Annotated in this window: 46 protein-coding genes and 1 tRNA gene; 18 read left to right on the forward strand and 29 right to left on the reverse strand. The window is 38.0% G+C overall.

Annotation, left to right across the window (positions count from 1 at the left end):
- Positions 1–83: 83 nt before the first annotated feature.
- The 11 genes from J4051_RS15040 to J4051_RS15090 all read right to left on the reverse strand — a co-directional run bounded on the left by J4051_RS15040 (position 84) and on the right by J4051_RS15090 (position 14,838).
- The gene (locus tag J4051_RS15040) at positions 84–980 is read right to left on the reverse strand and encodes a sterol desaturase family protein (protein ID WP_208234706.1); all 897 of its coding nucleotides are present in this window, start codon (positions 978–980) and stop codon (positions 84–86) included.
- A gap of 304 nt (positions 981–1,284) precedes the next feature.
- Positions 1,285–1,842, reverse strand: coding sequence for a transposase (locus J4051_RS15045; protein ID WP_208234707.1), 558 nt, complete (start codon positions 1,840–1,842; stop codon positions 1,285–1,287).
- Between the two features lie 1,028 nt (positions 1,843–2,870).
- Positions 2,871–3,683, reverse strand: coding sequence for a purine-nucleoside phosphorylase (locus J4051_RS15050; protein WP_208234708.1), 813 nt, complete (start codon positions 3,681–3,683; stop codon positions 2,871–2,873).
- Positions 3,680–4,354: a TIGR04282 family arsenosugar biosynthesis glycosyltransferase gene (locus tag J4051_RS15055; RefSeq protein WP_208234709.1), complete on the reverse strand. Its 675-nt coding sequence runs from the start codon at positions 4,352–4,354 to the stop codon at positions 3,680–3,682. Before J4051_RS15055 ends, J4051_RS15050 begins: the two co-directional genes overlap by 4 nt.
- A 280-nt stretch (positions 4,355–4,634) precedes the next feature.
- Positions 4,635–5,687: an arsenosugar biosynthesis radical SAM (seleno)protein ArsS gene (gene arsS, locus J4051_RS15060; RefSeq protein ID WP_208234710.1), complete on the reverse strand. Its 1,053-nt coding sequence runs from the start codon at positions 5,685–5,687 to the stop codon at positions 4,635–4,637.
- A 224-nt stretch (positions 5,688–5,911) separates the two neighbouring features.
- The gene (locus J4051_RS15065) at positions 5,912–6,247 is read right to left on the reverse strand and encodes an arsenosugar biosynthesis-associated peroxidase-like protein (protein ID WP_129017385.1); all 336 of its coding nucleotides are present in this window, start codon (positions 6,245–6,247) and stop codon (positions 5,912–5,914) included.
- A gap of 114 nt (positions 6,248–6,361) precedes the next feature.
- Complete coding sequence (locus J4051_RS15070) at positions 6,362–6,841, reverse strand: nucleoside deaminase (RefSeq protein ID WP_208234711.1); 480 nt, start codon at positions 6,839–6,841, stop codon at positions 6,362–6,364.
- Between the two features lie 11 nt (positions 6,842–6,852).
- On the reverse strand, positions 6,853–7,176 hold the full coding sequence (locus tag J4051_RS15075; protein WP_208234712.1) for a type II toxin-antitoxin system PemK/MazF family toxin: 324 nt from the start codon (positions 7,174–7,176) through the stop codon (positions 6,853–6,855).
- A complete protein-coding gene (locus tag J4051_RS15080) occupies positions 7,167–7,412 on the reverse strand; it encodes an AbrB/MazE/SpoVT family DNA-binding domain-containing protein (RefSeq protein WP_208234713.1) in 246 nt (81 codons plus the stop codon). The genes J4051_RS15075 and J4051_RS15080 overlap by 10 nt, the downstream gene beginning before the upstream one ends.
- A 64-nt stretch (positions 7,413–7,476) precedes the next feature.
- Positions 7,477–9,759, reverse strand: coding sequence for a translocation and assembly module lipoprotein TamL (gene tamL / locus J4051_RS15085; protein ID WP_208234714.1), 2,283 nt, complete (start codon positions 9,757–9,759; stop codon positions 7,477–7,479).
- A gap of 90 nt (positions 9,760–9,849) precedes the next feature.
- Entirely contained in the window at positions 9,850–14,838 is a 4,989-nt protein-coding gene (locus J4051_RS15090) for a translocation/assembly module TamB domain-containing protein (RefSeq protein WP_236027511.1), read from the reverse strand.
- Between the two features lie 307 nt (positions 14,839–15,145).
- Between J4051_RS15090 and J4051_RS15095 the strand changes: the two genes are divergently transcribed.
- The 3 genes from J4051_RS15095 to J4051_RS15105 all read left to right on the forward strand — a co-directional run bounded on the left by J4051_RS15095 (position 15,146) and on the right by J4051_RS15105 (position 16,911).
- A complete protein-coding gene (locus tag J4051_RS15095; protein ID WP_208234716.1) occupies positions 15,146–15,796 on the forward strand; it encodes a fasciclin domain-containing protein in 651 nt (216 codons plus the stop codon).
- Positions 15,797–16,039: 243 nt separating this feature from the next.
- The gene (locus J4051_RS15100; RefSeq protein ID WP_236027499.1) at positions 16,040–16,552 is read left to right on the forward strand and encodes a thermonuclease family protein; all 513 of its coding nucleotides are present in this window, start codon (positions 16,040–16,042) and stop codon (positions 16,550–16,552) included.
- Positions 16,549–16,911 (forward strand): hypothetical protein, encoded by a 363-nt coding sequence (locus J4051_RS15105; protein ID WP_208234717.1) that lies wholly within the window; start codon positions 16,549–16,551, stop codon positions 16,909–16,911. The genes J4051_RS15100 and J4051_RS15105 overlap by 4 nt, the downstream gene beginning before the upstream one ends.
- 215 nt (positions 16,912–17,126) lie before the next feature.
- Here J4051_RS15105 and J4051_RS15110 read toward each other — a convergent pair whose 3' ends face one another.
- Both J4051_RS15110 and J4051_RS15115 read right to left on the reverse strand, forming a co-directional pair.
- Positions 17,127–18,116: a bile acid:sodium symporter gene (locus J4051_RS15110; protein WP_208234718.1), complete on the reverse strand. Its 990-nt coding sequence runs from the start codon at positions 18,114–18,116 to the stop codon at positions 17,127–17,129.
- 127 nt (positions 18,117–18,243) lie between these two features.
- A complete protein-coding gene (locus tag J4051_RS15115) occupies positions 18,244–18,732 on the reverse strand; it encodes a YqiA/YcfP family alpha/beta fold hydrolase (RefSeq protein WP_208234719.1) in 489 nt (162 codons plus the stop codon).
- A gap of 138 nt (positions 18,733–18,870) precedes the next feature.
- Here J4051_RS15115 and J4051_RS15120 point away from each other — a divergent pair, with 138 nt between their 5' ends.
- Complete coding sequence (locus J4051_RS15120) at positions 18,871–19,176, forward strand: hypothetical protein (protein WP_208234720.1); 306 nt, start codon at positions 18,871–18,873, stop codon at positions 19,174–19,176.
- 141 nt (positions 19,177–19,317) lie between these two features.
- On the opposite strand, the gene J4051_RS15125 is transcribed toward J4051_RS15120, so the two are convergent.
- The 5 genes from J4051_RS15125 to J4051_RS15145 all read right to left on the reverse strand — a co-directional run bounded on the left by J4051_RS15125 (position 19,318) and on the right by J4051_RS15145 (position 26,918).
- A complete protein-coding gene (locus tag J4051_RS15125; RefSeq protein WP_208234721.1) occupies positions 19,318–20,610 on the reverse strand; it encodes a S28 family serine protease in 1,293 nt (430 codons plus the stop codon).
- Between the two features lie 518 nt (positions 20,611–21,128).
- Complete coding sequence (locus J4051_RS15130) at positions 21,129–24,284, reverse strand: efflux RND transporter permease subunit (protein ID WP_208234722.1); 3,156 nt, start codon at positions 24,282–24,284, stop codon at positions 21,129–21,131.
- 59 nt (positions 24,285–24,343) lie between these two features.
- Positions 24,344–24,643 carry a DUF190 domain-containing protein gene (locus tag J4051_RS15135; RefSeq protein ID WP_129017367.1) on the reverse strand — a complete coding sequence of 100 codons (300 nt, stop codon included), beginning with the start codon at positions 24,641–24,643 and terminating at the stop codon, positions 24,344–24,346.
- 11 nt (positions 24,644–24,654) lie between these two features.
- Positions 24,655–25,659: an efflux RND transporter periplasmic adaptor subunit gene (locus tag J4051_RS15140; protein WP_208234723.1), complete on the reverse strand. Its 1,005-nt coding sequence runs from the start codon at positions 25,657–25,659 to the stop codon at positions 24,655–24,657.
- Positions 25,659–26,918 (reverse strand): TolC family protein, encoded by a 1,260-nt coding sequence (locus tag J4051_RS15145; protein ID WP_208234724.1) that lies wholly within the window; start codon positions 26,916–26,918, stop codon positions 25,659–25,661. The genes J4051_RS15140 and J4051_RS15145 overlap by 1 nt, the downstream gene beginning before the upstream one ends.
- A gap of 306 nt (positions 26,919–27,224) precedes the next feature.
- Here J4051_RS15145 and J4051_RS15150 point away from each other — a divergent pair, with 306 nt between their 5' ends.
- Positions 27,225–27,518, forward strand: coding sequence for a type II toxin-antitoxin system HigB family toxin (locus J4051_RS15150; protein ID WP_027127091.1), 294 nt, complete (start codon positions 27,225–27,227; stop codon positions 27,516–27,518).
- A 1-nt stretch (position 27,519) separates the two neighbouring features.
- The gene (locus tag J4051_RS15155; RefSeq protein ID WP_208234725.1) at positions 27,520–27,876 is read left to right on the forward strand and encodes a helix-turn-helix domain-containing protein; all 357 of its coding nucleotides are present in this window, start codon (positions 27,520–27,522) and stop codon (positions 27,874–27,876) included.
- A 324-nt stretch (positions 27,877–28,200) separates the two neighbouring features.
- Here J4051_RS15155 and J4051_RS15160 read toward each other — a convergent pair whose 3' ends face one another.
- Together J4051_RS15160 and J4051_RS15165 are read right to left on the reverse strand one after the other, a co-directional pair.
- The gene (locus tag J4051_RS15160) at positions 28,201–29,565 is read right to left on the reverse strand and encodes a sensor histidine kinase (protein WP_208234726.1); all 1,365 of its coding nucleotides are present in this window, start codon (positions 29,563–29,565) and stop codon (positions 28,201–28,203) included.
- A 98-nt stretch (positions 29,566–29,663) separates the two neighbouring features.
- Positions 29,664–30,350, reverse strand: a complete 687-nt coding sequence (locus J4051_RS15165; RefSeq protein ID WP_208234727.1) for a response regulator transcription factor — start codon at positions 30,348–30,350, stop codon at positions 29,664–29,666.
- A gap of 183 nt (positions 30,351–30,533) precedes the next feature.
- Between J4051_RS15165 and J4051_RS15170 the strand changes: the two genes are divergently transcribed.
- Complete coding sequence (locus J4051_RS15170; RefSeq protein ID WP_208234728.1) at positions 30,534–31,859, forward strand: MATE family efflux transporter; 1,326 nt, start codon at positions 30,534–30,536, stop codon at positions 31,857–31,859.
- Positions 31,860–31,967: 108 nt separating this feature from the next.
- Here the strand turns inward: J4051_RS15170 and J4051_RS15175 are convergent.
- A tRNA-Phe gene (locus J4051_RS15175) sits at positions 31,968–32,043 on the reverse strand.
- Positions 32,044–32,145: 102 nt separating this feature from the next.
- On the opposite strand from J4051_RS15175, the gene J4051_RS15180 reads away from it, so the two are divergent.
- The 6 genes from J4051_RS15180 to J4051_RS15205 all read left to right on the forward strand — a co-directional run bounded on the left by J4051_RS15180 (position 32,146) and on the right by J4051_RS15205 (position 40,183).
- Complete coding sequence (locus tag J4051_RS15180) at positions 32,146–32,874, forward strand: type III pantothenate kinase (protein ID WP_208234729.1); 729 nt, start codon at positions 32,146–32,148, stop codon at positions 32,872–32,874.
- A complete protein-coding gene (locus J4051_RS15185; protein WP_208234730.1) occupies positions 32,874–34,181 on the forward strand; it encodes a hypothetical protein in 1,308 nt (435 codons plus the stop codon). The genes J4051_RS15180 and J4051_RS15185 overlap by 1 nt, the downstream gene beginning before the upstream one ends.
- 18 nt (positions 34,182–34,199) lie before the next feature.
- Positions 34,200–35,582: a tetratricopeptide repeat protein gene (locus J4051_RS15190; RefSeq protein ID WP_208234731.1), complete on the forward strand. Its 1,383-nt coding sequence runs from the start codon at positions 34,200–34,202 to the stop codon at positions 35,580–35,582.
- A complete protein-coding gene (lptC, locus tag J4051_RS15195; RefSeq protein ID WP_208234732.1) occupies positions 35,583–36,149 on the forward strand; it encodes an LPS export ABC transporter periplasmic protein LptC in 567 nt (188 codons plus the stop codon).
- 340 nt (positions 36,150–36,489) lie between these two features.
- Positions 36,490–37,779: a hemolysin family protein gene (locus tag J4051_RS15200; RefSeq protein ID WP_208234733.1), complete on the forward strand. Its 1,290-nt coding sequence runs from the start codon at positions 36,490–36,492 to the stop codon at positions 37,777–37,779.
- Positions 37,780–38,035: 256 nt separating this feature from the next.
- Positions 38,036–40,183, forward strand: coding sequence for a peptidylprolyl isomerase (locus J4051_RS15205; RefSeq protein ID WP_208234734.1), 2,148 nt, complete (start codon positions 38,036–38,038; stop codon positions 40,181–40,183).
- An 800-nt stretch (positions 40,184–40,983) separates the two neighbouring features.
- Here the strand turns inward: J4051_RS15205 and J4051_RS15210 are convergent.
- Positions 40,984–41,898, reverse strand: a complete 915-nt coding sequence (locus J4051_RS15210) for a GYDIA family GHMP kinase (RefSeq protein WP_208234735.1) — start codon at positions 41,896–41,898, stop codon at positions 40,984–40,986.
- 54 nt (positions 41,899–41,952) lie between these two features.
- Positions 41,953–43,284: a hydroxymethylglutaryl-CoA reductase, degradative gene (locus J4051_RS15215; RefSeq protein ID WP_208234736.1), complete on the reverse strand. Its 1,332-nt coding sequence runs from the start codon at positions 43,282–43,284 to the stop codon at positions 41,953–41,955.
- Positions 43,285–43,430: 146 nt separating this feature from the next.
- On the opposite strand from J4051_RS15215, the gene J4051_RS15220 reads away from it, so the two are divergent.
- The 5 genes from J4051_RS15220 (at position 43,431) to J4051_RS15240 (ending at position 51,762) form a co-directional block, all read left to right on the forward strand.
- Positions 43,431–45,599 carry a S9 family peptidase gene (locus J4051_RS15220; protein WP_208234737.1) on the forward strand — a complete coding sequence of 723 codons (2,169 nt, stop codon included), beginning with the start codon at positions 43,431–43,433 and terminating at the stop codon, positions 45,597–45,599.
- Positions 45,600–45,611: 12 nt separating this feature from the next.
- Complete coding sequence (locus J4051_RS15225) at positions 45,612–47,195, forward strand: peptide MFS transporter (protein WP_208234738.1); 1,584 nt, start codon at positions 45,612–45,614, stop codon at positions 47,193–47,195.
- A gap of 291 nt (positions 47,196–47,486) precedes the next feature.
- A complete protein-coding gene (locus tag J4051_RS15230; protein ID WP_208234739.1) occupies positions 47,487–49,319 on the forward strand; it encodes a peptide MFS transporter in 1,833 nt (610 codons plus the stop codon).
- A 19-nt stretch (positions 49,320–49,338) separates the two neighbouring features.
- Positions 49,339–51,126 (forward strand): peptide MFS transporter, encoded by a 1,788-nt coding sequence (locus tag J4051_RS15235; protein ID WP_208234740.1) that lies wholly within the window; start codon positions 49,339–49,341, stop codon positions 51,124–51,126.
- A gap of 87 nt (positions 51,127–51,213) precedes the next feature.
- The gene (locus J4051_RS15240; protein WP_208234741.1) at positions 51,214–51,762 is read left to right on the forward strand and encodes a thioredoxin family protein; all 549 of its coding nucleotides are present in this window, start codon (positions 51,214–51,216) and stop codon (positions 51,760–51,762) included.
- Positions 51,763–51,962: 200 nt separating this feature from the next.
- Here J4051_RS15240 and J4051_RS15245 read toward each other — a convergent pair whose 3' ends face one another.
- The 6 genes from J4051_RS15245 to surE all read right to left on the reverse strand — a co-directional run bounded on the left by J4051_RS15245 (position 51,963) and on the right by surE (position 57,592).
- On the reverse strand, positions 51,963–54,005 hold the full coding sequence (locus tag J4051_RS15245) for a ComEC/Rec2 family competence protein (RefSeq protein ID WP_208234742.1): 2,043 nt from the start codon (positions 54,003–54,005) through the stop codon (positions 51,963–51,965).
- Between the two features lie 25 nt (positions 54,006–54,030).
- A complete protein-coding gene (locus J4051_RS15250; RefSeq protein WP_208234743.1) occupies positions 54,031–54,552 on the reverse strand; it encodes a C40 family peptidase in 522 nt (173 codons plus the stop codon).
- 81 nt (positions 54,553–54,633) lie between these two features.
- On the reverse strand, positions 54,634–55,245 hold the full coding sequence (locus tag J4051_RS15255; RefSeq protein ID WP_208234744.1) for a C40 family peptidase: 612 nt from the start codon (positions 55,243–55,245) through the stop codon (positions 54,634–54,636).
- Positions 55,246–55,353: 108 nt separating this feature from the next.
- Positions 55,354–56,481 carry a lipid-A-disaccharide synthase gene (gene lpxB, locus J4051_RS15260; protein WP_208234745.1) on the reverse strand — a complete coding sequence of 376 codons (1,128 nt, stop codon included), beginning with the start codon at positions 56,479–56,481 and terminating at the stop codon, positions 55,354–55,356.
- A 57-nt stretch (positions 56,482–56,538) separates the two neighbouring features.
- Positions 56,539–56,823 carry a hypothetical protein gene (locus J4051_RS15265; protein ID WP_208234746.1) on the reverse strand — a complete coding sequence of 95 codons (285 nt, stop codon included), beginning with the start codon at positions 56,821–56,823 and terminating at the stop codon, positions 56,539–56,541.
- Positions 56,816–57,592, reverse strand: a complete 777-nt coding sequence (gene surE / locus J4051_RS15270) for a 5'/3'-nucleotidase SurE (protein WP_208234747.1) — start codon at positions 57,590–57,592, stop codon at positions 56,816–56,818. The genes J4051_RS15265 and surE overlap by 8 nt, the downstream gene beginning before the upstream one ends.
- Positions 57,593–57,671: the final 79 nt, after the last annotated feature.

A 57,671-nucleotide genomic window follows, 5' to 3' on the forward strand; every position in this document is an offset into this window, starting at 1 on the left:
AAAACCTTAACACTGAATGTTGACAAGGGTTTGGAAGAGTAAAAAAACTCCAAAATAAGCGAGAAATTAAAGGTGTGGTAAGTCTATTCCTTTTTACTTCCTGGTTTTATCGGATACATGGTTTGCTTGACAAATGTTTTTGGAAAATCGTCTTCGTCATGAAATCCAAGTTCAATATCCCTTCCATCATGTGGTACATGATGTGTGTTGAAAATATAATCCCACAGGCTTAAAGTTAATCCGTAGTTCATACCATACTTTTTATGCTCTGGTAATTCTTTAACATGATGCCAGATATGCATTTTCGGATTGTTGAAAATGTATTTCAACGGCCCGTAATTCCATCCTAAATTGGCGTGGTTCAAATGTCCAATCACGATGGAGAAAAAGTAAACAATGGAAACATCCTGTACATTGAAACCTCCAATTATGGCAACAGGGATGTATAATATAGAATTATAGACCACTGGTTCCATCCAATGGTAGCGCAAATGTGCGGCAAATCCCATTTCTTTAACGCTGTGATGTACTTTATGGAAATTCCACAACCACGGTACACGATGCAATAAGATATGAGTATTCCATTGAACAAAGTCGATGATCAAAAAGAAGATCAGTAACCCCAACCATTTTGGTAATTCGCTCACACTAAAAATCTGTAAACTATCTACATGCCAACCAAAAAGGCCAAGGATATCATTGAAGAACTCTGCCGTAGTATTGGAGAGAGCAATGAGTACAATCAAATTCAGTAAGAAGAAATTGAAGAACATATAAAAGGTATCCAACCAAAAATCCTTTCTGAATATGGATTGGTTTTTGCGCCACGGAAACATAATTTCCAATAGCCAAACCACTAAGGAAATCACGATTAAACCATAAAAATAATTGTCCCAATGGTAAACGTGCGTTAACTCATATTTGAGATAACGCCAATATCCAGAGTAGGATTTTAAAATAATGTCGATGTATTTTTCCATACCTCATTCCTGCGAAAGCAGGAATCTCATAATTTAAACGTTAAAAACACCTTTCTTCTGAAAGGCAAATTCCAAATAACTTATACTATAGTCGTATTTTTAATAATTGCTTACGCATATTTCCTTGTCCCAAAATATGAATGTCGTTTGCTGACTTCACAGCGCTTTCTGCTCTAAATAAAATCTCTGAATTTTCATTTGAAAAAATTATTGATGGCTTATTGAAGCTTTCAGGTTTCACCATAGTTTTAACAAGTTTAGTTGGGAAACCTTTCAGGTTTTCAAAACCTGACACGTCATAATTCTATTCTATATATAATTTTTCGATGTCTTTATTCATCAAAAGCTTTCTTTGTTTATGAACATATTCAAAATTTTTGAGGTTGTCGAACCAAGAAATTACCTCTTCTCTTTTCAGTTTAGTCGCTGAATTTGATAAAAATGAATTGTAAGAAGAATATGGATACTTTGAGAAATCAATGTTCTTATTATGATGCTCAGGATTCAGATGAATATATAAAACAAGTGATCTTAAATAATCTTCTTTATTTATCTTGATTCTTTTAAATGGTTTTTGAAATATACTTCCAGTTCGATGATATTTTAAATTCATGGCTTTGGTATAAGCGTTAAATAAATTTGAAAACTGCTGTGAAGGGTATGATAAATTGTCATTAATTCTCAATAACAAATGGAAATGATTAGGGAGAAGACAATAACAAAATATACTACAATTTGGCTCTATGTGTTTTTTAAGAAGTTTTAGAAAATACAAATAGTTAGCATGTTCAAAAAAAATGTCTTCTCGATTATTTCCTCTATTATAAATGTGATAGTAATGACTCTCTTCAATTCTTTCCATTATGCTTCAATTTTTTCCATTATGAAAGATTTAATTAAACAAGACCTTTCAGGTTTTGAAAACCTGAAAGGTAAACCTGAAAATACTTTACAAACTCTTAATCGATTTCCTAAACAATAAAATCATATCCGGTTCCGTAAATTCCTGCGCAGGCAGGAATCTCATAATTCAAACGATTAAAACGACTTTCTTCTAAAAGGTAAATCTCATATGGTTAGTATTATAGTTGTATTTTTAATAACTACTTACACATATTCCCTTTTCCAAAAATATGAATTTTGTTTTTCGATTTTACGGAGTTTGCGAAATGCTGTTTGAATTCAGCCGATAAACCTTTCAGGTTTTTAAAACCTGAAAGGTCTCTGCCTTAAATATTTTACAAACTCTTAATCAACTCACGAAACAACACAATCATAGCCGGTTCCGTAAATTCCTGCGCAGGCAGGAATCTCATAGTTCAAACGTTAAAAATACCTTTCGTTTGAAAGATAAATTCCATATAACTTGTATTATAGTCGTATTTTTAATAAATGCTTACGCATATTTCCTTGTCCCAAAATATGAATGTCGTTTGCTGATTTCACAGCGCTTTCTGCTCTAAATAAAATCTCTGAATCTTCATTTGAAAAAAATTATTGACGGCAAAGCCTTCAGGCTTCACCCAAATTTTAACAAAGTTTAATTGGGATACCTTTCAGGTTTTTGAAACCTGAAAGGTCTCTGTCTCGGATATTTTACAAATTTTTAATCAACTCTCGAAACAACACAATCATATCCGGTTCCGTAAATTCCTGCGCAGGCAGGAATCTCATAATTCAAACGATTAAAACGACTTTCTTCTAAAAGGCAAATCTCACATGGTTAGTATTATAGTTGTGTTTTTAATAATTACTTACTTACGTCTATTCCCTTTTTCCAAAAATATGAATTCTGTTTTTCGCTTTTACGGAGTTTGCGAAATGCTGTTTGCATTCAGCCGATAAACCTTTCAGGTTTTTGAAACCTGAAAGGTCTCTGTCTCGGATATTTTACAAATTTTTAATCAACTCTCGAAACAATACAATCATATCAGGCTCTGCTTTTTCCGCCATGGCAATAATTTCCGAAATATCTACAGGTTTCAGATTGCTTGGATCACATTCATCGGTCAAAACTGACACTGCTGCTACTTTTAATTTTAAATGATTGGCCACAATAATTTCAGGGACCGTACTCATTCCAACGGCATCCGCACCTATGATTTTTAACATGCGGTACTCTGCTCTTGTTTCCAACTGAGGTCCGACTACACTTGCATAAACACCTTTGTGAAGCGTGATGTTGTGGTTTTTGGCAATTTGCTCAAATTTGGAATTGATTTCCGCATCATAAGGAGCACTCATATCCGTAAAGCGCTCACCCAAATGTTCTACACCTTTAAACGCCAAAGGTGAACTTCCTTGCAAATTAATGTGATCTTCAATGAGCATCAATTCTCCTTTCTTGAAATTGAGATTGATCGCTCCGGATGCATTGGATACCAAAAGCGTATGAATGCCCAGTTTTTCCATAATGCGAACAGGGTAAGTCACATCTTGCAGTGAATAGCCTTCATATATATGAAAACGCCCTTGCATGATGATGGCTTTTTTATCTTCTATAATTCCGTAAATCAACTTTCCTTTGTGAAATTCAACCGTTGCCGTGGGGAAATTCGGAATATGGTTGTAGCTGACTTCGTGAAGGATTTCTACGGCATCGATCAATTGACCCAATCCGGTACCGAGGATAATGCCGATTTCTGGATTTTCAAAGCCCTTCTTTTGTAAGTACTCTGTAGTTTCGTTGATGAATTTTATCATTTTATATTGTGAAATTTTTTAAGTTGTTTATAATGTCTCATGTCTTCAAAGGTATCGATATCATTCAATTCTTTCAACAAATGGACGGTGCAATTTTGAAGGTCATTCAATGTGTTTTTCAGAACTGTCGAAGTTCCCCATTCTTTATTTTTAAAAACTTGGTGATACAGGTTTTTCATTCCCAAGAGATAATACCCACCGTCTAATGCTGGTCCAATGACCACATCATTAAAATCGAGTTGTACAAATGCAGTATGGACGATTTCGGCATCCAAGTCCAAAAGATCACTGCCGATAATAGCGACTTTTTCGTAGCCCATTCCAAACAATTCTACAAAGGCATTTTCCATCCGTTGACCTAAATCGTCGCCATTTTGCAGTTTTTTACGAAAAGTTCCAATGTCCCAAAGGTCGTCCTTTATTATATTTTCAGAATAGAAGACATAGCGATCAGCTTTGACCTCTTTTGCAATTGAAGCGGTATGATTTAAAAGAAACTTATAGACTTCCAAAGCATTTTCATCTCCAATAGTTTTTGCCAATCGCGTTTTGCATTTACCCAATTCTGGATTGCGGGTGAAAATGATCAGTGCTTTTTTAGAGGTTGGAAAATGGAAATCGGTGACCATTTCATTATCGCCATCCGTATCTTTTTTGGAAAGTAATGCCATGTGTGGGAGTTCAAAATTTAATGTTCAGAATTCAGAGTTCACGCCTTTGCTTCGATGTAGACGGGAAAACAAAGTTCGGGAAAAATGGTTGAAAAGAGATGGGAAGGATGTTGAAAATGAAGTTCAAAATGTTTGTAAAGTGTTTGTTCCTAAATAAATTTTTAAGCACTTTAAATTTCCCTGATTAGCGTTGACCGTTATTCTTCAAAAATCAACATTCTCCAATCGTTAATCGTTAATCAAACTTCGTCTCTATCCTCTACTCACTACCCACTAAAACCTACGTCACACTCCCCTGACAACTACTTCCTGCACCAGCCGTGCAACCATAGCAATGTTGAGAAATCATAATCGTTCTTCCTTCTAAAAGTTCTTCGTTATAGTCTGATATATGTTTGACTTTGCTGTTTACTGGCAAATTCAGCATCTGGTTGAAATCGCAATCATACAAATAACCATCCCAAGAAATGGAGAGGGTATTGGTACACATCACACTTTTTACGGTTTGCGGATTGTAAGCTTCTATCAAAGCGTACATATAATCTTCGTAGTTTTCAGAAGCTATCAAATAATCCAAAAATCGGCTGATTGGTAAATTGGTGATGGTAAATAAATTATGAAAATTGATTTCGAAATCGTCCAATAAGGCTTTTTTAAAGTCTTTCTCCATACTGGCTTGATTGCCCGGTAAAAATGCCCCAGACGGATTATAAACCAAATCCAGTCGCAAGCTACTATCTGGCATCCCATAACCAACGGCATTGAGTTCTTGTAAGGCTTTTATTGATTTGTCAAAAACACCAGTACCACGTTGTTTGTCCGTTTTTCCTCTAGTCCAGTGTGGCATGGAAGAAATGACATGGACGTTGTGCTTTTTGAAAAACTCTGGTAAATCGTAGTATTTTTTATTGGCTCTGATGATGGTCAAATTGGAACGCACAATAAAATCCTTAACGCCAACTTTTGAAGCTTCTTCTACAAACCATCTGAAGTCAGGATTCATTTCGGGTGCGCCTCCGGTCAAATCTAAGGTATGAGCTCCCGTGTTTTTGATGACTTCGAGACATTGTTGCATGGTTTGCCTGGTCATGATTTCCTTACGGTCTGGACCGGCATCCACGTGGCAATGCTCACAAACTTGGTTGCACATATAACCAACGTTGATTTGTAGAATTTCAAGTTTTTTTGCTTTTAACGGAAATTGTCCCGTCTCAGCGATTTTATCCTTGAATTTTGGTAAATCTCCATTTTGAAAAATTCCATTGGATAAGATTTCGAGCTGTCTTTTACTATTTGCTAATTCGCTATTTCTTTTATGTAGGGATTTAATCATTTTTAAGTTCTAAATTTAAAGTTCCAAATTCAAGATTCAGAGTTCAAGTTTGTCCAAAGTTAACAATTCAAGGTACAATGTTCAAGGCGTCAAAATTCGAAGTTCTTTAACTTAGAAATTCTGTCCATCGTCATCTGTCTTAAGACTTTTTTTTAAAGATCCCGATGAAACATCGGGATGAGCGATTCACACAATCCGATAAAATATCGGGATTGGTTCTCTGCTCACATCTCTAATTTGTTGACTTTATTCATCATTTGCACACCATGCACCAAGGTTGCACCACCTTTAATAGCAGCGCCAACATGTAAGGCCTCCATCATTTCTTCTTTGGTAATACCGCGTTGCAAGCCATCTTGAGTGTAGGCGTCAATACAGTAAGGACATTGCTCGGTATGGGCGACCGCTAAAGCAATCAATGATTTTTCACGAGCGGAGAGTTTTCCTTCTTCGAAAACCTTAGCATAGTAATCGAAAAATTTGTTGCCAAGTTCTTCACTCCATTCAGTAATCTTTCCAAATTTCTTTAAATCTGCGGGATCGTAATAGGTTTTTTGCATCTGTTGAGTTGTTAGTTGAACTTATGAAAAAGTATAAGTTACCAGTTTAAGTCGAAGAACATCACTTATGATTACATCTTCAACTATTTAATTTTTAAATCTAAGCTTAGGGAATCAATAGACGGTTTTATCGTCTTTGGAACTCCATTTCTGAAACGGTTCCAAGGCTATATCTCGTGCTATTTGTTCAAAAGGAATACTCCGTTTATTATAGGGTAATTCAATTTCCTTATAAATAAATGCGTCATCAAAATCAATATCTGCTGCATCTTGGTGACTGCACCCATAAAAAACTTTGTCTGGTCTGGCCCAATAGATGGCACCAAAACACATCGGGCAAGGCTCGCAGGAGGTGTAAATCTCGCAACCTTCCAATTGAAAGGAATTGAGGTTTTTGCAGGCATCCCGAATGGCGATAATCTCTGCATGTGCGGTAGGATCGTTATGGGAAGTAACCTTATTGTTACCGCGACCTATGATTTTTCCGTCCTTTACGATGACACACCCAAACGGACCGCCTTCGTTATTATCCATGCCTTTAAGTGCGGCATTAACCGCTTCAAGCATAAATTTATTTTTGTTTTCTTTGTTCATATATTGGCTTATTAATCTACAAAAGTCTCCTTAATAATGGCTTTACACTTGGTGATTTCTATTGAGGTCAACGTTTCAAAGGTCTTGATGATTCTAATTTTATCAATAGTTCTGATTTGATCAATGGCAATCATTCCTTTTTTTTCATTGTGTTTTACCGAAACTCTTGTGGGGTATTTTTTTAAACTTGTGGTTATTGGAGCAATAGCGATGGTATTCAAATAGGTATTCATTTCATTAGGTGAAATAATAACGCAAGGTCTGGTTTTCTGAATTTTACTTCCAATTGATGGATCCAAATTGACCAAAACAATCCGATATTGATTTAGTTCCATTCTTCAAAATTTTCGTCCTCAAAAACATCGTCGATTAACAGCTTGTCGCCACCTTGAGCATTCATTTCTTTAAATGCTTTCTCCCATCCCTTTCGTGGCGCTTCAATTGGTCTTAAAATTATTTGGTCATCCTCAAGGATCAATTGCACTTTGTCCTGAATATTATATTTTTCCAGGATGGTCTTGCTCAAACGAAGTCCTTTTGAATTTCCAATTTTTATGATTGCTGCTTCCATAACTTTAAAATGTAGTTACAAAGTTATTACATATTAAATCGTAAAGCAACACTTATGGACGATATTAAAACGGATATCCAATCGCAAAGTTCAAGATAGGATTACTCACGTCAAAGTTAAAACGTTCTCCTTTTTTGAGTGAAGGATCATGGAAAGGCGCCGCCAAATCAAAACGGATCACAAAGCTCTGGATGTCCACACGAAGTCCGACACCGGCTCCCATGCCTAGTTCACTTATAAAATCTTTAGAGAATTTGTCCTTCCCTCCAAATGTTGGATTTTCTTTGGTGTTCCAAATATTTCCTGCATCAGCAAAAACGGCACCTTTTAAGAAAGAAACTATTGGGAAACGATATTCAAGATTGGCTTCTAATCTGATATTGCCTGTTTTGTCGAAGAAGTTCTCGCTGGTATTGTTAGGGTCTTCTTCAGCATTATAAGTCCCAGGACCCAAAGAGCGGATCCTGAAAGCTCTAACGCTATAAGGTCCACCGGCATAATATTGTTTTACAAAAGGGATCACATCAGAGTTGCCATAAGCCATTCCGTAGCCACCAAAGATACGGGCGGCAATAGTTTGTTCTTTTCCGAAGTTGAAGTGATAACGCACGTCGATATCTGCTTTGGCATATTGTGCATATTCCATACCAAGGAATGTTTTTGGGGCGTCAGGACCTTCATCTTTTCCAAATAGGCTGATAGAGTTTCCGGCCACATCCAACATAAAGTTCAGATATTTTTGATGCGTTTTTTGTTTATCGATCATCTCATTATAAGTGAACGAATAGGTCAGACCTGAAATAAACTGCTGTTCAAAACTGCGTTTCAAAAAGGGATTGTCATTTAAAATAACCTCAAACTCAGGAGTGGTCTTCATAAGATCCGTATAACTCACGGAGATCGGGTTGATTTCATGGGTCACATATCTGTTGGCATCCCACACGTAACCAAATAATGCGGTTCCTGATAGCAGGGTATATAATTTTCTCCGATCTTGGAAATCAATGCTCACTGAAGTTTTTGTTTTTGGAATGGAATACTTGAAAAAATCATCATTGATTTTTATAGGGAAAATGACCCTCGGAAAAATTAATTCGTTCTTCAAACCAAGTTCCAAGCTACTGTCTCCTGATGTTTTTCCGCCTCCCAATTGGGCTTCATATCCTATTTTTGCTGTTGTATTATAAGTTTCGCCACCTCCAAATACATTGCGATTGCTATAGGTTAATTCCAATGCTGGCCCTGTAAAGCTGTTGGATTTAGTCACTACCTGTAACGCCGCCGAAAAAGCGCGTTTGTTTAATGGCGATAAATAAATATTGGCTTCCAAAAGCCCTAAACTGTCCGTTACCAAGGTATCAACTTCTCTATATTGTATGTTGACAAATTTGTAGGCACCAATGGTTGATAATCGTCTTGCCGTATTTCGTGAGGTTTCTGGGTTGTAAAGCTCACCCTCTTCTAATTTTATAAAGGGATCTAAGTGCTTTGGCTTGAAAAAAACTTCTTTCTGAATGAAATTTTTCTCTTTAAAGCGAATCGTATCGACTTGGATTGAATCGCCCGTTTCATAATTTGGGTATACGTTGACCCGAGAAATTCTATAAGGAACTATAGATTTTTTGGGTACTGCCTTCTTTAATTTGAGGAACAAATCGAAGTGTTTGTTGTCATAACGATTGGTATCTGCTTCAAAAATCAAAAAACTTTCGTTGAAATTGTAATAGCCTAGCCTCTTAAGATTTGCATCAATGCGAAGACGTTCCAGTTTCATCTTATTCAAATCAAAGCGCATCCCTTTACTTAAAGGTGACTCGGTAACCAAGGAGTCAATTTCTTTGTGGATTGGAGCAGGTAAGGAGTCCAATTGGTAGGTTTCCATCCGGTAAGGCTTAGGTACTTTTACAGTGTAAACAACTGATGCTCTTTTATCTGATTCTTCAAACTCTGAGGATGCTCTGCTATAGAAAAAGCCTCTGTTTTCAAGACGATTAAGGAGTAGATCTTGAACTTCAAAGGTTTCCACATCCGATTGATATACCGGTTTTTCTCCAAGTTTTTTGTATAACCAACGGTTGATGAATCCTGGCTTTTCCTTTTGATTTTTATAGTAATAGTAGAGTCCAGGATACATGCCCAACAGTTTTGAATTGGGTTCAGGAAGCATTACCGATTCCAGTTCTGTTCTTAAACCCGCTTCATTTCTAATGACAGAATCAGAGACAATGGTCAGTTCTGCGCCAGTGTACAAGCGTTCGTTTTCAGGAATGTACTTGGCAATACTGCAGGAGTAAAAACTTCCGAATATGAAGAGTGAAAAAAGGATGTATTTTAAATAGAATTTCAAGGTGTTCTTTGTTTATGGTTTTCTCAGTTCCTAATATGATTTGAATCTGCTTTTGATAGCTTGTTTGATTATTAGAACAGATGTTATTTTTTAATTCTTCTTCTTTTCGATGCTATCATCAATGGTGTCTTCTTTTGCTTTTTGCGCTTCTCTTGCAGCCTTTAATTTGGCTTTTTCTTCCTTTTCTGCTTTAGTTGTTGATTTTACCAACGCATCCCAAAGTTCATTAAACTTGTTGAACTCTTGAGTGAAAATCACAGCAATCCCACTCACAATAATCTGTCCGTCAATGACGTTTTCAAACTCATTTCTATGGAAACCTTTTAATCTATAACGTCCGTTTTCAGTCAGGAGGTATTCAATACTCACATTACCAATAATTGGTGTCTCTTCGCCAGTTGGGCTGCTCCCTTCAACGTCTACTTCGCTACCAACACTGACAATCAATCGGTCATTGAACATTTTCTTCTGAGCTGCAATATCCAATTGTGTCCGATCTGTAGGCGTACTTCCTTGGTAATCTGTATAACTGTCCAGTCCGAAATTAAGTTCAAAACCAGAGTTGCCCAACAACTTATCAGAGAACATATTAAGTTGGTCAGACACGGCATCATTTAAATTATCTCGTGCAATGGACGCCACACCACCAGTACTCCCATCACTTCCGGGATCAGGATAAAATCGGTTCAATACCAATAATGAAAACACTTGTCTGTTCAGTTCATCTTCCTGTTGATTGAGTTGCTGTACCCTGCCGTATACTTGCCCGCCAATAGCACCTTGTTCGTCTTTTGGCATGTCTAAATTAAAATTTATTTTTGGCTCCATCAATTGTCCGTCAATATTGAGATACACATAAAAAGGAAGCACCTGACGGAATTTTCCTTTAGCGGATGGATCCAAGTTTGACGTGGTTGGCGCCATCAAGGCCGATGCTGAGGTTTTGACATCATAGAGCGCCGTAACATCCAGTTTTGCATCAAATGGGTCGCCAGACCAGGTGATACGACTTCCTGAAACAAGATTGAATTTTCTGTTGACAAGATTGTATAAATTCAATTCATAATGACCACTCTGTACTTCATAAATACCCGAAAGAGAGATGTTTCCGTTAGGTTTCATGGTAAAGTTCAAATCCCCTTCGCCAGACACATTAAAGTTATCTCCAGTGGACTCATCAATAATGATGGTTACTGCTGCATCTTGACCAATCTTCAACAAGGCGTTCATGTCAAAGCCAGTTATGGTTGCCGTTTTTTCTTCCGTTCTGGTTAAGATGGCGTCAGGATTTTCACGATTCACAAAAATGACCACACCATCTCGTTCTTCAATATTTACGGTGGCCGAAGGCATCACATAAGTTACATCTGTATCTGACCCAACGGTTGCCTTAAGATCTATTTTTGGAATCTGCAGATCGCCAGTGATTTTTGCATCGGCGTCAAAGGTGACTTTTCCGTAAAGGAAATCATTATCTTCTTTTGTGGCGTTGAGTACTTGAAAATTATCAGCGCTGATCTGTAAGTCAAATGTGGGATTGATGAACGATTGTGTTCCGATCTTACCCGAAGCTATCAGGGTGTTTTCATTTTCATCCCTAATGGTGAAACTATTTACAGAAAGACCATCGTTGTTGATGTTTAATGTTTCTTTGGCAAGTGAGAATGCTGAATTAAACTTCTTTATCTTAAAATCGGCTTCATTGAAAGTCAAACTACCTTCATATTTTGGCTTGTCCAATGTTCCTTCCAATTTGAATTTTCCAGAAAAACTGCCATCGGTTTCTGTGATTTCGCCTTGCGACAACCCGGTAAGTGCTTTCATATTGAATTGGTTGATGTCCAAATCCAAATCGAGGGTGGCGCCTCCTGGAAATGCAACATAATCACCTTTTAAATCTAAGTCAATCTCACCACCGTTCATGTCTACATTAAAATCATAGCTATCGCTTCCAAGAGATTTTGCATCAAGACTTAAATTGCCCATATCAACTTGCATAAAACTCAATTTCGAGATGTCTAAATCGGCAATAATTCCGGTGTTTTTAAAAGGTTCTACCAAGACAAAATCGCCGTTGAGGTTGCCCGTTGCCAATTCCTCATCAGGGTTAAGGTAATTTAAAAACTCGCTCAATTTAAAATTCTTAAAATCTACGGCAATATGTTCCTTAGAAACAGATGGCAGGTCGTCAGTAATCTCAAAAGATTGGTTCTCACGACTGAAAACGAAGTCATTAAATTCCATTTTTTTGTCACTAATCAGAATTTCGTTGTTTTCTGGAGTGTTCCAAGGAGTCTTGTTTAAGACCAAATCTTCAGGATTGACATGAAAACGTAAGAGTTGTCGATTTCCCGTGATTTTACTGGTGATCTGCGTTAATATCTCATCTTTATGATAAGCGATGAATGCCAGAGAAAGCTCATTATTAGATTGATCTCCAGTCATTTTTGTTTTCTGTATGTTTAATGGCCCCGCCTTAATTCTGTTAAAACCTAAATCAAAGATAAATTTATCCTTGTCCGTATCCATTGAAAATGCCAAGCTGTCCAATTCATATCCACTATAATTGATATGTGGCGCAGTAATCCTGGCCGTTAATTGTCGTTCTTTTTCTTTATAATCAACGTCAAATTTAACGGTGTCCAATTTCTTTACATTCACCAAAAAGACGTCGTTCAATATTGGGGCTTCAATGATCTTTGCCCGTAATTTTAAATTGACAGGATTGGCAATGCTGTCCGGAACCTTCTCATCATTATAGAAATAGCTCAGCAGATGGCGCCTTATGGATTTGCTAAACGTTTCAGGATCCGTATTGGATTGCAGCAAGACATCCACCAATTTATTTTTAATGGACACTGACGTCGTATCTTTTCTGACGTGGGCAAGTGCATTGAGATCTCCCAACAAATAGGTTTTGTTATCGTACACTACCACACCTTCGTCTACAATGGCCGCCACATCATAATTGATAGCATTACCCTTAAAATCGGCATAGATTTTCATGCCCGTTTTGACGTCACGTTGCATGAGTCCCAGAGCCTTTAGGTCGGCACCAATAATATTCAATTCTACGTTGGCTTCAGGGGAGACAGAATCTAATACAACGGTGGCATATAAATCCATGTCAAGGTTATAGTCCTTATATTTTGAGGTCACTTTTCCGCTCCCATTTTTGATATCCCCAATAAGTTTTAAGTCGTTGATATCATAATTATTGTATTTAAAACTGGACACAGTCGCTTCAATATGGGCGTCGAGATCATTTATGTTTTTTCCCTTCCCGTTGGCTTTTACAGATAAACTCAAAGTGCCCAATTGTTCATTTTGTAGCAACTCGTTCAGTTTGTAATCTTCAATGGAAAGATCCGCATCAAACTCTAACGTTTTTCCGCTTTTAAAATGTCCATCTACAGAAGCGATGCCTTGTGTGGTGGTCAAGGTTGCATTGGCGTAAATATCGTTGGGGTTTCCTTTAATGTTTCCTGCTAATTTAACCTCTTCGGGCAGGCTCACACCCAAGTCTTTTTCATCAACAAATTGAACAATATCAGCACGGGCTGAAATGGCCGAAAAATTAGGGATGTTAAATTGAATGTTCTCTGGATCCGTAATATTTTGAATTTTTCCGTTTGCCGAAATGTGCGTGTTTGCCCAATTGACATTCATGCGGTTAAGGTTGACATCGGACAAATAACCATTCGCCGTGGTGTTTCCGGAGAGCAAATGTTGACTTAAGGCATTGAGATATGGATTTTTTTTCAGTTCTGGTTGAATGAGAAATACATCTTTCAAAGACACTCGAAATGTGGGAATATCAATAGCAATCTTTGATTTTTCAGGCGATTCGATCAATGCCGATAATTTAGGGTAATCGAGTCGTAAATTGGCGTTTAAACTGTTGTTGTTTAAAGCAGTCCTCAAATCAGACACTTTCAAGATGTTATCATCAGCGCTGAACTTAAGGCTCAGTTCTTTTAAATTAAATCCAGAAATCTCTTTGAACGTAGAGTTTTCAATATGAAGTTCGGCTTTTTTATCCTTCAGGTTGATGCTGTTGGCTTGAAGATTCAAATCGTCTAAAACAATCGCATTCGGATTGAAACTGCCAGATTTTGCTTCCGCGGAAGCGACAAAATAACTGAACTTATTATTTTGGAAATCGACAGCCCCAATGGCAAGTCTTAGTTCTGGCCATTCAAAGGTTTGAATATCCTGCTTGATGTCCTGAGTGACTTCCACCACTTTTTGGGTAACGGCATTGGTCTCGGTTTCAGTATTTAGTACGATGGATGAGTTTTTTAGACGAAAGCTGTCCACTTCAAAATCGCTATTTGCTAAATCTACCTTCGGGATTTTAGCGAATAATTCTTCGATATCAATTTCTGCAGCAATCCGATCGCCATACGATTGGTAGTCGGCAAACACATTGTTCAAGGTTAAACTTTCTACAGAAAGTGACGGTAAGGGCGCAGGATCTTCTTCAGGAATAATGGGTACTGGGGTTTGGATAAATTTGATCCGGGCGTCAGATAGTTCCAATGCTGAAGCTTCAAATAACATATTTTCCAAATCGGTGGTTTTCATAGCGGCATTGAGCGTCCCTATTTTAAATCGGCTGTCAATTCCGGCAACAGCATCGTCAAAAACAATGTCGAAATCCTTGAAATTCAGTTTTCCTATAACAATATTTAAAGGTGCTGCGGTGGTATCTGCTACAACAGTTGTGGTGTCTTCAGCAGCAAATGCGTCAATCAAAAATTGGAAATTATAACCAGCGATAGAATCTTTTCGGATGATATTGGCACGAAGCCCTTCCCAATGCAAGGTATCAACACCAATGCCTTCACCACGAATCATAGCCCAAAGAGGCACATTGGCTTCCAGCGATTTTGAATAAACTAAAGTGTCACCTTTGGTATCTTCCAGAAATAAACCATCAATTTGAAGGTTGCCGTCAAATGTGAGAAATAGACGCTCAATTTCAACTTTGGTATTGGTTTTATTGGAAATGTAAGATGTAGCCTTGTCAACAATGATACCTTGGCCCCACGGACTTCTGATAAATAATATCAACAGGAATAAGAATATAAGAACGCCGAGAATAATTCTTCCAATTATTCTGAGGGCCCTATATTTTCTTTTTGTAGGTTTTTTTTTATCGCTGTCGTTCTCTTCCAATAAATATGATCTAGGAGTACAAATTTATCATATTAGAGGTTGTGACGTGTCTCTAAACACGATTATTAGTGACTCTAATCTTAAAATTGGGTAAAATTAACATCTTTTTTTCGTTTTGGAGGTTTTATGTTAAAGTTGTACAAATTATACTACATCAGCTCGTTTCATACGTATATATAAATATAAACCAATAAATAATTGAATTATGATGATTAAAAAATCGAGTATATTATTTGCCGCTGCCTTGACAGCATTTGTTTTTATGTCGTCTTGTGAAGATGGTAAAAAGAAAGAAGAGCAGATGAGAATTGAAACCGAACGAGTGGAAATGGAGGCTGCTGAAAACGCTAAAATAGAATTGGAAGCTGAAAAAGCGAAAGAAGCTAAAATTAAAGAAGAGGCGAGAGCCAATAGTGTTGCCGGACAAGCCATGACGAATGAGAATTTGACCACTTTGGCGGGTGCTTTGCAAGCTGCTGATTTGTCTACTATGTTGTCTGAACCAGGCGAGTACACAGTATTTGCACCATCAAATCAAGCTTTTGAGAAATTATCACAAAAAAAGCGCGATGAATTAATGCTACCGGAAAATAAGGAAATGTTGAGCGAGGTCTTGACCTATCACGTGGTTCCTGGAGTAATTAATTCTGAAAAATTAGCAGCAGCTATTAAAGGCGCCAACGGATCCTATACGTTTAAAACGGTAACCGGAGAAGAATTGACGGCTTCAATGAGCGGAGATCAATTTGTGATTAAAGATGGCTCTGGTAAGAAAGCACAAGTTATTTTAGGAAATGTGCCAGCTTCAAACGGTATCATTTATATTATTGACACCGTATTGATGGCTAAGAAATAATACTTATTTTATTTTTTATAGATAAAGACCTAACGTGAAGTTAGGTCTTTTTTTATGAAGTGTTTTGGCGGGTGAATGGTATGGTGATTAAACTTTTTTAAAAGCTGAAATATTAAATTCATAAAATTCAAGTTTTGGATAGTGGATAATGAATTAAATCCTGACGATGGAAATGAGTGTTGTGGAAACAAAGATTAAGATTCAAAGAATAATGTATCTTGTGAGAAATTAAAAGACCTCTTCTTGACTAAGCATATCTCATTGATTAAGCATATCTCACTATTCGTTGTTTTCCAATTCATTATTTCAATTGCCTTCTCCCAATCCCTAACCGGAAAAGTGGTAGGCATCATGGATGGCGACAGTTTTAAACTCCTCACGCTTGATTCGACAGTAGTTAGAGTGCGATTGGCCAATATTGACTGCCCAGAAAAAAAGCAGCCTTTTTCTGCCAAGGCTACCCAATTTACCGCCGATGCCATTTTCGGGAAGATGGTGACTATCAATATCCAAAAGACAGACCGATACAAACGTTATATCAGTAACGTAACTTATAATGACTCTTTAAGTTTGTGTCATGAACTGGTTAAAAATGGTCTGGCTTGGCATTATGTGAAATATTCAAAAGATAAAACCTTGCAGGAAATGGAGGACAAGGCCAAAGCTGCCAAAGTAGGCCTCTGGCAAGACTCTCACCCCACAGCACCTTGGGAATGGCGGAGTTCCAAAAAGAAGAAAAAAGTAAAATTAGAATGAAATTATTTAGACTTTTCCTGTTTGTCGGGGTAATGGCCTTTGCTTGTGACCTCTCGGCACAAACTGTTTATGTAACCAAAACTGGAGAAAAATATCATAAAAACACCTGTCATTACCTGAAAAACTCCAAAAAGGAAATCGATTACAAAAAAGCTATTGAACTTCGTTATACGGCCTGTTCTGTATGCAAGCCAAATGCACAGTGGAGTCCGTTAAGTATTAGATCTACATCGATAAAATCTACCACCTCACCAACCATTAAAACTACCACAAGCACGCAATGCACTGGAAAAACGAAAGCCGGAGCACGCTGTAAACGAATGACCAAAAGCGAGAACGGGCGCTGTTATCAGCATTAAAGTTAATCTGTTTTAGATTCACTAAATGTTATTTGTTGTGACTATTAATGATTGCTTAGAACACTGAACACTGAACACTGAACATTAGTCCATCTTCAAAAATCAAAAATCAAAAATCAACATTTTTCAACCCGCCCCTAACTAAGAAGGTACGTTCGGGCAAGTCGTTACTTGTTAACAGTGTACCCTAATCCCCAATCCCTCATCCCTAATGCCTATAACACTTCCTCACGTTCCAACTGTTCCCTCCCCTTATTCGTAGCAATCACACTAATGATCAGAATCTGAAGGGCATGGTAAAACATCAACGGTAATAACATAATACCGACAATACTCGTTTGTCCAAATAAAGCTTCAGAGAAAACCGTACCGTGAACCAGTGACTTTTTAGTGCCACAAAATTGATTGGTGATTTGATCCGCATGATTGAATTTTAAGAGTTTCCCAATCCAGCCGGTCAACGAATACACCAGGAAAAATAAAATCAGTACCAAGACGACCATTGCTGCCATTTCAAGGAGAGTGACACTGCTGAAAATCTCATCTTCAAAAGACTTAACGAAACTTTTATAAATGATGAGTAAAATGATAAATTTATCGAACTTGTTAAGAGTGCGTTTGTTTTTTAATGCCCACGCTCCAAGAAAACGTCTGAGCAACAATCCCAGTGCCAGTGGAATGACAATTTCGGTGATCAGTTGGAAATAAATTGCAGAGAAGTCAAAAGCAACATCCGTTTGTTTCACAAAGGACAACATCCATAGAGGCGTTAAAATAATACCGATAATTCCCGAAATACTGGCATTAAAGATGGCGCCAGGTAAGTTTCCTTTGGCCATAGAGACCATCACCACAGAAGAAGATACGGTAGAAGGCAAAGCTGCCATAAATAAGAAGGCCAACCAAAGCAATTCGTAGGAGGTGTCTTTCACGAACGGGAAAAACGGCAAAATCAGCAATGGAAATAATACAAAGGTTGAGGCTTGAACAGAGACGTGCAGTTTCCAGTTTTTTAGTCCGTTTCTAATCGCTTCTGAACTTAGGCTCAAGCCATAGAAAAAGAAGATAAAAGAGATGCCCAGACTGCTGATGAGGTTCATCGGCACGGGACTGTCCGAAGCCCCGAGTTGCGGAAAGAAATAGGCAATGACAATACTAATGACAATGGCGATGACAAAGGTGTCTATTGGTGATTTTTTGAGCATTTGAGACATTCGGTTTAGTGCAAATATAACGAGCATAGAGGTTATAGTCGGAAAAAAAACTAAAGATTCAGAGGGTTTGTGAGCGATATTTTAGCAGTAGGAAAACTTGTTAAATTTAAAAACCTCTCTACAGGCTACTCATAAACCTTACCACTTCTTCCTCAAAAACATCCAAAGGAATCCGATGTTCCAAGTCGTGCCGAATGCTGATGTTATAATCCTGTTTCTGCATTAATAAATCGCCCAAAAAATGAAGCGTATCTTTAGGGTCCACGACTCTGTCTTTTGAACCTAATACGATATGGATCTTGCCATTGTTGGTTTCTGGTGTGTCAGGTACATTTTGAACCACGCTTCTCTCAGCCAACGCAGGATTGAATACCAACGCTGGTAGTTGTAGTAGTTTTGATAGATAATAGCCCGCGAATCCGCCCATACTGCTGCCCATGACCACATCTGTTTTGGTGTCCTTATATTGGTTGTACAGCCATAAAATGCTATCTGGATTGTTTTCATAATCGATGGATGGTGCTTCAACGGTGCCGTGGCGTTCTAAAATTTCTCGTTTTTCGGGAATTAGACTGCCATTGAGACCGTGGATATATAGGATATTCATTTTATCTGATATTTGATTTCAAACTAAGGAAATATTATGGTTCTTTTTGTGAATTCTTACAAGTTTTTACGTTTTCGAACGGTTTAATACGTAATGTGTGTTTCCCAATTGGCTATCTTTGGAGTAAAGTTGGATATCATGACAAACCCTCACAGATTTAGGTTCCCGAAGACAGTGGTGTTTGTAATTACCGCACTCTACCTGATTTTAATGTTAGCCACTTATTTTTTGTACTTTAAAGATCCTTTCATAGACTGCGCAAAACGAATCTTGGTCGCCCAATCTATTGCCTTGATTTTTCAATTGGTGCTGAATTATGTCAATTTCCGTTCTCAAAGAAAGATTGTGATTCTCGCTACACTATTTGTGAGTGCGACGCTTTTTTCAGGCGTGCTTTCAACCTTTTTCAATTTGGAGTTCATGTGTCGCTATTATGGGTTTTGATGCTGTGAATTTTGTGTTTTGAATCATATAATTCATCATGTTTTCTTCCTTAAATTGCCGCTGTTTCCCAACATCAACCATCACCATAACAACATCTATTGTGGCGAAATAAACACGAAAATCACTTTTGGATAAAGCATTTTAACTTCCTATTTTAATGGAAAGCCAACGTTCTAATGCTTTTTTAAGCTTTTCTCTCTCACTTGGTGTCATTTCTGTGATGTTTGCCGTGCCATGATGTTTTCCGTTCATCATAAACCATAAAGCATCTACTTTATCAGATTTTGGTACAGCTGAAGCAGACCAGGTGTCTAAAGTTCCATAAATGTGTATGATTTTATTACCGTGTTTAGGAAGCCAAGCATTTAGGGCTTTTAAAGATTTATCGTTAAATGGAACTTTCATCTGATTAGGTGTGAAAGCAGCATGCGGATTTGTATCCGTAGGCAATTCGTCCAAAAGTCCTTTGAATTTACTGGTGTCATAGCCGTAATAACCAAATTCGTTGGCGGATTGGTAATAATGGGATGCATAATCCGTCATCGTCTGGTCACTAAAAAACGTGATGTCAGACACTTTAGTCAAGTATAAAAATGATTCATAGGCAGAAGCGGTTTCATCAGGAATTGAATCGCAGTCTGAGCCGTATTGCCAAAATGAAAATGGATATTCCATCACTGAAAACTCGAAGGCTTTTTCGATGTTTTGATAGGTGAAACTCGCTTTAGCACCCACGCTGTAAGCTTTCATAAGCGGTAGGATCTCAGCTTTATTTTCTAAAACATGTCTTTGGAATTTTTCGATTTTTTTGCGACAATCTGCTGTCCCTACAGTGTCCAAAAACTTATAAATACGCTGTTCTTCAAACGACGTATTGATTGGCCCCACATAATTGACACTAACATCTACATCTTCTGGATAAAAATAGCGATAAAACAAGGTCGTTGCACCGCCTTTGCTACGCCCTGTAGAGACCCACTTTGTCGGATACAAATTTCGGAATAGGGTGTTGATATGATGTAAATCGGCGGCAACTTGTTCTAAGGTCAGGTATTGATAATCGATTTCGGCGGGATTGCTTTTTCCAAAATAGCGATGCTCAATCCTGAGTTGGTTAGCATCGATAAAATGCGTTAACTCATCAACTCTATTTCTGACAGCAGTGTAACCTTCCGTGATCATCACTGTGGGTAGCTTAAAATCTTTGTGTGACAAATAGGCTCTTTGATAAAAATGGCCTTTGGAGGGATCTTTGTGATCAAGAGGCTGTTTAATCTTTAATTCATAAGCCGCTTTATAATTATGGGGAGTTTCAATTTTTGTGAAAATAACATCAGGCAATTCGTAAAGGAGTTGTTCCAGTGTCTCTGATTGCGCATTCAAAAAATGTGTTAATCCGAAGATAAAAAGTAAAGTGTATATCGATTTTTTCATAATTGAAATGTAGTAATATAGTGGATGTGTTTTGGTAAAATTAAGAACTACTCCGGTAAAACAAGCTCAAAAATTAAATTATGTCTGAAATTTCATGCCATTCTCATGAATCCATTGGATTCATACGTTTCTTGCTATTTGGTTCGACCCCGCTGGGGTCGCATGTAATTTCTATTTTGCTTCAAAGATTCCATCCCTACGGGATTTGTTGATGATTTTGTGAAGATTGGATTTAGCTTCCTTTGTTTGGCTGTTTTTATTTATGCCGTTGTTGGTGTTTTCTACCAACAATATTTTATATTAAAAGCACTTGCATTTTACGAAACAAATCAAAACCATTTTAAATCCCAGCAGCTGAAAAAGCCAATATCCTGAATCCGCAGGATTCAAACATTTATAGGAATTTAGTATGTGGATTGCTCCCGACCCCAGCGGGGTCGCACCTATGATTAAGACCTTTCAGGTTTTTAAAGCCTGAAAGATCTTTAAAAAGATTCCGTTTCAATTTCTTCCGATAGCTATCGAGATCCATCTTCATCTTCCTGCCCGTCCGTCAGGCGGGCATCCTTCTTTGGCTTATTCACCCACCAATACAAAGGTGGAATTATAAGTGGCGCAAACAATAACGTGCTCGTCAATCCTCCAATAATTACCGTTGCCAAAGGTCTTTGAACATCTGATCCGATCCCGCTTGAAGTAGCTGCTGGCACCAATCCGAAGATAGCCAAAACAAGAATGGTCAATACCGCTCGCAATTGCTCCTTTGAGGTTGCCGTAATCATGGTTTTGCTCAATGGATCTTTTGCGGAGGCTCTGTTTAATGCGGATACCAATAATACGGCTGCCATTACAGAAATCCCCAAAATAGAAACAAAGCCAACACCAGCAGAGACGTTAAAATAATAGCCTCTAAGCAACAGTGCCATTACACCTCCACCCAAGGCAAAAAGAATACTACTGGCGGTAATTAACGTATGTTTGAAATTTCTGTATAACATAAATAGGAATGCAATCACCAGAACTAAGGTCAGCGGAATGGTAAACGCCAACTGCTTTCCGGCACGTTCCAAGTTTTCATATTGTCCGCCATAAACAATTTCATAACCTTTGGGAATCTCTATTTGCTCGTCAATTTTATCTTGTAATTCCCGCACATAACCACCTTGATCCCTGCCTTGGATATTGGCACGAACCGTCACCATACGTTTATTGTTAAGTCGGTAAATGTTGGTTTGTCCTTCCACATAACCAATGTCTGCCAATTGATCCATAGGCACCAATGCTCCAGTAGCCGAAGGAATCAGCAGTGTTTTTAGATCATTGATGTTTTCTCTAAATTCCGGGAGGTAGCGTACCACAATATCATAGCGTTTGGCACCGTCATACAAAACCGAGATTTCTTTACCACCAATTGCGGCTTCAATCATATCTTGAATATCCGCTACGTTAATCCCATACCGTGCTGCTTGCTCCCGATTGATGTCAATGGTTAATTGATCTTGAACATTCTCTTGTTCAATATCGACACCTTCACTGCCCTCCATCTCACTCATGATTCCCGAAATAAGTTCGGCTTTTTCACGCATCATGATCAAATCGTCACCAACAATGGAAACGGCTAAATCGGCAGCACTGCCCGTCACAATTTCCATCACTTGGTCAATAATAGGTTGTCCGGAAGCAAAGGCAACTCCTGGGAATTCATGCTCCAGATCGCTGCGCATTTTTTGCACCAATTGTTTCTTTGAAAGCGTATCACTCCATGTAGAATAATCCTTTAAGCCGACTAAAATCTCGTTTCTATTGGCAGGAAACGGATCCGTACCATCATCGTTCCGTCCGGTTTGTGTAATGACATAAGACACTTGCGGGAATTTGGAAATTACTTCTCGGATTTTAGGCGCGTATTTCGCATTTTCAGTAATGGTGATTCCTGCTGGGAAGTTGGCTTGTAAGAAAATCGACCCTTCATCTAATTCCGGTAAAAATTCCGAACCTAATTTCGTTCCAAAAGAAATCAAAACAAGGACGATGGCGAATCCAATCACCACGGTTTTTTTGTAATGTGTTGTAAAAACATTCAAAACCTTGACATATTGTTTCTCTAAAAACGTCAAGACAAAGTTTTTAGGTTCTTTAAATTTCTTGTCGGGTTGGGACATGGTTTTGCTGTACACATATGAAATAACCACGGGAATGAAAGTCAGTGCTGCCAGCATAGACCCTAAAACGGCAAAGGAAAGCGTTAATGCCATGGGCGAAAACAGTTTGCCTTCTACACGGGTCATCAACAAAATTGGTAGATAAGCCAAAATGATAATCGTTACTGAGAAAAAGATTTCACGACCAACTTCTTGGGCAGACAATAGGGTAATTCTAACAATTCCACTTTTCCGTTCTTCTGGGGTTGAGGTGCGATATTTCCGAATGAGATGTTCGGTCATGACCACGGCACCATCCACAATAATTCCGAAATCAATGGCTCCCAACGATAGGAGGTTGGCTGGGATGCCTGTAAATCGCATGATAATAAAGGCGAATAACATCGAAAACGGAATCGTCAAAGCCACCACCAAAGCACTTCGGACACTTCCCAAAAAGAAAATTAGGATGATGACCACAATACTCACGCCTTCAAACAAGGTCCAACCCACAGTATTCAAAGAGTGATCAATTAAAAATCCGCGGTCGTAAAGCGTTCGGATGGTCACATCTTGCGGAAGTTCGTTGGCTTGTAAGTCGGCAATGCGCTGTTTAAGTTCTACAAGAACTTCACTTGGGTTTTCAAATTTCCGAAGTAAAATAATACCTTCTACGCCATTATTCACCTCGATATTTTCATCAGGTACCGAATAGCCTAAAACGCCACTCGGTGGTGGTGGGGCAATTTCTACACTCGCCACATCACGGATAAATATCGGAACGCCTTTAACCGCTTTTAAGACGATATTTTCAATGTCTTTTTCGTTTTTGATGGCACCCAAACCACGCACGGCAAAACCTTGACCACCACGTTCCATGATGTTTCCTCCGGTGTTAAGGTTGTTGGCAACCACCGCCTCTTCAATGTCAGAAAATGACAGATCGTACTTGCGGAGTTTATCCGGATCAATAAGAATATGAAACTGTTTTAACGGACCTCCAAAAGTGGTAATGTCGGCTACGCCATTGGTCTGAAGTAAATAGGGCTCAATCACCCAATCCTGTAAATCCCTTAATTCCGTAGGGGAATAGCTTGGTGGTGCTTCTACAACATATCTAAAAATCTCACCCACGGCGGTGGAAAGAGGCGCCAATTCAGAGATCACGCCTTCGGGTAATTCGGCGCTTGCGAGTCGCTCCATCACTTGTTGACGGGCAAAATAATCGTCCGTATCATCTTTAAACGTCAGTTGTACCACAGAAAGTCCAAAAATAGTTCGGCTTCTTCGGTCAATGACATTTGGTACATCTTGCAGCACCCTTTCTAAAGGAATGGTGACTTGCTGCTCCACTTCTTCGGCAGCACGACCTTGGTATTGCGCCACCACAATCACGTTGGTGTCGGCAATATCCGGATAGGCTTCTATTTTGAGCTCTGTGAAACTATAATACCCGATAGCCATGATGAGTAAGCTGAGACCTACTACCAATGGGCGGTTTTTATGTGAAAATATGAGAAGATTTTTAATCACAGGACATATGATTTATAAATTATAGATATTAGATTTAAAGCGGAAGTCAATGATTTTACTTACCAAAGATCGACCCGATGGGTGATGATGAATCCGCCGCGATACTGTTCTCTTAGAACACTTAAGGTTGTTTTTACTTTTTCTTCAGAATCAACAAAGGTGATCAGCATGGACGCTTCATCAAAAGAAAATAGTCGGGAAGGTTGTTTCAGTCGATGATGTCTGCCGAAACCAGAATATCCCATCACGGAGGTTGCACCTGCAATCCCATTGTCGATGAGTAAATTCATAATAAACTCATGTAAAGGTTTGACGCCTTTGAGTTCGTCTTTATCGATGAAAATTTGTGCTTGTAACATGTTTTTATTTTTTAATATCCGAACGATAGACCTTTGAGTTGTAAAACGCCTTCGATGGCAACTTCATCATCAGCAGAAATCCCATCAAAAATGATGATCCGATCGCCAATATGTTGACCGATTTTGACTTCCTTACGCTCAAATTCATTTTCGGAAGTTTTTATAAATACATAATGCTTGCCTTGAACGGTCACCAGTGCATTTTTGTTGACACTTACATTATGGTCGTCGCTCAGGTCAAAACTCACATTGGCAAACATGCCCGATTTCAGTTTCTTCGAGGAATTGTTGACGATAATTCGCGCTTTGACCATTCGTGTGCTGTGATCGACAACGTCGGCAATGGCATCCACTTTTCCGGTGAATTCGGTGTTTGGGAAGGCATTGAATCGAATATCGCACGTGTCACCTTCTTCTATATTTCCAATTTGATTTTCCGGAATATCACAGATGAGGAATGCTGTTCCCGCTTTTGCTTTTCGCAAAACATCCGGTGAAAACCCTTCGGAAATTAATTTGGATTCGTGTTCGGTCAAAGCTGCCTTTTCATTGGAAAGTAAACTTTGTTCCATCGTCAAAGCGCTTTCAGCATCCATCAGATCCTGACCTGTGGCGACGCCGTGGGCACTCAGATCCTTGGTGCGTTCCAATTCCAACTGACGCTGCTTGAGGTTGACGTTGGCAATTTGATTGATGCTGATCTGTAATTGATTCAGCTGTGTATAATGGCTGGACAGTTCAGGGTTTTCGAACAAAATCAGATTCTGTCTCGCACCTTCGCGTGATGGTAATACGGTGGCAGCGACGTTTGCCGGTGCGGTAAATTTCGCCGAAAGCGTATCGTTATTGAGATGCTCAGTCTTGAAAAAATCCAAGTGTGCAGTTTCTGGAAACTGAATGGTTGTCCCGCCATTGGTGATAATGGGGGAGGCTCTATGGGTCTGTTCTGTTTTGGTTTCACTGCCACAAGATGACAACAGGAGTAAAACAAAAGCTGTGAAAATTGCGTGTTTCATTATTGGGCTAATTGATTGATTAAACCTGCTACGTACAGCAGTTGTATATGACTTTGACGGTATTGCTCTAAAACGTCGTTGTATTCTTCCTGGGTTTCCAGCCAACTACTTTGGGCTTCCAAGAAATCGATGATGCTGGTGCCACCTCTGAGATAGGCATACTTAATGTTATCTAAAATGGTTTGGGATTGTTCCAAAACCGATTGATAATTTTCTATATTTTGTAACTGAACTTGATGACTTTCATAAGCCGTGGTGATTTCAGTTTCAAGCTGTGCCTGCAAAGTGTGAAGTTGCTGCTCAGCCTGGTCTCTTTGGATGAGGGATTTTTTGATTTCACCTTGATTCCGATCAAAAAATGGCAAATCTATGGACGCGACGAATCCAACATGAGGAATTTTGTGCTGTACGTTGTAAATTACGCCTATTTCAGGTTGCGGATAAGCCATGCTTTTTTGCAGATGGATGTTACTTTCAGAAACGTCAACCATGGATTTTGCGGATTGTATGGCACTTCGAAATGCTAAAGATTGTTCTTGCAATTCATTTAAAGAAGTCAGACCGTAGCTTCCAAGATCTTCTGAAGTATCAATTTGAATAGTATCTTGAATCCCCATTAGAAACTGAAGTTCCTTTTTTCTGTTTGCTAATTCTTGACGCTCTGTTGTGTATTGCAACGCATATTGTTTGGCTAATAGTTCCGTTCGGAATACATCGGTTTGGGTGATGACTTGATTTCTGTATCGATGTTGATTGGTGATCACTAAACTGTCAATATTATCTTTTGCAGATTTAATGAGTTCCAATTGCTTTTGGGCGGTCCAGACTTCGTTCCATTTTTCGGCGACCTCAAAAAGAATATCACTTTCTATTTCCGTGTATTCTTTTTGAGATAATTGGGCACTTTTTTGAGCGACATCAATTTTATTTTTGCGCTGCCCCATAATTTGGAAGGTTTTCGACAACTGCCAAAGCACTTCGCGATTTTCAGGATTTCCCCAATTCGTGCTATTCTCAAAATCTGATGAATTGGCGATTTGAATGGTTTCATTACTCAACACCAAATTCGGGCGCAATTCAGCACTAAGGATATCGCTTTCGGCAATGGCAATATTATAATGCTCCGACTTTAAAACCGGATTATTGCGTTTTGCCGTTTTCAAAACTTGTTCTAAAGTGAACGGTGTTTGCGCATTTACAGGCTGTAATAATCCGACAGCGAGAGCTAAATAGAGAAATGTTTTAAAAATGAACTTCATGTCAGCTTTTTAATGAATTGTTCTGCGGTTTGCATAGAATTACAAAGATTGACCTACTTTATCTATTTGTCAGTTAGAGAAGTCATAGAAAAATATTAGAATTTCATTAGAAAAAGGAAAGGTGTCGAGTTAAAAGCGTCATTGCGAGGAGGCACGACGAAGCAATCTGTAAGTTGCAATATCGAATTTTCGTATATTGATTTTACAATTTACGGTTAGTTTTATTAGTTATCCATAATGCTAAAAACTCATTAAAAGTTATCGTTTTGGTAACTTTTTTTGTATGTTTGCTACAAATAGCTTGATGTGAAAATTTTTTCAAGAGGAACATTACGAGATTTTTGGGAAAAACATGGCAATTGCGAATTGCAATTGAAGACGTGGTATCGTGAAATCGAAAAATCAAATTGGTCATCCATTAATGACCTTAAATCGAATTATCCGAACGCAAGTATTTTGAAAGATAATCGAATTGTATTTAACATTAAAGGCAACGATTATCGACTGATTGTTAAATTCAATTTTGAGTATCAACTTGCGTGGATCCGTTTTATCGGAACGCACGCTGAATACGATAAAATTAACGCAAACGAAATTTAGGATGAAAATAAAACCGATTAGAAACGAAAAGGATTACCAAAATGCACTTGAGCGTTTGGAAGTCATCTTTGATGCAAAAAAAGGAACTGACAATGGAGACGAATTGGAAATCCTTGCCATCCTAATTGATAACTACGAAAATGAGAATTTTCCAATTGGAATGCCAGATCCTATTTCAGCCATTTCTTTTAGAATGGAGCAAATGGGCTTGAAACAAAAAGATTTAGTTGATATGATTGGGTTTAAAAGTCGAGTGAGCGAAATAATGAATAGAAAACGTAAATTGACTTTAGAAATGATTAGAAAATTGAACACCAATTTGAATATTCCGACAGAGGTATTAATACAAGATTATTAAACATCATTGCGAAAAGTTCAATGGGCAAAAAAGTACGATCTCTTTGTTTAAGTTGATTTTTAGACACGGATTACACGAATTACACAAATCCGCTCATTATTAAATGAATATACTTTTTAACCTGATTCTTAATGACACGAATTATAACAGACTTGTAGTCCGTATCGGGAGGACGGAGATAGTACTTTAGTCTGTAGTGGTCTTGCTTTTGAATGCTATTGAAACATACCGATTCCAGCAGTTTTTGGAATAAAAATGAAGTGTTCTGAAATCTTCACAATCTAAGTCTTGATTCTTGATTCTAACAGCGAAGCGGTCTTAATTCTAATTTGGAAAACTAACATAGAAATCCGTCCCTTCACCTAACTTAGAAGTCACTGAAATTGTCCCTTTATGCAGCAGGATTATTTTCTGGGTCAATGGTAACCCAATCCCGTTTCCATCGGCAAATTTCTGATTGTCGCCTCGATAGAATGGTTTGAAGATGTTTTTCAGATCAATTTCTGAAATCCCAATCCCATGATCTGAAAATTGCAGTTGGATGTTGTGGTCTTTAAAAAGAATGGATGCTTTTGAATGATGATCTTTCGAGAATTTACAGCCATTTTCAAAGAGATTTGCAAAAGCGACTTTTAAAAGATATTCATTCCCGTTGATGGAGATTTGCGCATCGTTTTCAAAATCGTTTTCAAAGTGAATGTCTATTTTATAATTTGGATTGGCTTGTTGCACTTGCTGTCTGGCATCCAATAAGACTTCGTCAATGCGTACAGATTTAAAAGATATTTCAGAAGGATCGTAACTCGCTTTTGCCATATCCAAAAGACTGTTGGAAAGCCGAACAATTTTTTTGGCATCTTTTAAACTGTTTTGGATGGCGAGTTTGTAATCTTCACTTTGCCGCTCTTTTCCAAGCGATAATTCCAACTCCGTAATGATTGCCGCTAAAGGCGTTCGGAGTTCATGTGAAATGTTCGAAACAAAATGTTTCTGGGCATCAAAGGATTGTTCCAGCCGATCCAACATCGCATTAAAAGTTTGTGCGAGTTCGGATAATTCATCTTTATTGTCCTTGGAAGGCAATCGTAAATCCAGATTTGTTGCGGTGATGTCCTGTGCTTTTTCGGTCATCTTACTAATCGGCTCAAACGCTTTTTTTGAAAAGAAAACCCCAGCGATATAAATAAATACAATGGAAATAACGAAAACAAAAATACTTGTTTTAAGCAAGCTGTTCAATTTGTTATAGCCGTATTGGTCATACGATGTAGCGGTAATGATATAGGTTTGGTCTTCAAACTCAAATCGCATTCCCACCACTTGCCAACCTTCTTGGTAGAATTTAATTTCGCCTTTTTTGTAGATGTCGTCAATCATCGGTTTGGTTTCTTTGACAAAGTCGATATCCACCGCATCATGGTACAACAAATTGAAATCCTGATCGTAGATAGCAACTTCAACTTCGTTTAAGATTTGCCGGTTGCTACGGTAGATATCCTGTAGGGTCTGTGGATTAACTTTTGCATTAAAAAACAAATTGGCTTTCGTGACTGCTTCTTTTTTAAGTAGTGTATAAAATTCACGTTCGCGACTTTCCTGAGTGGAATAATAAATGACAGCCGCAAACGCCAATAGAATGGTGGCAGTGATTACTGTAAATAATAAGGCGAGTCGTGTTCTGGTTTTCAAAATATTGATTAAAAATTTAAGACACTAATTTCACTAATTGTCACGAATCTATTCGCTTCTTTAATATGAAATACTATTCATTTCACGAATAATACCGACTATACATCTTCCCGTTTCAATACGAAACCCATTCCGGGTTTGGTGTGGATGAGTTTGTGTTCAAATTCTCGGTCTATTTTCCTGCGTAAATAATTGATATAGACATCGATAAAATTCGTGCCGGTATCAAAATGCGTATCCCAGACTTTTTCGGCAATTTCTATACGTGATAGCACACGCTCCGGATTTTGAAGCATATATTCCAACAGCTTGAATTCTTTCGGCGTTAAACTGATATCCTGGTCGTTACGCTTGACCATTTTTGTATGCAGATTCATTTCAAGATCGGCATAATTGAGAATGGTGATGGAATTGTTATTGCTGTTAGTCCGTCTGTTGAGCAACGCTCGGATTCGTGCTACAAGTTCGCGCATTTCAAAGGGTTTGACCAGATAATCATCTGCACCGGCATCAAAACCATCTACTTTATCATCGGTGGTGCCCAACGCGGTCAACATGATGATGGGCATATTCGGTTTGGATTGTCTAATAAATTTACACAAATCGATACCATCCATTTTTGGTAGGATAATATCCGTGATGATGAGGTCGTAATCATTTTGTAATGCCAATTTTTTACCTGAAACGCCATCATACGCCAAGGTTGGTATAAAGCCGTGTTCTTCCAGACCTCTTTGCAAAAGCTCGGCAACACGTAAATCGTCTTCAATAATTAAAATCCTCATAGATGCAAATTTACAAATTCATTGACGCTTTAACATGGGAACAAAATAATACTTATTTGATTGTAGTCATAGCATTTGATCGACTCAAAAAATCAAAATTCTTTAAAGTGTTTCCTAAAAAGTTAAGTAGGTTTGTTGAGGTTTAAATCGGATGCGATTTTTATTCACAACCATTATCTTTTAATGAAACAGAACAATTACCTCTATATCATCAAATTGGCAATCCCAATCATCATTGCCAATGCCTCCGTGCCCTTATTGGGGTTGGTAGATACTGCGGCGATAGGTCAAACCGCATCCGCTTCCGATTTAGGTGCAATTGCCCTTGCCGCACTGATTTTTAGTTTTGTGTATTGGGGGTTTGGTTTTCTTAGAATGGGAACCACTGGGTTTATCGCCCAAGCTTCAGGAGCTGAAGATAATGATGAGCTGCACGCTTTAGTATTCCGATCTGTTTTTCTCGGAGCAGCCATAGGTTTGGTGCTTGTTGTCTTGCAGAAATTAATTGGAGAGCTGTCGGTTTATTTACTGAGTGCAAGTGATGAAATCAAGGAATTGGTCAAAGATTATTTCTACATCCGAATTTGGGGTGCACCTGCAACCTTGATTACATTTTCATTATTGGGAACGCTCATCGGTATGGGGTGGACGAAGCGATTGCTATGGGTACAATTGTTTCTGAACGGTTTAAATATTGCGTTTAATGTCACTTTTGTCGTCGGATTTGGAATGGGAGTGAAGGGCATCGCACTCGGAACGGTCTTGGCAGAATGGCTAACTTTGTTTTTTGCAGGGTATATCTTGTTTAAAAGGCTTGAAATTAACCGACCTTGGGAACGGGTTCGGGAATTGAAAGCGCTCATTTTCGACATGCCTAAGTTAATCGCTTTATTTAAGGTGAATTCGGACATTATGATTCGCACTTTGGCATTACTGAGCGGCTTTGCTTGGTTTGCTAATCAAGGCGCAAAGTTTGGAGATCATACGCTTGCTGCCAATCACGTGTTGCTGCAATTTGTGACTTTATCAGCGTTCTTTTTGGATGGCTACGCGCACGTGGTGGAAATGCTGGCGGGAAAAGCTTTTGGCGCTAAAAACAAATCGCTTTTCATGCTTCAGGTTAAGCAATCAACGGTTTTGGCCGGTGGTACTGCGGTTTTGCTTGCGTTGATAGTATTTGTATCGAGCGATACCATTATTCCCTTATTGACTAAAGATCTTCAAGTGCAAACCATAGCCTCTAATTATAAGAATTATGCGGTGTTTTATATCTTGTTTTCTTTTATAGCGTTCCAGTTGGATGGTGTTTTTATTGGGGTGACCCGAAGTAAGGATATGCGTAATGCAACCCTGTTATCCATGGTCGCATTTATTGGTTTGGGAATGATATTGGTGCAGTATTATGGCAATACTGGTTTATGGGTATCGTTTATCTTTTATGTGGTGGTAAGAGGGTTTGCCTTGGGGCTTTATTATCCTGGGATTCTTAGGATGTTGGAAGTAAAATAAATTTATAAACATAGACGCAATGCATTGTTTTTTTGGCGGAGACGCAATGCATTGCGTCTCTGCCACCATTAAAAACCAAAAAACCCGAACAAATGTTCGGGTTTTTGATGGTGGTGCCTCCAGGAATCGAACCAGGGACACAAGGATTTTCAGTCCTTTGCTCTACCAACTGAGCTAAGGCACCAGTCGTTTAAAACGAGGTTGCAAATATAGAAGCATTTTTATTATTCGCAAAACTAAAAGATATAAAAATTGCTTTTGTAAATTTGCAGCTTATAATTAAGCTATGAATTTAATTGTTGATGTCGGCAACACGCTTGTCAAATTTGCTGTTTTTCAAGAAGATGAACTTGTGGAGAAAATTATTGTGGAGCTTTTTGAGTTTGGAAAAACACAAAAAAATATTTCAATAAATCATCCAAAAATCCAGAAATGCATCCTCGCATCGGTGGGAAAATTGTCAAAAGAGATGGTTTCTGAGCTCGAAAAACAATACAAAGTGCTCATTTTAGATTCTAATTTAAAATTTCCATTTCACAACCGCTATAAAACACCCACTACTTTGGGAGTAGATCGCATGGCGCTCGTTTCTGCGTCGGTAAATCAATATCCAAATGACAATGTATTGATAATTGATGCGGGTAGTTGTATTACTTACGACTTCATAACGCAACAAAATGAGTATTTAGGAGGTGCTATTTCTCCAGGAATCCGCTTGCGTTATAAGAGTTTGCATAATTTCACGGCAAATCTCCCGTTATTAGATACTGAAATCCCAGAAGCCCTCATTGGAGACAGCACTGTAGGTGCAATTCATTCTGGTGTGGTCAATGGAATAATCAAGGAAATTGATGGGGTAATTGATGAATATCTAGAGAAGTATTCAGATTTAACAGTTATTTTAACAGGAGGTGATGCCAATTTCTTGTCAAAGCAATTAAAAAATAGCATATTTGCCAACTCGAATTTTCTTTTAGAGGGTTTGAACTTTATTTTAGAATATAATACACACTAATGATAAAAAAACTTGTAATAGTTTTCATCGTCGTTTTCGCATTTCAGGCGCAAGCGCAAGACGGCTCAGCATCCCCTTATTCTTTTTACGGCATTGGAAGTCTAAAATTTAAAGGAACAGTAGAAAACAGGAGTATGGGAGGCCTAAGTTTCTTTACAGACAGCATCCACGTCAATTTACGTAATCCGTCCGGTTATGCAGGTAATAACCTTAAGATATGGAACAATGAAAGTAGACCTGTAAAATTCACGGTAGGCGGAAGTTCAAGTCACTTAAATTTAAAAACAGAGGAGGAGAGCCAAAAAGCGAACTCAACAACCTTTGATTATTTGGTTCTTGCTGTACCGATGGGTAAATTCGGATTGGGTTTCGGATTGATTCCTTACTCATCAGTAGGCTATAAATTGGAATCGTCCAATACAGCTGGCGACCTTGATCAACGTTTTAGAGGCGAAGGCGGAATGAACAAGGCATTTATAGGGTTGGGATATCAAATCACACCTAAATTAGGCATTGGTGTTGACGCGAGCTATAACTTCGGAAACATTCAAAATAGTGCGCTCCAGTTCAGATATCAAGATGGAGAGTCACTTCAATACCATTCTAAAGAGAATAATCGTTCTAATTTGAGCGGTATCAATCTTAACTTTGGAATGAATTATAAAACCATGATTACTGAAAAGCTCGAACTGACTACAGGATTGACCTTTATGCCAAAAAGTAAGATCAACTCTGATAATGAGCGCTACTTCTCTACGGTAGTTGTGGATCCTTTCTCAAATCAAGAATTAATAATAAACACTGTTGAAGCTGATTTGGACGGTCAAAATTTGAGAACAACAGATTTGACTTTGCCATCCCTGTTCTCTTTAGGTGCAGGTATTGGTAAACCGCAAAAATGGTTTGCAGGTGCCGAATATACCTTTCAGAAAACCAGCGAATTCGACAATCCTATTTTTACCATAGGAAATGCTGAATTTGTTGATGCCTCTACAATTGCAATTGGTGGATTTTATATTCCAGACTACAAATCGTTCTCAAATTACTGGAAACGAATTGTTTATAGGGCAGGTGTAAGGTTTGAGAACACGGGCCTTGAGATAAATAATCAAACGATTAATGAGTTTGGCATGTCTTTTGGGATTGGGTTACCGGTTGGAGCCGACTTCTTCTCAAATGCCAATATTGGTTTCGAGTTTGGTAAAAGGGGAACTACGAAAGCAAATTTAATTCAAGAAAACTTTATGAATTTGCAAATTAGTTTATCTTTAAACGATAGATGGTTCCAAAAACGAAAATATAATTAACAGAATAAATTTAATACGATGAAAACACGATTTACTTTATTACTTCTTGCTTTGTTCATGGGGTTCAATGTCAGTTTTGCTCAGCAAGATGAAGAATGCATGCTTAACTTGACATTAATGAGTGATTATGCGAAGAGCAAAAAATTTGACGAAGCTTATGAACCATTTATGAAGCTTCGTAACAAATGTCCTAAATTCAATTATGCCATTTATTTTTATGGTGATAGAATTCTAAAAGACAAAATTGAGAGAGCTTCTGGAGCTGAAAAAGTGAATTACATCAATGATCTGATGAAGGTGTGGGATGAAGGGATTGTAAATTTCCCAAATAAGTACACTGCTGGAGATATTCTGCAAGATAAAGCCTTGTTGAAATATGACCATAGAGAAGCTTTAGGCTTAAATAATAAACAGGTGTATGATGCTTTTGATAATCTTTATAAAAAGGAACCTGCAAGTTTTACCAATCCAAAAGGGTTATATGTTTATTTCTCTACTATAGTTGATATGCATGATGCTAAAGAGGTAGAGGTGTTGGATGTTTTTAATAAATATGACGATGTCACGGATAAAATCAATCAAGAGATTGATAACTACACTGAAAAGCTGAATCCACTTATTGAGAAAGAAGAAGATGGGACTGAATTAGATAAAAAAGAAGCACAGTATAAGAGACAATATGAAAACTACTTGGAGAACTATGCTAAGATCTCAGGGAGTATTGATAGCAAGCTTGGTATTTTGGCCAATTGTGAGGTGTTGGTTCCGTTGTATACAAGAGATTTTGAGAAGTTTAAAACTGATGCGGAATGGTTAAAACGTGCGGTAAGCAGAATGTATAATAAAGAATGTACGGATGATGCACTATACACCAAGTTGGTTAAGGCATATGATGAGTCATCACCTTCTGCGGATACAAAATTCTTTGTTTACAATTTGTTGATGAAACAAGGCAAGGAAAAAGAGGCAAAACCATATTTGGACCAATCGTATGATCTTGAAAAAGATCCATTGAAAAAATCAAGGTTGGCTATGCGTTTTGGCAATAGCTTGAAATCTCAAGGTAATTATGGTGCGGCCAGGAACTATTACCAAAGATCAGTGGAATTGAATCCATCAAATGGTAGAGCGCATATTGAAATTGCTCAAATGTATGCCGCCAGTGCAAACAATTGTGGAGACACTACGTTCAACAAAAGAGCAGTGTTCTGGTTGGCCGCTGCAGAAGCTAGAAAAGCAGGTAGAGTAGACGCCAATTTAAGATCGTATGCTGAAGGTTTAGCTGCGAATTACGAAGGAAAAGCACCTCAAAGATCTGATATTTTTACTGAGGGGAATAGCGGAGAAACCATAAGAATTGGATGCTGGATTGGGTTAAGTGTTACCGTTCCAAAAATATAAATGAACTATAAATCATCATATAATTTATTCTACATAGTCACAGCGTTTGCTGTGACTATGTTTTTTTCATGTAAAAATAACTTTAAGGAAGTACAGCAAATTGGCATTAAGCAAAATGAACCTATTGGTGTCGCTGAAAACATGAATCTTAAATACACTGATTCAGGGCGCTTGAAAGCCAATCTAATCAGTCCGAAAATGCTGGATTTCTCCAATAGGGAATTCTCTTATAACGAGTTCCCAGATGGCGTCACCCTTTATATATATGACGAACGGAATAAAAGAAGCACTATTGTTGCAGATTATGCGATATCGTATAATAATACAGACTTGATAGATTTAAGGGGCAACGTTCTTATAACGACAGAAACTAAGGATAGTATTTTTGCAGAACAGTTGTTTTATGATCAAAAACGCGATTGGGTGTTTTCAAATAAACCTGTAAGATATGTGTCGCCTACTAGTATAGTGACCGGAAACGCTTTCGATTCTAATCAGGATTTCAGTAGTTATGGCGTTAGTGAGGTGACAGGTGTACAGTACTTTGATGACGATGATTCGTTCTAATTCTGAAGGGGGTATATTGTCGATTCCTTAGACCTGTCGTTTCTGGTAGTTGATAAGTTTAATCCTGAAACTGATTATTTCTAAATGAACGAAAACTTCAAGTTCAGATAAATAATTGATTATCTTTGTCGCTAAATTAAAATGACCCATGAAAACGATTCATAAAGTTATTCAATACGCTTACTTATTCATCGCTGTGTTTTTTATATATGAGGCAGTGAGATTGTGGAATGTAGAGAACGGTAAAGCAATTATGCTATTGGTTTTCGCCCTTATGGCTGTCGGAATGTATTTCTTCAAAAAGCATTTCAGAAAAAAAATGAACAATAACCAGTAATTTATGGACAGTAATGCGCTTATCATTATTCTGTCACTTATTTTATCGGCTTTTTTTTCGGGTATGGAAATTGCCTATGTGTCGTCGAATAAGATTCACATAGAAATTGCCAAAAAGCAGAATGATTTCTTAGCCAAAACCCTCACAAAACTCACCGCAAAACCTTCCAAATTTATTGCCACAATGCTTATTGGTAATAATATTGCCTTGGTGGTGTATGGGTTTTTAATGGGCGACAAATTGGTGACATGGTTCAAAGAGATTTTGCCAACAGATTACGGTTTCTTGAATTATATGTTGCATGATTTGAGTCTGCTTACGCAAACCGTTATTTCCACATTATTGATATTGTTTACCGCCGAATTCCTTCCAAAAGTATTCTTTCAAATTTATGCGAATTCGCTCCTTAAAATATTGGCAGTGCCTGCTTACTTTTTTTATGGATTATTCTCTTGGGTTTCTGATCTCGTCATTTGGATTTCTAATATGATCCTCAAACGCTTCTTTAAAACAGGCAAGGAGGACGTGCAATTGGTAATGACCAAGGTGGAGTTGGGAAACTATATCAGCGAACAGATGGAGTCTGTAGAAGAACATGATGAGGTGGACAGTGAAATTCAGATTTTTCAGAATGCGCTTGATTTTTCTGAGGTAAAAGCCAGAGAAGTCATGTTGCCACGTACCGAGATTATTGCCGTAGATATTAGCGAACCGATTAAAAACTTGAAAGCTCTGTTCACATCTTCTGGCTTGTCCAAGATTTTGGTTTATAAAGATTCGGTGGATGATATTGTTGGATATGTTCATTCCTTTGAACTGTTCAAAAAGCCTAAAGACATCAAATCTGTAGTCAGAGGTGTGGAATTTGTACCAGAAACCATGTTGGTCAAGGATGTATTGAACGTACTTACCAAAAAGCGAAAAAGTATTTCCGTGGTCATTGATGAGTATGGTGGGACTTCAGGAATTATCACCGTAGAAGATATTATTGAGGAATTGTTTGGAGAGATAGAAGACGAACATGACACCATGGAATTGATCGAGGAGAAAATAGATGATGACAATTATAAGTTTTCAGCACGATTGGAAGTCGATTATATCAATGAAGTATATAAGTTAGACCTTCCTGAAGGAGAGAATTATGAAACTTTGGGCGGATTGATTGTTGATGAAACCGAAGAGATTCCACACGTAAATGACCAAATCCAAATAGAAAATTATCTTTTCACAATTTTAGAAGTCTCTACCACAAAGATTGATTTGGTGGCGTTAAAAGTTCTGGATGAGGATTAGGTTTTAGTCGGCAGTCTTCAGTTTAAAATTCAAGATTTTAAGTTTAAATTTCTTTATCAATCATCAATCATCAATCATCAATCAATAATTTTCTGCTACCCATCCCAAAAATGCCCTTTCTTTCAGATTAATGGCCTTTCATATCCCAACAATCACAAACTATTCAAGATTAATTTAATAAAATGGAGTTCTACTTTTATTATTTGATAGAAATTGGTATTTTCGCGCACTTATATTTTCTAACTTATACAATAAAATGGCAGTTTTAAATAAAATTAGGCAACGTTCTATTTTCCTCATTGTAATTATCGCATTAGCCTTATTCGCTTTTGTGCTTTCTGATTTGTTCCAAAACAGTAGTGCTTTTGGGGATACACAGGATACTATCGCTACTATTAATGGCAACGACATTAGTCGTGAGGATTTCATGAGTCGTGTTGACAACATGCAACGCCAAATGGGGCCTAGCAGTACTACAACACAAACCATGAACAGGGTTTGGGACCAGGAGTTAAGACGTGCTGTAATGGAGAATCAGTTTGAAGGATTGGGACTTTCTGTAGAAAAAGATCAAATGAGAAATCTTTTGAGAAACAATTTCGCAGAGTTTCCAGAATTCATGAATGAAGCCGGAATCTTCGACGAGAACAGATTGAATGAGTTTATAGCTAATTTAAAGGCCATCTCACCTGAGAGAGCTCAGCTTGGAAACTTCCAGATCAACTATTTTGAGTGGGTTAATAATGAAGCTGCTATTGCTGTTGGAGCACAAGAGCAAACCTATTTTAATCTCGTTAAAGCTGGTGTTGGTGCAACACTTGCTGAAGCAGAAGTGGAATATAATATGGAAAGTGCCAGTGTTGATGTGAAATTTGTAAATGTACCTTACGCTTCAATTTCAGACAGCTTGGTTAAGGTGTCCAAATCGGAAATTTCAGATTATATCAGTAAGCATAAAAAGAAATTTGAAGTTGAGGCTTCAAGAGATATTAATTTTGTTCTATTTCAAGAGTCTGCATCTTTAGATGATGAAAACGCGGTTAGAGATAATGTGGCTGCTCTATTAAATACGAGAGTGGAGTATAATGAAGTATCTAAATTGACTGATACTATCGTGGGTTTGAAAGCTACTAAGGATATAGAAGGTTTTATTAACTCAAACTCCGATGTGAAGTACACAAATAGTTTTGTGACGAAAACAAGTTTGCCAGATGTAGCCCAGGACAGTATTTTTAATCTAAGCGTAGGTCAGTATTATGGTCCTTACAAAGATAATGGCATGTTTAAAATCACTAAGGTGGTTGAAGAAAGGTTTATGCCAGACTCGGTTAAGTCAAGACATTTATTGATTCCATTTGTAGGGTCTCGTGCTGCAGATATGGAAACGACACAAACTGAGGAAGAAGCAAAAGCTACTGCGGATAGTTTGTTGAATATCATCAAAAGGGACCGTTCTAAGTTTGTCGATTTATTGGATTTCTCTATCGATAAAGTCAGTAATGAAAAAGAAGGTGTTTTAGATTGGTATGAGTACAATTCTATGGTGCCTGAATTTAGAGACTATACTTTTGAAAACAATAAAGGTGATATGGGTGTTGTGAAAACTGATTTTGGTTTTCACGTGATTGAAATCTTAGATCAAAAAGCTAAGAAGCGTATGGTTAAAGTGGCCACGCTCGCTCAAAAGATCGAACCTTCTGAAAAAACGATTGACGATGTGTTCAACAGAACTTCTAAGTTTGAAATTGCCCTTCAGAAAAATGACTTTCAAGACGTAGCCAAAGAAAATGATGTTCAGGTTAGACCTGTGAACAATATCAAGGAACTTGATGAGAATATTCCTGGATTGGGAAGCCAACGAACTATTGTACGTTGGGCTTTTGAAAAAGGAACGAAAGTTGGAGATTACAAGCGTTTTTCAATTCCAGGTGTTGGATATGCCGTTGTTCAGGTAACCGGTGTCAACAAAAAAGGATTGATGACTCCTGAGGCAGCCTCAGCGACTGTTATCCCTGAAATCAGGAAAGAGAAAAAAGCAAAGATGATCCGTGAAAAAATTTCTGGTTCCACTGTAGATGCAGTAGCGCAAAGTCAGAATATAGCAGCATCAACTGTAAACGGTATCAATATGAAAAACCCAACCTTATCAGGTGCTGGTTTGGAGCCTAAAGTAGTAGGTGTAGCTTTCGGTTTGAAAGAAGGCGAAACTTCTAAACTAATCGATGGTAATAAAGGCGTGTTTATGGTGGAAGTGACCAAGAAGACAGCCGCTCCAAAATTGGATAATTATCAAGCTATTGCCAACCGTTTGAACAGTTCACGATTGAATTCTGCACAGATTAGTTCTTATGAAGCCCTGAAAGAAGCAGCAGATATTGTTGACAATAGAGCTACGTTTTATTAGTAGTTTTTAAATACATATTACATATAATAAAAAGAGGTCTTAAAATATTAAGACCTCTTTTTGATTTTGTCCTATTTTTCTTCGTTGTTAGTTTGTTTCCTCCATGAAAGCTTAGTTCCTCTTTCTACTAGTTTGTTTAAGCTAGTGGCCGACACTGAGCACATTCAAAACAATTGCTCTTATTTTTTTAGTTACGAATTTCATGGATTACACAGATTTTTAGAAGTCTATAATTTTATTAAGTCGAAATTTTCACTAAATAGCGAGTTCAATGTTTTGTACAAGCAAAGGTTTATTAAATGGATAGGGTTTTTTGTGTAATTGATTTTTCGTAAATCGTAAATTTTCCATCGTAAATCCAAAAAATTCAATTCGTTTGGAATTTCCATTGAGTCTGTTTTGTGGAACTTAGTGTCAGAGCTTATCAATCATCAAAATTATGGTTATTGTAAAGAATCTGATTGTGATTGTCTGATTTTCTGATTCAAATCAAAACCGCTTTAGAAATTAAAACTGTGAGAAATATTTCAAGTGAATTGCAAGGAGAGGGCGAGCATTATTATTATTATTATTATTATTATTATTACTCAGTGAATATCTATTGGTGTTTTATGCTTCATTGTTATTTCACAAAACTCACAAAGAAGTCACAAAAGACACAAAGAAGACTTTCATAAAATATTTCTGGAGACTTGGGGTAATGGCCCATATTTATAATCCAGATTTACAATAAACCTCGAGTATTCAGTGTTTCACGGTTTTAGTCTTAATATTTAAATTTTAAATCTTGATTCCCTTTCTTACAATGCCATATCTACATAAGGAATGATAATATCGAACCCTCGCTCCTTAAAATAGGCCTCAGGTTGATCTTCAGACGCTGCCAATACGAAATCACCGCCCCAAGCACCAAGGCTTTTAATGCTGCCTTTAAAGTCTCTAAACAGACTTTCTTTGACCGGTTGCTGCTTAATTATTTTTGAGATAATGCTTTCATGGCATTGCATTAAAAACTGAAAGGCCTCTAAACTCGTGCAGCTAAGCATATCGTTGGTAATGGCGTTGATTTCAGAAAGTGCCTGATTGGTATTGTTTTTATTTTGTTGGTAGGTTGCAATCCCATCTCTACTGTTCTGCTTTTTGTTGAGAAAAACAAAATATAAGTGTTCTTTGAATGCTGGATTAAAATTTCTTTCAATAACCGTTCTTCCATTTTGCTCAAGCTGATAGGTAATGGGCACATTGTGCATGGCACATGCAATGTCATACCCGCTACCACCAAAGGTGTCCTCCAGCAATTTATAGGGATCAATTGTTGCCCATTGTGCTATATTATTGATCAAAGTAGAGGAGGTTCCAAGTCCCCAGTTTCTTGGAAAGTCCAGTTGGGTCTTTACTTTCAATCCCGTTTCTCCCATTAAGAAAATTGGATTTTGATTTTTTGTAGCCTTTAGAATTTGCAACAACCGATTCGCAATAGAATCATCAACTGCTTTTGCAGATTGAAACCCATGATGTTTGAGAATCTCAGTTTCAAACCATAATTTTCCGTCAGCGTCAAAACTTTCCCACTTTACAAGCGACTCTTCAAAAGGTTCTACCGTAAGCGATTGTCCGTATTTGGTTGGAATGGCCAAAGCAAGTGCACCATCAAGAACAAGATATTCTCCCGTAATCAGTAGTTTTCCGTTGCTATAAAATTTTTGAGGATTCAATTTTTGATCGTTGGATTTTTAAATTTGGTATTTGATACGTGGTATTTTGATTATTTAGGATTCGTTGCTTAACAATCTCAAGTTGCTCAAAGCTGCTTCAACCGCACTATGGGTTACGGTATTGTTTTTAAAATGCGCGACCATTTTCTCCTTTTCGGTGATGGTAGCATTGAGTTGATTAAGCATATTCATCAAGTGCATCTTCATGTGGCCTTCTTGAATTCCTGTGGTGGTCAAGGAGCGTATAGCGGCGAAGTTCTGTGCCAAGCCGGCTGCGGCTACAATTTGCATCAACTCTTTGGCCGATGGGTGCCCCAGCATCTCCAAGGCCACTTTTACCAAAGGATGTAAATTGGTCAATCCACCTACAGTACCAAGGGCTAAAGGAATTTCCATCCAAAACTTAAACACGCCATCTTTTATTTCAGCATGAGACAAACTACTATAATTCCCATGTCTTGCCGCGTAAGCATGTACTCCAGCTTCTACAGCTCTAAAGTCATTGCCCGTGGCAAGAACAACCGCATCAATACCATTCATGATGCCTTTGTTGTGTGTGACAGCTCTGTAGGGCTCTATTTCAGCAATCTTAATGGCTTGTACAAATTTGTGGGCAAATTCTTGTGACCCTTCTGATGAATTTTGAATCAGATCATCAACAGGACATGACACCTCGACCTTTACCAAACAATCGGGTACATAGTTGGACAAAATACTCATCACTATTTGGATATGTCTTTCTGCCTCTGAAAAATCCTCAAAATGAAGTGCTTCAGTTCTAAAGGTTTTTGCAAACTGTTCCAAGCATGAGTTGATGAAATTGGCGCCCATGGCATCCAACGTTTCAAAGGTGGCATGAAGCTGATAATAATCCTTTAAATCTTTAGTTTTGTCCTTTAGCTCAATATCCAGAATGCCGCCACCACGTTTTTCCATGCTTTTAGTGATTTGCTGGGTGTCTTCAATGAGTTTAGGTTTTACGGTTGCAAAGAACTTTTGAAGCTTGTCTAGACTTCCGTTGTACATAAAATGGACTTGGCCAATTTTTGTGGTTGAAATGACTTCCGTTTTAAATCCACCACGATCCAACCAAAACTTGGCAGCATTACTCGCCGCGGCCACAACTGAGCTTTCTTCAATGGCCATGGGAATGGTATATAGTTTACCATTGATTAAAAAGTTGGGTGCGACCCCAAAAGGCAAATAGTAATTGGTGATGGTGTTTTCGATAAACTCATCATGAAGCTGTTGTAGCTTTTGATCGGTATTCCAATATTGTTTAATGGCTTGTTTTGCGGCATCTGAATCTTTAAAATAAGTGGCGGTAATCCATTCAATTTTGTCTAATTTGGATAGTTTTGAGAAGCCGTTAATTGGTTTACGCATAAGGTGTGTTTATAAATGCAAAGATACTATTCTTGCCATGAATATAAAGTCACAAATTTTAGCTTTGCGCTTTTAACTATTAAAGGTTAGTGTTTTTGCATTATTTTTACTAAACTTGACAGCATTTTATCAAAACAAATCCCTTAATGAAGTATTTGAAAAGTTCCTTGTTAGTCTGTCTTTTGGTAACTGTTTTAACCTCAGCCCAAAACAAGGAGATCACCCTCGATGCCATCTGGAATGGCACCTTTAGAACCGAAGGAATGCAGTCTTTGCATTCAATGAATAACGGAAAACAGTACGCCGTTTTAAATTTTGAACAAGGTTCGACAGCAATAGATGTCTACGATTATAAAACCTTGTCAAAAGTTGAGACTTTGGTGAATTCATCAGATTTGGATGCCGTAAAGTACTTTTCTGATTACACTTTTAGTGCAGACGAAAGTAAAATCGTTTTGGCCACTGAGGTTGAACCCATCTTCCGCCGCTCGACTTTAGGGATATTCTACGTTTATGACCTCAAAACGAAATCATTGGTTAAGATTGCCGATGAAAAAATACAGGAACCAACCTTATCTCCAGATGGAAAGAAGGTAGCCTATGGGTTTAATAACAATCTTTACATCAAAGATTTTGAGAGCAACCAAACCACTCAGATTACTTTTGATGGAGAGAAGAATAAAATCATCAACGGTATTACGGATTGGGTTTACGAAGAAGAATTTGCTTTTGTCCGCGCCTTTGAATGGAATGCCGATGGCAGCTATTTAGCGTTCATCCGTTTTGATGAGACCGAAGTGCCAGAGTTTTCAATGGACGTGTATGGACAGGGGTTATATCCTGAACAAGAAGTTTTCAAATATCCGAAAGCAGGTGAAGCCAATGCGCTTGTCTCGCTTCATATTTACGATTTGAAATCGAGAAAGATTAATGATGTGAAGCTGTCAAAGCCTTATTCGGATTTTTATATTCCTCGTATTGAATGGACCAATGACGCCAACGTACTTAGTGCGCAATACACCAACAGACATCAAAACGAACTTGATTTATGGATGATCAGCGCCAATGACATGAGTTCTAAATTGGTACTTGCAGAAAAAGATAAAGCTTACATCGATGTGACTGATAATCTGACTTTTTTAAAGGATAACAGTTTTATTTGGACTTCAGAAGCCGATGGCTACAATCATATCTATCATTATTCGAAAGACGGCAAATTGATCAACCAGGTGACCAAAGGGCCATGGGAAGTGACCAATTACTATGGTTTTGACGAAAAGAACAATACGGTATTTTATCAATCTGTAGAAAACGGTTCCATTAATAGGGATGTCTACTCCATTAGTATTAACGGGAAGAGCAAAAAGCGCCTCACTCAAAATGAAGGTACCAACTCAGCCGATTTTAGTGCAGATTTTACCTACTTCATTAATACATTTTCAAGTGCAACCAAGGCTCCGGAATACACCTTGCATACCGCAAAAGACGGAAAATTGGTTAAGGTAATCAAAGAGAATTCTGCTTTAGAGAAGAATTTGGAAGCCTATGATCTCCCAAAAAAGGAGTTCAGCACCATAGCCGTTAACGGTAACGACTTGAATATGTGGATGATCAAGCCAACCGATTTTGATGCCTCCAAAACTTATCCTTTATTTATGTTCCAATACTCTGGGCCAGGTTCTCAATCTGTTAAGAACTCATGGAATAACGCCAATGATTATTGGTATTACTTTTTAGCTCAAAAAGGATATATCGTTGCGTGTGTAGATGGCAGAGGAACCGGATTTAAAGGAGCCGATTTCAAAAAAGTGACGCAGAATGAATTGGGCAAATATGAAGTTGAAGATCAAATCCAAGCAGCAAAACAATTAGGCGCTCTGAATTATATCGATCAAAACCGAATGGGTATTTGGGGATGGAGTTACGGCGGATTCATGAGCAGCAACGCATTATTTAAAGGTAATGATGTCTTTAAAATGGCCATTGCGGTAGCACCGGTAACCAGCTGGAGATATTACGACACGATCTATACGGAACGTTATATGACCACACCTCAGGAAAATCCTTCAGGTTACGATGACAACTCTCCAATATTTCATGTGGACAAATTGAAAGGAAATTTCTTATTGATCCATGGATCAGCCGATGATAACGTCCATGTTCAAAATACCATGCAGATGGTAGAAGCGTTAATACAGGCCAATAAACAGTTTGAATGGATGATATATCCAGATAAAAATCACGGTATTTACGGTGGGAATACCCGACTGCATTTATACACCAAAATGACTAACTATATTAAAGATAACCTATAAAAATTAGATTTTATGAGTCAAGAGAAAGATCTCGGATTAATCACGCATCTTGCCAAACGTGGTATAGATGACAAAATGGTAATGGGGCATCCAGCAGGATTGTTCGTGTTGTTTTTCACTGAAATGTGGGAGCGTTTTAGTTATTATGGAATGCGTGCGTTGCTCGTTATATTTTTGGTTAGTCAGGTGGCTGATGGAGGATGGGAATGGTCCCGATCAGAAGCCATGAATCTCTTTGGACTTTATACCATGTTGGTTTATTTTACACCGTTGTTAGGTGGCATTATAGCCGATAGATTTACGGGGTTTAGAAAAGCAATAGTTTGGGGTGCCGTTATTATGACATTGGGACATGCTTCCATGGCACTTGAAACGATCAATCCTAATTTTTTCTACATCGGTCTAGGTCTGATGATTTTAGGAAATGGGATGTTTAAACCTAATATTTCCTCTATGGTAGGTCAATTATACCCCGACAACAGTACTAAAAAAGATGCTGGATACACCATTTTTTATATGGGTATTAACGCTGGGGCGTTCTTAGGCATGTTGTTGTGCGGCTATATCGGAGAGAAAGTAGGTTGGCATTACGGTTTCGGTTTGGCTGGAGTATTCATGATGTTTGGTGGACTACAATTTTATTTTGCCACTAAGTTATTTGGAGTTGTAGGGGAATCACCAAAGGAACATAAGGAATCAGTTAAAACAGGTGTTGAAGAAGAAGAAGAGGAAATACTTCCAAAAAATGTTGTTAGGGATCGTTTGATTGTTGTGGGAGTGTTGATGTTTTTTAGCATCTTCTTCTTCCTTTCCTTCGAACAGGCTGGAGGATCCATGAGCATTTTTGCACTTGATTATACCCAACGCGTTCTGCCAGGAGATGCTGGAACGATATTTATGTGGGTTGATACTATATTAACATTATTTCCCTTGGTTATAGTGACTTACGTTTTGTGGTCATTAGGCAAGAAGATTTATTCTAAATATCCTACCACAATAATTTTCACCGCCATTTCGTTTTTAATTGTTTGGGGTCTTGGACTTTGGAAAATTGGACGTGAATTCAATGCTATTGAAACAGAAGTTACAGCTTCTTGGTTCCAAATTTTGAATTCATTCTTCATTATTACTTTAGCTTCGATTTTTAGTAAAATGTGGGAAAAAGTATGGAATCCACCAGGGCCGGTCAAATTTGCACTGGGCTTGATCTTGGTTGGAGTTGGATTTGCTGTTTTGGCTTACGGTGCCAAGGATATTCCACAAGGAGCACAAACAGCTTCGGTAAGTATGATTTGGTTAATCGCAGCTTATTTTTTCCATACTACTGGAGAGTTGTGTCTGTCGCCCGTTGGTTTGTCTTATGTAAGTAAGCTTTCACCTAAAAAATTCGTAGGACTGATTTTCGGACTTTGGTTTACAGCTTCTGGAATTGCAAATGGCTTGGCAGGTTTTGGCGGCGGGTTGATTGATAGGATTGCTGAAGAGCACTCCCTGTCCTATTTCTTTGGAATATTTGCAGTAATGCCAGCTGCAGCAGGTTTCGTTCTGATATTGATTTCGCCAATTTTGAAGAAAATGATGCACGGAATTCATTAGTCTTGATCTTATAAGCCATAAATCAATGTGAAAAATACTGTGTTAATCGATCTTGGATTGAAGAACAATTAGGGCTTTATAAAAAAGTAACGATAAAAACCGGATGGAGTTTTTCTTATAAAGCAAGCAATGAGAATTGCTTGTTTTAATGAATATAAATGGATGTTGACCTATTTCATGGATGTTCAATGGAGGTTCATTTGAAACTATAAAATGTAGATTATTTGTGATATTGGCAGATTCACAATAATTAATACACTATTTTTAAAATCTAAAATAATCTAAAATCTTATGTCAACAACCGTATCTCAACCCAGAAATCGCAAAGAAATCTTTGGGCATCCAGCAGGTCTTTTTATATTATTTTTCACTGAAATGTGGGAGCGCTTCTCATACTACGGGATGCGAGGGATTTTGGTACTGTATATAGCTACTTCTGCCACGGCAATTGATCCAGGATTGGGTTGGAGCAACAAGGATGCTATTTGGCTCTATGGCTGGTACACCATGCTGGTTTATGTGGCTTCCATTCCTGGAGGTTGGATTGCCGATAAATTTTTAGGACAAAAGAAAACAGTGCTCTTGGGAGGGCTATTACTTTGTTTTGGTCATGGTATTCTGGCAATTCCACAAGACTGGGCTTTTTTCACAGGTCTTATCCTAATTATATTGGGTGTTGGCGGATTAAAACCTAACATCTCAACCATGGTGGGTGGCCTATACCAAGAAGGCGATATTAGACGCGATAGCGGATTTACAATTTTTTATATAGGCATTAATATTGGTGCTTTCCTTGCCAGTATTACCGTAGGGTTTGTAGCCTATTATTACGGATGGCATTATGGGTTTGGTCTTGCAGGTATCGGAATGCTGATTGGTCAAATCGTCTTTGTTTGGGGTCAGAAATTCCTTAAAGGTGTTGGAGAGTTTTCTGGGGGTGAATCGGCAAGCGAGGCAGAAAAAATAGCCAGAAAGAAACCGCTAAGTAAAATAGAGAAAGATCGTGTTATCGTATTGCTTATTTCATTTTTGATTGTCATTGTTTTTTGGGGTGCCTTTGAGCAAGCTGGAGGTTTGATGAATCTTTATACCGATTCTAAAGTTGACCGTACTGTTGGCTTGAGCTGGTTGGAAGAAATTCCTGCTGCCGTATTCCAATCTCTGAACGCAGGGTATATTATCATCTTCGGAACCCTCGTAGGTGGTTTTTGGATTTGGTGGAAAAAGAAAGGAAGAGAATCCTCGTCCTTATTTAAAATGGCTATTGGAACGATTATTATGGGCTTAGGATTTGTCTTTATGATGTTCGCCTCAAAAGAAGCAAGTGCTGAAGCTTTTGGAAAAGCCGCCATGTTCTGGATCTTTTTGGCATACCTATTCCATACGATTGGCGAACTATGTACCTCTCCGGTTTCTTTATCGTTTATCACCAAATTGGCCCCTCTCAAATATGCATCGATCATGATGGGTGTATATTTTGCAGCAACCGGTTTTGGAAATAGATTGGCGGGAAGTATCGGTTCGTCTTCGCAATTGGAACCGTTTCAAGGAGAAATGATTGTAAGCAAACAGGAGGTTATACCGTTTGTTTCTAAGGATTCCATGAAAATAAGAAATGCGCAAAAGAAAATCGTCACCATTTATGATTACCCGATCAATGAGGATAAGAATTTCAGTATCAAAGCAGAAGTTTTTGCTGAAAATGATAAAGTCATTTACAAAGATGTAAAAAGTGGAGCAACGTTAAATGATCTTTTTGAATTGTCACAGAAAGCTGATGCCAATACCAACGAATTATTGACAACACTTAAAGAAGATGGGATTACCGCTTCTAATCCTTACCATGCCCGATTGGTTTTTGAAAAAGATAAGGACAAGGCGCAGAATTTGGAGAATAAAGGAGACGGGAAAGATTATGGAGTGTCCTTTGTTTTAGAAGAAGATCAAAGTGCACAAGAGTATGCCACGTTTATGTGGTTGACAATTTTTACGGTAGCCTTTGGTCTACTTTTGATTGTGTTCTTGAAAAAGCTTAAGAAATTGACGCATGGTGCAGAAGATCATGAACACGAAATCAAGGACAATGAACCTTTTGAACTTGCAGACCCTGACATTAATAACTAATTATTTTGAGTAGCGTATTATGAACACTGACATTGAAAACCTCTTTAAAGACACCGTTCTTGGGCATCCAATAGGCCTATTTATTCTCTTTTTCACAGAAATGTGGGAACGCTTCTCTTTCTACGGAATGCGAATCCTTTTGATCTTGTTTTTAACCGCGCCTTTAGTGAGTGATAATCCGGGTTGGGATTGGCCGCGTGAGCATGCCCTTTCATTAATTGGCACCTATGCATCACTTTTATATTTAACACCCATCATTGGAGGTTGGATAGCGGATAAGTGGACGGGTTACCGTATGGCCGTAGTTATTGGCTGTATCATTATGACGCTTGGTCACGCCGCAATGGCGCTTGAAACTACCATGTCATTTTATTTGGGTTTGGCCTTATTGGTACTCGGAACAGGATTTTTTAAGCCAAATATCACGTCGATAATCTCGGAGATGTACAAAACCAGAGAATCCAAAAAAGACGGCGCCTACACCATTTTCTATATGGGTGTCAATGCTGGAGCTTTCTTTGGAATGATGCTTTGTGGGTACTTAGCTGAAAATTACGGATGGGCCTACGGATTTGGACTTGCAGGGATTTTTATGTTATTGGGGATGTTACAGTTTCTATTGGCTCATAAAATATTTGGAAAAATTGGCGCAGCACCATCAAAGAAAATAGATGTGGTATTCCATGAAGGTGAAGATGTCACTGATCCGGAAGTTATTAAGGAGGAAGTCGAAGTTGCCTCAAAATTGAACCCATTTATTACATTTGACAAAATACTTATTGCATTATCATCGGTTGGGGGACTCATCTATCTTTTTAATGATCCAATCGAGAAAATCGGTGGAAGCACAATGTTGCCTTTTGAGTTCATGGGGATGAGTGGTTCAAATGTGGTCGTAATTGCCGCACTTGTACTTTTCCTAATATTGCTAATCATGCGGATTTCGCGCTATATTCCTATTGTTAGAGATCGTCTGGTTGCTGTTTCCATTTTCGCACTCTTCACAGTCTTCTTTTTTGCATTCTTTGAGCAATCCCTTGGATCAATGACTTTGTTTGCAAGTGACTATACCAATCGTGATTTAACTGGAAATACAGCGACTATCTTTAAGATTGTTGACGGATTATTGACCACCATTCCGCTCATCATCATTACTTATGTTATTTTCTTGATTTTCAAAAAGACCTTTACAAAAATCGGGGCATCAAATATTGTGTTGGCTATCGCCTTCCTTGGCTTATGGATCCTTGTAATTTACCGTATTTACGACAAGTCTTTCTCTGAAGAATTGAAAGTTGATGCCACTTGGTTCGGAATCTTAAACTCATTCTTTATTATTACATTGGCACCCATTTTTTCAAAATGGTGGGAAAGCAAATATAATCCGAGTGCGGCTATGAAGTATGCTCTAGGTTTGGTGTTGTTGGGTGTTGGATTTGCAGTTTTGGCTTACGGCGCATCAGATATTCCATCGGGAGCACAAACAGCTTCCGTAAGCATGATTTTCCTAATATTGGCCTACCTGTTCCATACTATGGGCGAGCTTTGTCTATCACCACTAGGATTGTCGTATTTAAGTAAATTAGTGCCAGCGCGTATGATCGGTTTCATGTTCGGGGTTTGGTATTTGGCAATTGCTGTTGGCCAAAAACTTGCGAACACTATGGGCGGTATGATTGATAAGATCTCCGCTGAGTATTCTTTGGGAACCTTCTTTTTGATTTTCGCTGTCATTCCTATTGCCGTTGGTTTTGTATCCATGGTGTTGAATCCAGTTCTCAAAAAACTGATGCACGGGGTGAGATAATTGAAGAATTTGTTAAATAAACGTCAAATGCTCCAACTTTGGAGCATTTTTTGTAGTTTCCACTTAGATTTGCAAAAAATGAATAAAATGAAGAAGTTAGTATTTATAGGGGTCTTGACATTGTTAATGTCCTTTAGTGGTATCGCGCAACAAATTAACTGGGTGACTTTTGAAGAGGCATTGGAGCTCCAAAAAAAGAAACCTAAAAAAATCATGATGGACGTTTATACCAATTGGTGCGGCCCATGTAAGATGTTGGATAGAAATACCTTTCAAAATCCTGATGTTGCCAAATATGTGAACGCTAATTATTATGCCGTAAAATTTGATGGCGAGGGTAATGAGGTTGTCAAATACAAAGGGAAGACCTACGCCAATAAGGACTATAAGCCAGAAATGGCCAGCCGTCGGAACAGTGTACACGATTTAACCTATGCGTTTCAAGTAAATGCCTATCCAACGATCATGTTTTTTGATGAAAAAGGCGATATTATTACGCCCGTCAGAGGCTATCAAAATCCGCAGCAACTGGAATTGTACCTTAAAATGTTCCTGAACGACAAACATAAAGAGATGAAAACTCAAGAAGATTTCAATGCCTACCATACCGCTTTTAAACCTGAGTTTAAGGGATAGGTACGCGATTGCTGGCGAGCTGTTAAGGCCTAGTTCTCATTAGGAAATTATATCCTACTTGATCTTTAAGTCATGTCTTTTAAATATAAAAGTGCCCTTTTTACTGTTCGTGTGAAAAGGGTATTTTGTCTTCTTATTTTGAGCTTGACAAGTCTCTGCGTAAATCCCCGAAATCCTCGGGAAACAAAACGACAATAGAATTACTGTTTTCTCAACACAAATGCACCATCTCTACCCGTCGAATGAAATGGAATGTTTTGATCCATACAACTAAGCTCCCATCGCTTAAGATAACTTTTGTAATTGCTCCCATCTGCAATAATCAATTGAGGTTTTATGGAATCCAACAAACGGCTTAGGTTTATCTTTGGCGAATCTCTCAAAACCACATAGTCGGGATGGAGATGCGGGATTTTGTAAATGCCCAAACTGTCAACCACCAAAATCCGTGTAGCCCCAAATGCATAGATGTTTTCCAAAGTATCATTCTTGATGTCTTTTATCGCATTGCCAACTTTATAATTCTTGATGACATTGTCCCTAATTGAAGTGACGCTGTCAAAATTATGCGCCACACTTAAAGTCATATTCTTTTTTATACCAATAAGGCTGTGTTTACTTTTTTGAAAGACCACAAATTCTTCAGTCTGGTTCCTTTTCTCTTCAAAAATTAATGCCGATTGGAATATCAATACTGCAAACATGGCAGTTGTCAAGCGTTTGAAATTTTGTTTTTTGGATAAGAAAGCTAAAGTTATTATTAGCAGATAGGCTGTGAGCACTTGAAGTAAACTGAAGGATAGATCTGAAAAAACAAATCGTTCCTGAAGTGAGATCCATCGTACAAAACTGTTCATAATACTGATGATACCGCCATAAATATCGGCAAGCCAAAATGGAAGTATATTTATCGAAGCCAATAGAATAATGATAATACCCATCCCCAGAATAATTCCTAAAAAAGGAATAATAACCAGATTGGATAGAAAGAACAAGCCTGGAAATTGATTGAAATAAAATAAACTAATCGGTACGACGCCAAACTGTGCGGCCAATGTCACCGTAAATATTTCCCATAATTTTCTAGCAGGTTTGAATTGTGGTCGCCATAATCCTTCCAAGAAAGGTTGAAAACTTACGATGGCAATTACTGCCAGATAACTCATTTGAAATCCCACATCAAATAAGAATAGAGGTTTGAAAAGCAAAAGGAAAAACATGGAGATAGCAAGCGTATTGAAAATGTTGGAAGGTCGCTTTAAGTTCATGCCGATGGCCACAACACTGAACATTGTTACCGCACGGGTCACCGACGCCGATAATCCGGCAACCACGGCAAAACCCCATAAAATGAGCAGGATAAATATGATTTTTACCGTTTTTCCGTGTTTGAGATATTCCAAAGGTCTGAACAATGAGTTGAGAAGTAATAAGACAATACCCACATGCAATCCAGAAACGGCTAAAATATGGACGGCACCTGCTCTGGAATAGCTATTGTAGATTTCTGGACTGATATCCTGCCGTTGGCCCAATAATAGGGCGTTTATTAAAGCAAGCTCGTCAGGTTTAAAATTATAGTATTTTAATTTTGAATTGATGTGGGTTCGCAATTGGGCAGCGTAACCAAAAATCGTATTTGTGTCTGATGGAACGGACAAAAGTTCATTTTTGTTTGTGAAGATTTGGTGATAGATATATTGTTTTTCGAGATATTTTTTATAATCGAATTGGTTGGGATTAATTGGAGGATTCAAATCTGTTAGAGCTGATGAAGTTATAAAAATAGCATCCACTTTAAATGGCTGGAGAAAACTGTCCCTTTGTACGTTTAAAAGTGTTTTTCCAACAAGCTGCTGATCGTTTATATTAAGAATCTCAACCCTGTATTTGTCGTGATACACACTTGGTTTGAGTACTTCCCTAATCCGAAAGCTGATCGTTTCTACCGTATCTGTAACAGGGTCAAAATGTTGGGTATAGTGTTTCCTAAACGACTTCTGATCATGAAGTTGATAGTTTAAAATACCTATCGCTATAAAAGTGAAAATAGTCAGAATCCCGAATCCAGATGATTTAACCAAATGCTTCTTCTCGACTATTAGAAAGGTTAGAAGAACTATGGTTAAAATTAAAGTGAATGGTAAAACAAGGGAAATGGAGAGGTTAAAATAATGCGCAACAAGAATGCCTACTATGAGGCATATTGTAATTTTGATGATCGCAAAATTCAGTAACTTCATAAATCTAAGTTACTAAAAATAAGGACTATAAAACACGTCTTGCCTGTACGAAGGCAAAGTACCAATATTTTTCTGCAAGATTGGAAACTATGACGCCACTGCTGGTGCTTGCATGTATAAACTCTACGTTTCCATTATGAGCTTCCGTAACAATTCCCACATGATTAACATTTCTACTGTTCTTTCGTGTGGCAAAAAATAACAAATCGCCCTTTGTAACTTCTTTTAGATCCACCCAATCTCCAGTGGTTGATAAGTCACCAGTGGTTCTTGGCAAAGAAATATTTTCACTGTCAAAGGATGTTACTATTAACCCAGAGCAATCCATGCCTTTTCTTGTGGTACCGCCATATTTATATCTCACGCCGTCAAATTTGAGCGCATAATCCACCACTTTATCTGCTTGGGGATTGAAGGAAGTTGAAGCTGATTTACGAGCACGAGAATCGATTTTTGCAATCTTTGACTTTGTCGTCACAACCCGTTTAGAGGATTTACAGCTACTAAAAGTGATCAATAAAAGAAGGAGTAGGACAATCTTTTTCATTTGTAGAAAGGTAATTTTTTATAAAAATATTAATTTATTACAACTTTGAGCAAAAAGTTCATTATTTAGTTGGAATAACTACTATATCACACGTCTTGCTTGTACAAAGGCAAAGTACCAATATTTTTCTGCCATGTTAGAAACGATCACGCCATGGTTGGTACTGGCATGGATAAATTCTACAAACCCATCTCTTGCCGTCGTAACGATTCCGACATGGCTTATGGTCTTGCTATTCTTACGGGTGGCAAAAAATAATAAATCGCCTTTACTGACCTGTTTTAAATCAATTAAGTTGCCGGTACGTGCCATATCTCTCGAGACTCTTGGCAAAGAAATATTTTCGCTGTCAAAAGTGGTGACTACCAATCCTGAACAATCCATGCCGTCTATTGTTGTGCCACCACGTTTGTACCTTACGCCATCAAATGCAAAAGCATAATCTACAATTCTGTTGGCTTTTGTGTTAATAGTTTTTGGAAGTGCACTTTTAATATTCAGACTAAGAGGTTTTAAATCCACTGGGGTTAATTCAATACCATTGATATCAATGGGGAGAATAGGGTTGGAGGTGGGTTTTACTGGCTTTGATTTAAGTTGGGCGACTTGGGATTTGGTCACCACAATATCCTTAGTAGAATTACAGCTGCTAAATGTGATGAATAAAAGAAGGAGTAAGACAATCTTCTTCATAAGGTTAATATAGCTTTTTATAAAAATAATCTTAGTTGTTATTCTATTCATAACAACATGTTCATTAAACGCTGATCGAATTTCTAAAGTATAAAGTTTTTCGAAAAATTATTGTGTTTTACCCTTTTTGACCTCTTGATAAATCAATTTTGCCGTTTTTTCACTTGCACCTTTTCCGCCGAGCTTCTTTTCCAAATGAAAGTAATCCATAAAAAGAGCTTCTCTTTTTTCGGGTCGTAAAATATCCTGCAATTCCTTTGTGAGACGTTTGGAATTAAAATCATCCTGAATCAATTCGGTTACTACAGGTTTGTCCATGATCAAATTGACCAAGGAAATATACTTTAAATTAATCACGCGTCTTGCAATTTGATAAGACAGCCAACTTCCTTTATAACAAACTACTTCTGGCACCTTAAACAGAGCAGTTTCTAAAGTTGCAGTTCCTGAAGTAACCAAGGCAGCAGTAGCCAAACTCAAAAGATCGTATGTTTTATTGTTGACGAACGAAATGTTTTCTTTTTTAATGAAGGTTTTATAAAAATCATAGTCTTGGCTTGGAGCACCGGCAATAACAAATTGATAGTCTTCAAAGTCCTTGACAACGCTTAGCATGACAGCAAGCATCTTGCGAATTTCCTGCTTTCTGCTTCCCGGTAATAATGCGATGATTGGTTTGTCTGAAAGCCCACGTTTGGCTCTAAACTCATATTCGCTCACTTGATGACGGTCTGCAATGGCATCAATTAATGGATGTCCAACAAATTCAACAGGATAATTATGCTTGTCTTCATAAAACTCTTTTTCAAAAGGTAAGATGACATACATTTTATCAACATCTCGCTTTATAGCGTGAATCCTGTTTTCTTTCCAGGCCCAAATTTGAGGAGATATATAATAATGGGTTTTATATCCTTTTTGCTTTGCCCATTTGGCAATGCGTAAGTTAAAACCCGGATAATCAATGAAGATAATGACATCTGGCTGATAGCTTTCAATATCGGTTTTACAAAAATTAAGATTTTGGGTGATAGTCCTTAAATTCATGACGACTTCCAAAAAACCCATAAAAGCCAAATCACGATAATGTTTGACAATAGTAGGGCTAACAGCCTCCATCAAATCACCTCCCCAAAATCTGAATTGCGCATTGACATCTTGTTTTTGCAGTGCTTTCATGAGGTTGGCACCATGTAAATCTCCAGAGGCCTCGCCAGCAATGATGTAGTATTTCATCTTTTTAAGAATCGTAATTTATAGGATCAAAAACACGCAGATGTAAAGCAGTTTTTATTACTTGTAATTTAATAAAAAGGTGGCAATCGTAACAACAATTGTGGCCATAATAACACCTCGCGCTCGATAATCACGCCTTTGTTTGATGAACAGGAAAAACACAACCAAGTTAAGAAGCGCTCCCATACTTACCAGTTTGCTGAAAAATCCTTGTGCTAAGGATTGTCTATAAGCTGTAGCGAGATCTTCGCCATTTCCAAAAATGAGGATTGCGATGATAAAACCGATGGCGTTGGCAATCAATCCTACTATAAAGCCGATAAATACTTCTTTTTTAATCATTTAAATTCCAGGAGTTTAAATTTTGAATGCAATGGTGTGCGGTCAAATCGAATTGAACAGGTACTAAAGAAATATAGCCATTTTCCAAAGCCCATTCGTCAGTGTCTTGACCTTCATCCAAATTAACGAATTTTCCGGCCAACCAATAATAGTCGCGCCCACTCGGGTTTTGACGTTTTGTAAACTCTTCTTCCCAATTCGCTTTAGCTTGACGGCATACTTTGATGCCCTTAATTTCTTCTTTTGGTAAATCAGGGATATTAACGTTGAGCACCACACCTTCTGGAAGGCCGTGTTCCAAAACATTTTCAGTAATAGTTTTTACGTAGCCCTTACTCGCTTCAAAATCGGCACTCCAATTGTAGTTGCTCAGCGAAAAACCAATAGCTGGAATACCTTCAATGCCTGCTTCCAAGGCTGCACTCATAGTTCCGGAATAAATAACGTTGATGGAAGAGTTGGAGCCGTGGTTGATGCCAGAAACGCAAATATCAGGTCGTCGTCCCAGAATTTGTTTAACCGCCAATTTCACGCAATCTACCGGAGTGCCAGAGCAACTATACTCCGTTTGGGCGTTATTATCTATTTTAACCTTTTCTACATATAAGGTAGAATTGACCGTAATGGCATGTCCCATACCGCTTTGAGGGCTGTCTGGAGCCACCACTACAACCTCGCCAATGGTGTTCATGACTTCAATCAATGTTCTTAATCCCGGTGCCGTTATCCCATCATCATTAGTCACTAAAATCAGTGGTTTCTTATTCATTCTGCAATATTATTTAGAGTGCTAAAATACATAAATTAGACGTTATAATCCCAATCAGAGTGGTTTAACAAAAAATTAG

The organism is Gelidibacter pelagius (assembly GCF_017581925.1).
Classification (GTDB): Bacteria; Bacteroidota; Bacteroidia; order Flavobacteriales; family Flavobacteriaceae; genus Gelidibacter; species Gelidibacter pelagius.

Excerpts from the sequence above, each read along its gene's own strand:
- J4051_RS15040 (WP_208234706.1), bottom strand. The coding sequence starts at position 980 with ATGGAAAAATACATCGACATTATTTTAAAATCCTACTCTGGATATTGG.
- J4051_RS15045 (WP_208234707.1), bottom strand. The coding sequence starts at position 1,842 with ATGGAAAGAATTGAAGAGAGTCATTACTATCACATTTATAATAGAGGA.
- J4051_RS15050 (WP_208234708.1), bottom strand. The coding sequence starts at position 3,683 with ATGATAAAATTCATCAACGAAACTACAGAGTACTTACAAAAGAAGGGC.
- J4051_RS15055 (WP_208234709.1), bottom strand. The coding sequence starts at position 4,354 with ATGGCATTACTTTCCAAAAAAGATACGGATGGCGATAATGAAATGGTC.
- arsS (WP_208234710.1), bottom strand. The coding sequence starts at position 5,687 with ATGATTAAATCCCTACATAAAAGAAATAGCGAATTAGCAAATAGTAAA.
- J4051_RS15065 (WP_129017385.1), bottom strand. The coding sequence starts at position 6,247 with ATGCAAAAAACCTATTACGATCCCGCAGATTTAAAGAAATTTGGAAAG.
- J4051_RS15070 (WP_208234711.1), bottom strand. The coding sequence starts at position 6,841 with ATGAACAAAGAAAACAAAAATAAATTTATGCTTGAAGCGGTTAATGCC.
- J4051_RS15075 (WP_208234712.1), bottom strand. The coding sequence starts at position 7,176 with ATGGAACTAAATCAATATCGGATTGTTTTGGTCAATTTGGATCCATCA.
- J4051_RS15080 (WP_208234713.1), bottom strand. The coding sequence starts at position 7,412 with ATGGAAGCAGCAATCATAAAAATTGGAAATTCAAAAGGACTTCGTTTG.
- J4051_RS15095 (WP_208234716.1), top strand. The coding sequence starts at position 15,146 with ATGATGATTAAAAAATCGAGTATATTATTTGCCGCTGCCTTGACAGCA.
- J4051_RS15105 (WP_208234717.1), top strand. The coding sequence starts at position 16,549 with ATGAAATTATTTAGACTTTTCCTGTTTGTCGGGGTAATGGCCTTTGCT.
- J4051_RS15110 (WP_208234718.1), bottom strand. The coding sequence starts at position 18,116 with ATGCTCAAAAAATCACCAATAGACACCTTTGTCATCGCCATTGTCATT.
- J4051_RS15115 (WP_208234719.1), bottom strand. The coding sequence starts at position 18,732 with ATGAATATCCTATATATCCACGGTCTCAATGGCAGTCTAATTCCCGAA.
- J4051_RS15120 (WP_208234720.1), top strand. The coding sequence starts at position 18,871 with ATGACAAACCCTCACAGATTTAGGTTCCCGAAGACAGTGGTGTTTGTA.
- J4051_RS15125 (WP_208234721.1), bottom strand. The coding sequence starts at position 20,610 with ATGAAAAAATCGATATACACTTTACTTTTTATCTTCGGATTAACACAT.
- J4051_RS15135 (WP_129017367.1), bottom strand. The coding sequence starts at position 24,643 with ATGTTACAAGCACAAATTTTCATCGATAAAGACGAACTCAAAGGCGTC.
- J4051_RS15140 (WP_208234723.1), bottom strand. The coding sequence starts at position 25,659 with ATGAAACACGCAATTTTCACAGCTTTTGTTTTACTCCTGTTGTCATCT.
- J4051_RS15145 (WP_208234724.1), bottom strand. The coding sequence starts at position 26,918 with ATGAAGTTCATTTTTAAAACATTTCTCTATTTAGCTCTCGCTGTCGGA.
- J4051_RS15155 (WP_208234725.1), top strand. The coding sequence starts at position 27,520 with ATGAAAATAAAACCGATTAGAAACGAAAAGGATTACCAAAATGCACTT.
- J4051_RS15165 (WP_208234727.1), bottom strand. The coding sequence starts at position 30,350 with ATGAGGATTTTAATTATTGAAGACGATTTACGTGTTGCCGAGCTTTTG.
- J4051_RS15170 (WP_208234728.1), top strand. The coding sequence starts at position 30,534 with ATGAAACAGAACAATTACCTCTATATCATCAAATTGGCAATCCCAATC.
- J4051_RS15180 (WP_208234729.1), top strand. The coding sequence starts at position 32,146 with ATGAATTTAATTGTTGATGTCGGCAACACGCTTGTCAAATTTGCTGTT.
- J4051_RS15185 (WP_208234730.1), top strand. The coding sequence starts at position 32,874 with ATGATAAAAAAACTTGTAATAGTTTTCATCGTCGTTTTCGCATTTCAG.
- J4051_RS15190 (WP_208234731.1), top strand. The coding sequence starts at position 34,200 with ATGAAAACACGATTTACTTTATTACTTCTTGCTTTGTTCATGGGGTTC.
- lptC (WP_208234732.1), top strand. The coding sequence starts at position 35,583 with ATGAACTATAAATCATCATATAATTTATTCTACATAGTCACAGCGTTT.
- J4051_RS15200 (WP_208234733.1), top strand. The coding sequence starts at position 36,490 with ATGGACAGTAATGCGCTTATCATTATTCTGTCACTTATTTTATCGGCT.
- J4051_RS15205 (WP_208234734.1), top strand. The coding sequence starts at position 38,036 with ATGGCAGTTTTAAATAAAATTAGGCAACGTTCTATTTTCCTCATTGTA.
- J4051_RS15215 (WP_208234736.1), bottom strand. The coding sequence starts at position 43,284 with ATGCGTAAACCAATTAACGGCTTCTCAAAACTATCCAAATTAGACAAA.
- J4051_RS15220 (WP_208234737.1), top strand. The coding sequence starts at position 43,431 with ATGAAGTATTTGAAAAGTTCCTTGTTAGTCTGTCTTTTGGTAACTGTT.
- J4051_RS15225 (WP_208234738.1), top strand. The coding sequence starts at position 45,612 with ATGAGTCAAGAGAAAGATCTCGGATTAATCACGCATCTTGCCAAACGT.
- J4051_RS15230 (WP_208234739.1), top strand. The coding sequence starts at position 47,487 with ATGTCAACAACCGTATCTCAACCCAGAAATCGCAAAGAAATCTTTGGG.
- J4051_RS15235 (WP_208234740.1), top strand. The coding sequence starts at position 49,339 with ATGAACACTGACATTGAAAACCTCTTTAAAGACACCGTTCTTGGGCAT.
- J4051_RS15240 (WP_208234741.1), top strand. The coding sequence starts at position 51,214 with ATGAAGAAGTTAGTATTTATAGGGGTCTTGACATTGTTAATGTCCTTT.
- J4051_RS15245 (WP_208234742.1), bottom strand. The coding sequence starts at position 54,005 with ATGAAGTTACTGAATTTTGCGATCATCAAAATTACAATATGCCTCATA.
- J4051_RS15250 (WP_208234743.1), bottom strand. The coding sequence starts at position 54,552 with ATGAAAAAGATTGTCCTACTCCTTCTTTTATTGATCACTTTTAGTAGC.
- J4051_RS15255 (WP_208234744.1), bottom strand. The coding sequence starts at position 55,245 with ATGAAGAAGATTGTCTTACTCCTTCTTTTATTCATCACATTTAGCAGC.
- lpxB (WP_208234745.1), bottom strand. The coding sequence starts at position 56,481 with ATGAAATACTACATCATTGCTGGCGAGGCCTCTGGAGATTTACATGGT.
- J4051_RS15265 (WP_208234746.1), bottom strand. The coding sequence starts at position 56,823 with ATGATTAAAAAAGAAGTATTTATCGGCTTTATAGTAGGATTGATTGCC.
- surE (WP_208234747.1), bottom strand. The coding sequence starts at position 57,592 with ATGAATAAGAAACCACTGATTTTAGTGACTAATGATGATGGGATAACG.